This window comes from Mesorhizobium sp. M1329 (genome assembly GCF_040318035.1).
GTDB lineage: Bacteria > Pseudomonadota > Alphaproteobacteria > Rhizobiales > Rhizobiaceae > Mesorhizobium.
In genome coordinates this window covers 1-54940 of record NZ_JAMYLN010000003.1, presented here as the reverse complement: position 1 = coordinate 54940, position 54940 = coordinate 1, and the positions used below count along the sequence as shown (strand labels likewise).

At 61.1% G+C, this 54940-nt stretch carries 57 protein-coding genes, 3 pseudogenes and 1 riboswitch (1 of these 61 cut by a window edge); of the genes and pseudogenes, 26 read left to right on the top strand and 34 right to left on the bottom strand.

Features of this window, described 5'->3' with window-relative positions:
• Window positions 1-138, top strand: partial view of a VOC family protein gene (locus NKH21_RS03865; RefSeq protein ID WP_352863274.1) — the end only. 225 nt of this gene lie to the left of the window's left edge; only the last 138 of its 363 coding nucleotides appear in the window; its start codon lies beyond the left edge, outside the window; its stop codon occupies window positions 136-138.
• A gap of 19 nt (window positions 139-157) precedes the next feature.
• On the opposite strand, the gene NKH21_RS03860 is transcribed toward NKH21_RS03865, so the two are convergent.
• Together NKH21_RS03860 and NKH21_RS03855 are read right to left on the bottom strand one after the other, a co-directional pair.
• The gene (locus NKH21_RS03860) at window positions 158-550 is read right to left on the bottom strand and encodes a GFA family protein (protein WP_352661161.1); all 393 of its coding nucleotides are present in this window, start codon (window positions 548-550) and stop codon (window positions 158-160) included.
• 158 nt (window positions 551-708) lie between these two features.
• Window positions 709-1557: a beta-keto acid cleavage family enzyme gene (locus tag NKH21_RS03855; protein ID WP_352661164.1), complete on the bottom strand. Its 849-nt coding sequence runs from the start codon at window positions 1555-1557 to the stop codon at window positions 709-711.
• Window positions 1558-1653: 96 nt separating this feature from the next.
• Between NKH21_RS03855 and NKH21_RS03850 the strand changes: the two genes are divergently transcribed.
• From NKH21_RS03850 to NKH21_RS03805, 10 genes are all read left to right on the top strand, one after another.
• Window positions 1654-2559 (top strand): MurR/RpiR family transcriptional regulator, encoded by a 906-nt coding sequence (locus NKH21_RS03850; protein ID WP_352661166.1) that lies wholly within the window; start codon window positions 1654-1656, stop codon window positions 2557-2559.
• Window positions 2556-3887 carry an aspartate aminotransferase family protein gene (locus tag NKH21_RS03845; protein WP_352661169.1) on the top strand — a complete coding sequence of 444 codons (1332 nt, stop codon included), beginning with the start codon at window positions 2556-2558 and terminating at the stop codon, window positions 3885-3887. Before NKH21_RS03850 ends, NKH21_RS03845 begins: the two co-directional genes overlap by 4 nt.
• A gap of 94 nt (window positions 3888-3981) precedes the next feature.
• Window positions 3982-4935 (top strand): TAXI family TRAP transporter solute-binding subunit, encoded by a 954-nt coding sequence (locus NKH21_RS03840; protein WP_352661350.1) that lies wholly within the window; start codon window positions 3982-3984, stop codon window positions 4933-4935.
• Between the two features lie 56 nt (window positions 4936-4991).
• Window positions 4992-7592 (top strand): TRAP transporter permease, encoded by a 2601-nt coding sequence (locus NKH21_RS03835; protein WP_352661172.1) that lies wholly within the window; start codon window positions 4992-4994, stop codon window positions 7590-7592.
• 88 nt (window positions 7593-7680) lie between these two features.
• Window positions 7681-8586, top strand: a complete 906-nt coding sequence (locus tag NKH21_RS03830; RefSeq protein WP_352565700.1) for a DMT family transporter — start codon at window positions 7681-7683, stop codon at window positions 8584-8586.
• Between the two features lie 148 nt (window positions 8587-8734).
• A complete protein-coding gene (locus NKH21_RS03825; RefSeq protein ID WP_352661175.1) occupies window positions 8735-9454 on the top strand; it encodes a FadR/GntR family transcriptional regulator in 720 nt (239 codons plus the stop codon).
• A 105-nt stretch (window positions 9455-9559) separates the two neighbouring features.
• Window positions 9560-10480 (top strand): sialic acid TRAP transporter substrate-binding protein SiaP, encoded by a 921-nt coding sequence (locus tag NKH21_RS03820; RefSeq protein ID WP_352489764.1) that lies wholly within the window; start codon window positions 9560-9562, stop codon window positions 10478-10480.
• A 137-nt stretch (window positions 10481-10617) separates the two neighbouring features.
• Window positions 10618-11190 (top strand): TRAP transporter small permease, encoded by a 573-nt coding sequence (locus tag NKH21_RS03815; RefSeq protein ID WP_352661178.1) that lies wholly within the window; start codon window positions 10618-10620, stop codon window positions 11188-11190.
• Between the two features lie 3 nt (window positions 11191-11193).
• Window positions 11194-12600: a TRAP transporter large permease gene (locus NKH21_RS03810; RefSeq protein ID WP_352452150.1), complete on the top strand. Its 1407-nt coding sequence runs from the start codon at window positions 11194-11196 to the stop codon at window positions 12598-12600.
• Complete coding sequence (locus tag NKH21_RS03805) at window positions 12597-13646, top strand: L-idonate 5-dehydrogenase (RefSeq protein ID WP_352661180.1); 1050 nt, start codon at window positions 12597-12599, stop codon at window positions 13644-13646. The genes NKH21_RS03810 and NKH21_RS03805 overlap by 4 nt, the downstream gene beginning before the upstream one ends.
• A gap of 124 nt (window positions 13647-13770) precedes the next feature.
• On the opposite strand, the gene NKH21_RS03800 is transcribed toward NKH21_RS03805, so the two are convergent.
• The 9 genes from NKH21_RS03800 to NKH21_RS03760 form a co-directional block, all read right to left on the bottom strand.
• The gene (locus tag NKH21_RS03800) at window positions 13771-15510 is read right to left on the bottom strand and encodes a relaxase/mobilization nuclease domain-containing protein (protein ID WP_352661183.1); all 1740 of its coding nucleotides are present in this window, start codon (window positions 15508-15510) and stop codon (window positions 13771-13773) included.
• Window positions 15511-15753: 243 nt separating this feature from the next.
• Window positions 15754-16437, bottom strand: coding sequence for a lytic transglycosylase domain-containing protein (locus tag NKH21_RS03795; protein WP_352863140.1), 684 nt, complete (start codon window positions 16435-16437; stop codon window positions 15754-15756).
• 382 nt (window positions 16438-16819) lie between these two features.
• Window positions 16820-17146 carry a DUF736 domain-containing protein gene (locus NKH21_RS03790; RefSeq protein ID WP_352661189.1) on the bottom strand — a complete coding sequence of 109 codons (327 nt, stop codon included), beginning with the start codon at window positions 17144-17146 and terminating at the stop codon, window positions 16820-16822.
• 23 nt (window positions 17147-17169) lie between these two features.
• Window positions 17170-17751 carry a S26 family signal peptidase gene (locus NKH21_RS03785; RefSeq protein WP_352863138.1) on the bottom strand — a complete coding sequence of 194 codons (582 nt, stop codon included), beginning with the start codon at window positions 17749-17751 and terminating at the stop codon, window positions 17170-17172.
• Window positions 17748-18170 carry a hypothetical protein gene (locus NKH21_RS03780; RefSeq protein ID WP_352661195.1) on the bottom strand — a complete coding sequence of 141 codons (423 nt, stop codon included), beginning with the start codon at window positions 18168-18170 and terminating at the stop codon, window positions 17748-17750. The genes NKH21_RS03785 and NKH21_RS03780 overlap by 4 nt, the downstream gene beginning before the upstream one ends.
• A gap of 16 nt (window positions 18171-18186) precedes the next feature.
• Complete coding sequence (locus tag NKH21_RS03775; protein ID WP_352661198.1) at window positions 18187-18477, bottom strand: helix-turn-helix transcriptional regulator; 291 nt, start codon at window positions 18475-18477, stop codon at window positions 18187-18189.
• A gap of 113 nt (window positions 18478-18590) precedes the next feature.
• Complete coding sequence (locus NKH21_RS03770) at window positions 18591-19121, bottom strand: DUF2285 domain-containing protein (protein ID WP_352661353.1); 531 nt, start codon at window positions 19119-19121, stop codon at window positions 18591-18593.
• 52 nt (window positions 19122-19173) lie between these two features.
• A complete protein-coding gene (locus NKH21_RS03765; protein ID WP_352661356.1) occupies window positions 19174-19359 on the bottom strand; it encodes a transcriptional regulator domain-containing protein in 186 nt (61 codons plus the stop codon).
• Window positions 19360-19524: 165 nt separating this feature from the next.
• Window positions 19525-19803: a DNA -binding domain-containing protein gene (locus tag NKH21_RS03760; RefSeq protein ID WP_352661201.1), complete on the bottom strand. Its 279-nt coding sequence runs from the start codon at window positions 19801-19803 to the stop codon at window positions 19525-19527.
• A gap of 77 nt (window positions 19804-19880) precedes the next feature.
• Between NKH21_RS03760 and NKH21_RS03755 the strand changes: the two genes are divergently transcribed.
• Entirely contained in the window at window positions 19881-20108 is a 228-nt protein-coding gene (locus tag NKH21_RS03755) for a helix-turn-helix domain-containing protein (protein WP_352489766.1), read from the top strand.
• 69 nt (window positions 20109-20177) lie between these two features.
• On the opposite strand, the gene NKH21_RS03750 is transcribed toward NKH21_RS03755, so the two are convergent.
• The 4 genes from NKH21_RS03750 to NKH21_RS03735 form a co-directional block, all read right to left on the bottom strand.
• Window positions 20178-20507 (bottom strand): DUF736 domain-containing protein, encoded by a 330-nt coding sequence (locus tag NKH21_RS03750; protein WP_352661204.1) that lies wholly within the window; start codon window positions 20505-20507, stop codon window positions 20178-20180.
• 839 nt (window positions 20508-21346) lie between these two features.
• Window positions 21347-22282 (bottom strand): DUF2493 domain-containing protein, encoded by a 936-nt coding sequence (locus NKH21_RS03745; protein ID WP_352661207.1) that lies wholly within the window; start codon window positions 22280-22282, stop codon window positions 21347-21349.
• Between the two features lie 310 nt (window positions 22283-22592).
• Entirely contained in the window at window positions 22593-23639 is a 1047-nt protein-coding gene (locus NKH21_RS03740; RefSeq protein ID WP_352661359.1) for a DUF7146 domain-containing protein, read from the bottom strand.
• Window positions 23639-23956, bottom strand: coding sequence for a hypothetical protein (locus tag NKH21_RS03735; RefSeq protein ID WP_352661210.1), 318 nt, complete (start codon window positions 23954-23956; stop codon window positions 23639-23641). The genes NKH21_RS03740 and NKH21_RS03735 overlap by 1 nt, the downstream gene beginning before the upstream one ends.
• 746 nt (window positions 23957-24702) lie before the next feature.
• On the opposite strand from NKH21_RS03735, the gene NKH21_RS03730 reads away from it, so the two are divergent.
• Window positions 24703-25044, top strand: coding sequence for an excisionase (locus NKH21_RS03730; protein ID WP_352661213.1), 342 nt, complete (start codon window positions 24703-24705; stop codon window positions 25042-25044).
• A complete protein-coding gene (locus NKH21_RS03725) occupies window positions 24977-26164 on the top strand; it encodes a site-specific integrase (RefSeq protein ID WP_352863134.1) in 1188 nt (395 codons plus the stop codon). The genes NKH21_RS03730 and NKH21_RS03725 overlap by 68 nt, the downstream gene beginning before the upstream one ends.
• Before the next feature lie 310 nt (window positions 26165-26474).
• Here NKH21_RS03725 and NKH21_RS03720 read toward each other — a convergent pair whose 3' ends face one another.
• Entirely contained in the window at window positions 26475-26621 is a 147-nt protein-coding gene (locus NKH21_RS03720; protein ID WP_352661218.1) for a hypothetical protein, read from the bottom strand.
• 525 nt (window positions 26622-27146) lie between these two features.
• Between NKH21_RS03720 and NKH21_RS03715 the strand changes: the two genes are divergently transcribed.
• On the top strand, window positions 27147-27494 hold the full coding sequence (locus NKH21_RS03715; protein ID WP_352661221.1) for a hypothetical protein: 348 nt from the start codon (window positions 27147-27149) through the stop codon (window positions 27492-27494).
• 155 nt (window positions 27495-27649) lie between these two features.
• On the opposite strand, the pseudogene NKH21_RS03710 reads toward NKH21_RS03715, so the two are convergent.
• The 8 genes and pseudogenes from NKH21_RS03710 to NKH21_RS03675 all read right to left on the bottom strand — a co-directional run.
• Window positions 27650-27797 (bottom strand): annotated as a pseudogene (locus NKH21_RS03710) (ribosome small subunit-dependent GTPase A); the annotation flags it as partial.
• Entirely contained in the window at window positions 27793-28554 is a 762-nt protein-coding gene (locus tag NKH21_RS03705) for a hydroxymethylpyrimidine/phosphomethylpyrimidine kinase (protein ID WP_352661224.1), read from the bottom strand. The pseudogene NKH21_RS03710 and the gene NKH21_RS03705, both read right to left, overlap by 5 nt.
• Complete coding sequence (locus tag NKH21_RS03700) at window positions 28545-29150, bottom strand: thiamine phosphate synthase (RefSeq protein ID WP_352661227.1); 606 nt, start codon at window positions 29148-29150, stop codon at window positions 28545-28547. The genes NKH21_RS03705 and NKH21_RS03700 overlap by 10 nt, the downstream gene beginning before the upstream one ends.
• Window positions 29147-29920, bottom strand: coding sequence for a thiazole synthase (locus NKH21_RS03695; protein ID WP_352661230.1), 774 nt, complete (start codon window positions 29918-29920; stop codon window positions 29147-29149). The genes NKH21_RS03700 and NKH21_RS03695 overlap by 4 nt, the downstream gene beginning before the upstream one ends.
• A 1-nt stretch (window position 29921) precedes the next feature.
• The gene (thiS, locus tag NKH21_RS03690) at window positions 29922-30119 is read right to left on the bottom strand and encodes a sulfur carrier protein ThiS (RefSeq protein WP_352493533.1); all 198 of its coding nucleotides are present in this window, start codon (window positions 30117-30119) and stop codon (window positions 29922-29924) included.
• A complete protein-coding gene (thiO, locus tag NKH21_RS03685) occupies window positions 30088-31089 on the bottom strand; it encodes a glycine oxidase ThiO (protein WP_352661233.1) in 1002 nt (333 codons plus the stop codon). Before thiO ends, thiS begins: the two co-directional genes overlap by 32 nt.
• Complete coding sequence (gene thiC, locus NKH21_RS03680; RefSeq protein ID WP_352661236.1) at window positions 31086-32921, bottom strand: phosphomethylpyrimidine synthase ThiC; 1836 nt, start codon at window positions 32919-32921, stop codon at window positions 31086-31088. The genes thiO and thiC overlap by 4 nt, the downstream gene beginning before the upstream one ends.
• Window positions 32922-33024: 103 nt before the next feature.
• Window positions 33025-33141: riboswitch (TPP riboswitch) on the bottom strand.
• 182 nt (window positions 33142-33323) lie between these two features.
• Window positions 33324-34868, bottom strand: a complete 1545-nt coding sequence (locus NKH21_RS03675; RefSeq protein ID WP_352661239.1) for a Fic family protein — start codon at window positions 34866-34868, stop codon at window positions 33324-33326.
• Between NKH21_RS03675 and NKH21_RS03670 the strand changes: the two genes are divergently transcribed.
• The 4 genes from NKH21_RS03670 (at window position 34845) to NKH21_RS03655 (ending at window position 37864) form a co-directional block, all read left to right on the top strand.
• Window positions 34845-35171 carry a hypothetical protein gene (locus NKH21_RS03670; protein WP_352863130.1) on the top strand — a complete coding sequence of 109 codons (327 nt, stop codon included), beginning with the start codon at window positions 34845-34847 and terminating at the stop codon, window positions 35169-35171. The two genes, NKH21_RS03675 and NKH21_RS03670, sit on opposite strands and share 24 nt — an antisense overlap.
• Before the next feature lie 320 nt (window positions 35172-35491).
• Entirely contained in the window at window positions 35492-36328 is an 837-nt protein-coding gene (gene panB / locus NKH21_RS03665; RefSeq protein WP_352661242.1) for a 3-methyl-2-oxobutanoate hydroxymethyltransferase, read from the top strand.
• Window positions 36325-37215, top strand: a complete 891-nt coding sequence (gene panC / locus NKH21_RS03660) for a pantoate--beta-alanine ligase (RefSeq protein WP_352661245.1) — start codon at window positions 36325-36327, stop codon at window positions 37213-37215. Before panB ends, panC begins: the two co-directional genes overlap by 4 nt.
• A gap of 193 nt (window positions 37216-37408) precedes the next feature.
• Window positions 37409-37864: a Ros/MucR family transcriptional regulator gene (locus tag NKH21_RS03655; RefSeq protein ID WP_352863270.1), complete on the top strand. Its 456-nt coding sequence runs from the start codon at window positions 37409-37411 to the stop codon at window positions 37862-37864.
• A 265-nt stretch (window positions 37865-38129) separates the two neighbouring features.
• On the opposite strand, the gene NKH21_RS03650 is transcribed toward NKH21_RS03655, so the two are convergent.
• Entirely contained in the window at window positions 38130-38375 is a 246-nt protein-coding gene (locus NKH21_RS03650) for a DUF6074 family protein (protein WP_352863127.1), read from the bottom strand.
• 841 nt (window positions 38376-39216) lie between these two features.
• Here NKH21_RS03650 and NKH21_RS03645 point away from each other — a divergent pair.
• Window positions 39217-39684 carry a hypothetical protein gene (locus NKH21_RS03645; RefSeq protein WP_352863125.1) on the top strand — a complete coding sequence of 156 codons (468 nt, stop codon included), beginning with the start codon at window positions 39217-39219 and terminating at the stop codon, window positions 39682-39684.
• 177 nt (window positions 39685-39861) lie between these two features.
• Here NKH21_RS03645 and NKH21_RS03640 read toward each other — a convergent pair whose 3' ends face one another.
• Window positions 39862-40065, bottom strand: a complete 204-nt coding sequence (locus NKH21_RS03640) for a hypothetical protein (protein WP_352863123.1) — start codon at window positions 40063-40065, stop codon at window positions 39862-39864.
• Between the two features lie 644 nt (window positions 40066-40709).
• Here NKH21_RS03640 and NKH21_RS03635 point away from each other — a divergent pair.
• Window positions 40710-40943, top strand: a complete 234-nt coding sequence (locus NKH21_RS03635; protein WP_352493695.1) for a DUF6894 family protein — start codon at window positions 40710-40712, stop codon at window positions 40941-40943.
• A 114-nt stretch (window positions 40944-41057) separates the two neighbouring features.
• Here NKH21_RS03635 and NKH21_RS03630 read toward each other — a convergent pair whose 3' ends face one another.
• The 3 genes from NKH21_RS03630 to NKH21_RS03620 form a co-directional block, all read right to left on the bottom strand.
• The gene (locus tag NKH21_RS03630) at window positions 41058-41261 is read right to left on the bottom strand and encodes a hypothetical protein (protein ID WP_352661254.1); all 204 of its coding nucleotides are present in this window, start codon (window positions 41259-41261) and stop codon (window positions 41058-41060) included.
• Window positions 41262-41842: 581 nt separating this feature from the next.
• Entirely contained in the window at window positions 41843-42103 is a 261-nt protein-coding gene (locus tag NKH21_RS03625; protein ID WP_352863121.1) for a hypothetical protein, read from the bottom strand.
• 398 nt (window positions 42104-42501) lie between these two features.
• A complete protein-coding gene (locus NKH21_RS03620; protein ID WP_352863119.1) occupies window positions 42502-42798 on the bottom strand; it encodes a hypothetical protein in 297 nt (98 codons plus the stop codon).
• A 148-nt stretch (window positions 42799-42946) separates the two neighbouring features.
• On the opposite strand from NKH21_RS03620, the pseudogene ligD reads away from it, so the two are divergent.
• The 4 genes and pseudogenes from ligD to NKH21_RS03600 all read left to right on the top strand — a co-directional run bounded on the left by ligD (window position 42947) and on the right by NKH21_RS03600 (window position 48734).
• Window positions 42947-44738 (top strand): annotated as a pseudogene (ligD, locus tag NKH21_RS03615) (DNA ligase D).
• A 1006-nt stretch (window positions 44739-45744) separates the two neighbouring features.
• Window positions 45745-47741, top strand: a pseudogene (locus tag NKH21_RS03610) (conjugal transfer protein TraG).
• Window positions 47725-48180: a CopG family transcriptional regulator gene (locus tag NKH21_RS03605; protein WP_352661268.1), complete on the top strand. Its 456-nt coding sequence runs from the start codon at window positions 47725-47727 to the stop codon at window positions 48178-48180. Before NKH21_RS03610 ends, NKH21_RS03605 begins: the two are co-directional and overlap by 17 nt.
• A 377-nt stretch (window positions 48181-48557) precedes the next feature.
• A complete protein-coding gene (locus NKH21_RS03600; RefSeq protein ID WP_352493559.1) occupies window positions 48558-48734 on the top strand; it encodes a hypothetical protein in 177 nt (58 codons plus the stop codon).
• A 553-nt stretch (window positions 48735-49287) separates the two neighbouring features.
• On the opposite strand, the gene NKH21_RS03595 is transcribed toward NKH21_RS03600, so the two are convergent.
• The gene (locus tag NKH21_RS03595; protein WP_352661271.1) at window positions 49288-49593 is read right to left on the bottom strand and encodes a hypothetical protein; all 306 of its coding nucleotides are present in this window, start codon (window positions 49591-49593) and stop codon (window positions 49288-49290) included.
• Between the two features lie 412 nt (window positions 49594-50005).
• The gene (locus NKH21_RS03590; protein WP_352863268.1) at window positions 50006-50890 is read right to left on the bottom strand and encodes a hypothetical protein; all 885 of its coding nucleotides are present in this window, start codon (window positions 50888-50890) and stop codon (window positions 50006-50008) included.
• A gap of 268 nt (window positions 50891-51158) precedes the next feature.
• On the opposite strand from NKH21_RS03590, the gene NKH21_RS03585 reads away from it, so the two are divergent.
• A complete protein-coding gene (locus NKH21_RS03585; RefSeq protein ID WP_352493557.1) occupies window positions 51159-51281 on the top strand; it encodes a hypothetical protein in 123 nt (40 codons plus the stop codon).
• Between the two features lie 258 nt (window positions 51282-51539).
• On the opposite strand, the gene NKH21_RS03580 is transcribed toward NKH21_RS03585, so the two are convergent.
• The 3 genes from NKH21_RS03580 to NKH21_RS03570 form a co-directional block, all read right to left on the bottom strand.
• Complete coding sequence (locus NKH21_RS03580; protein ID WP_352661274.1) at window positions 51540-53738, bottom strand: amylo-alpha-1,6-glucosidase; 2199 nt, start codon at window positions 53736-53738, stop codon at window positions 51540-51542.
• Between the two features lie 50 nt (window positions 53739-53788).
• Window positions 53789-53971: a hypothetical protein gene (locus tag NKH21_RS03575; RefSeq protein ID WP_352661277.1), complete on the bottom strand. Its 183-nt coding sequence runs from the start codon at window positions 53969-53971 to the stop codon at window positions 53789-53791.
• 613 nt (window positions 53972-54584) lie between these two features.
• Window positions 54585-54940, bottom strand: a 356-nt coding sequence (locus tag NKH21_RS03570; protein WP_352863115.1) for a glycosyltransferase, incomplete at its 5' end; no start/stop codon positions are given.

Below are 54940 nucleotides of genomic sequence, written 5' to 3'. Positions count from 1 at the left end.
ACGGTCAAGCGTGTCGAACAGGCGGGAGGCAAGATCGTCAGACCGATCTACGGCTTCCCCGGCGGCCGGCGCTTCCATTTCGCTGACCCGGATGGTTACGAGCTTGCGGTTTACACCGAGGACGGCAGCAAGGAATGAGCCGCACCGTTCGTGCGGCCTATTCCTCAAAGCGACCCGTGGCGTCACGATCGCGCTCGTACCGTCTCGTGAGCGGAAACGGCGGCAGCCAGGACTCGCGGCGGATGATCCAGCTTTCGTAGGTTGGCATAAGCTGGTCAGGCGCATCCAGGGACCCCAGGTTTACTTCGATTTCGTCTGCCGTGCGTGCGAAAATGGAGGAGCCGCAGCGGGGACAGAAAAACCGCCCGGCGTAGTCGCGTGTTTCGCCGTCGATCGTCACCGCATCCTCAGGAAATATCGCGGAAGCGTGAAAAAGGGCGCCATGATGCTTGCGGCAGTCGAGACAGTGACAAAGGCCGACCCGGTATGGGCGCCCCGACGCGACAATTCGGACGTTGCCGCACAGGCAACCGCCGGTGAATCGGTCCATGCTGCGTCTCCTCCAAAATCAAGCGGCCGGAATGGTTACAACGACCGGCACTGTTGTTGCAATCGCCGCGCCGCGGGCGGGGACGCGTCGGCGAATGACATTGCAGCCGCCTCTATCTGCCTTACGCGAGCTTGCCTCCGAAAATAGGCTTTGGTTTGTCATATGGAACGAAACGGCGCGTTCCATTGAGCGGCCAACTCGGCGGCCGAGGCGATCTTGACGCCGCAGTCGGCGAGTATGCGTGCGACCGTCGCTACCGGTTCGGCGTTGGACGAGGCTATGCTGCCGTCCGGAAGGAAAAGATTGTTTTCGAAGCCGACCCGGACATGGCCGCCAAGCAATGCGGCGGCGGTCACGCACGCCGCTTCGTAGCGGCCGAAGGCGCACACGCTCCAATGGTCGAAGCGCGGCATGTTCGCCGCGAGGAATGGCAGGAGATCGGCAGGAACGGACGTCTGTCCCGGCGTGTAGCGGCCTAGCACGTAGAGAACCGGTATGCTTGCCCAGGTGATCAGTCCGCGCTGCTGCATGTCCGCAAGCCTGACGGCCTCCTCGGGCGAATAGAGGATGATCTGCGGCGCAACCCCCTCGGTGTGCAGCCAGGCCATGAAGCGCGCGAAGGCGAGTTCCGATCCGGCATCAGGAACGATTTCGCGAAGCGCCAGGGAGACAGCTTGCGGCTTCACATCTTGTACGACGGCCATCTGTTGAGCCGGCGAATAGATACCGAGCGCCTCGGAGGTGATCTGGATTACCAAGCGGTCGCCGGCAGCACCGCGGATGGCGGCGATCGCCTGGCGGTAGGCGTCGGCGTCGAGCAGATGATTGCCACTTCTGTCGCGGACATGGACGTGGATCATAGCTGCACCGGCATCGGCGCATTCCGCGGCCGTCCTCGCAAGTTCGGCTGGTGTCAGCGGAATCGCCGGATGGTCTGCCCTGCTGCGACGTCCCCCGTTCGGCGCGACGGCTATGGCGATGCGGTCGAGACCATGGGCCGGCTTCATCGGGACGTTCTGTGAGTGACAAGATTCATATGAATCAATCTTTGACCACACTGAAACAGACGTTGCAATCGCTGGTCTGGCGAGCTAGCAATATCCATGGACCAGGAAGAGCTTGCTGGACAGATCGTCACTGCCTTCGACGGCATGTCGGCGCAGCTTCGGTCCGCCGCGCGCTATGTCCTTGATAAGCCGTATGATGTCGCGCTGTTGTCGATGCGCGAGCAGGCCCGGCACGCAGGAGTGCAGCCGGCGACGATGACGCGGCTGGCCCAGCATCTCGGCCTTGATGGCTACGAGGCGGTACGCGATATCTACGCCGCCGCGATCCGGGACGGCGAAATCGGTTTCGCCGGCAAGGCGGGCCTTCAGGTGGCCAGCCAAAAGCTCAAGGGCGACCACGCGCTGGCGGCCGATATTCTGGATTCGATTTCCAGCCAGCTTGCCCATCTCGCCGAAGGCAGGTCGATCGACCGTCTGGTCGAGACGGCCAGGGCGCTGAGTGCGGCAAGACGCGTCTATTGCCTCGGCCTGCGCTCAAGCCACGCAGTCGCCTGGCATCTGCATTACATCCTGTCGCTGATCGGCGAGAAGTCAGTGCTGCTGCACGGAATCGGCGGAACCGACGGTGACGCTCTGGCCCATGCGACAAAGGACGACGTGCTGATCGCCGCCAGCGTCCTGCCCTACACGCGCTTCACCATCGAGCTCGTCGAGTACGCTGCCAGCCGCGGCGTACCGGTCATTGCGATCACCGACAGCGGGGTAGCGCCCTTGGCGCTGCTTGCCGATCACCTGGTCGTCGTGCCGACCGGCAGCCCGTCCTTTTTCCACACCATGACGCCAGCTTTCATCGTTGCTGAGGTCCTCGGTGCTCTTGTCGCAGGGCAGGCAGGCGAGGGCGCTGTTGAGTCGCTGCGACGTTTCGATGAGCAGGGCGCCGCCCTCAAGACCCATCTGAACCAGCGTCCGCCGAAGAAAATGCCTATAAGGGACCGTCGATGACACACATTCTTCATCGAACCATCCACTCGACGCTGCCGGTCGCCGCTCGCGGCCAAGGCATCGAACTGTTCGATGCCGAGGGCAAGTCCTATATCGACGCGTCGGGCGGCGCCGCCGTGTCCTGTCTCGGCCACGGCCACCCCGACGTGATCGCTGCACTGCACGCCCAGCTTGACCGCATCGCCTACGCCCACACCAGCTTCTTCACCACCGAGGTGGCAGAGCGCTTGGCGGATCGGCTGGTCGAGGACGCGCCGAAGGGGTTGGACCATGTCTATCTGGTCAGCGGCGGCTCGGAGGCGGTCGAGGCCGCGCTCAAGATGGCCAGGCAATATTTTGTCGAGAAAGGTGAGCCGCAACGGCGCCATCTCATCGCACGTCGGCAGAGCTATCATGGCAATACGCTCGGCGCTCTCGCCACCGGCGGCAACGAATGGCGGCGCGCCCAGTTCAGGCCGTTGCTGATCGAGACCCACCATATCGACCCCTGTTACGCCTATCGCTATCAAAAGCATGGCGAAAGCGACGAAGCCTATGCGGCGCGCTCCGCCCAGCAGCTCGAAGACAAGATCCTCGAACTCGGCCCGGACGAGGTCATCGCCTTTGTCGCCGAGCCGGTGGTGGGTGCCACGCTCGGCGCCGTGCCGTCGGTCGCCGATTATTTCAAGCACATTCGCGCGATCTGCGACCGCTACGGCGTGCTGCTCATCCTCGACGAGGTGATGTGCGGCATGGGCCGTACCGGCACGCTGCATGCGTGCGAGCAGGACGGCATCGCTCCCGACCTGCTGACCATCGCCAAGGGACTCGGCGGTGGCTACCAGCCGATTGGCGCGGTGCTGCTCGGCCGGCATATCTTCGACACCTTTGCCCAAGGCTCGGGCTTCTTCCAGCATGGACATACCTATATGGGGCATCCAATGGCAGCGGCGGCCGGCCTTGCCGTGCAGGAGGTCATCCGGCGTGACCGTCTGCTCGACAACGTCAGCGCAATGGGCGCGCAGCTGGACGAACGCCTGCACCAACGCTTCGATAACCACCATCACGTCGGCGACATTCGCGGGCGGGGGCTATTTAGGGGAATCGAGCTGGTGGTTGATCGCGCCAGCAAGGAACCGTTCGACCAGAGGCTTGAACTCAACGCCCGCATCAAGCGCGAAGCAATGGCCCGCGGCCTGATGATATATCCGATGGCCGGGACGATTGACGGTGTGCGGGGCGTTCATGTGCTTGTGGCGCCGCCTTTCATCATTTCCAAACAGGATATCGATCGGATCGTCGAACGGCTCGGCGAGGCGATCGACGCTGCGATCGCTTCAGCGGCCTGACCCGCACGACGCGGACCGCCTCAAACCAGTTCCAACGCGTCATCGGCGACGGGCCGGGACACCCACCAGAGAGGTAGCAACCATGTACAGTTCGATGAAAACCCTGATCGGCGCGGCGGCCTGCATGCTGCTGGCGCTGCCATCCGTCGGAGCCGAGCAGCGCTTCGTCACGGTCGGCACCGGCGGGGTCACCGGCGTCTACTACGCCGTCGGCGGTGCCATTTGCCGACTGATGAACAAGGACCGGCAGAAAACCGGCATCCGATGCTCGACGGAGTCGACCGGCGGTTCGGTCTTCAACGTCAACTCCATCCAGACCGGGGACCTCGATTTCGGCTTGACCCAGTCGGACGTCCAGTACCAGGCCTACGAGGGGGCCGGAAATTTCGACGGCAAGCCGTTCAAGGATCTGCGGGCCGTGTTCTCCGTCCATCCCGAGCCGTTTACCGTGCTGTCGCGGCCGGACGCCGGCGTTACCAAATTCGAGGACTTCAAAGGTAAACGCTTCAACGTCGGCAATCCCGGGTCAGGCACCCGCTCGTCCATGGAGGAGTTGCTCAAGCAGATGGGCTGGACGCTCGGCGATTTCTCGCTTGCCGCGGAGCTGAAGGCGGACGAGCAGGGCAGCGCGCTGTGCGACAACAAGATCGACGGGTTCTTCTACGGCGTCGGTCATCCTTCCGCCGCGATCCAGGATCCGACCACGGCCTGTGGCGCCAAACTCATCCCGCTGACCGGTCCGGCAGTGGATGCGCTGTTGGCAGCTCATCCGTACTATTCGGTCGCCACCATCAAGGGCGGCATGTACGCCAATAATCCGGACGACGTGACGACATTCGGCGTCCGCGCGACAGTGGTGACGAATGCCAGAACGCCCGATGAGGTGGTCTACGAACTGGTGAAGTCGGTCTTCGAAAATTTCGACGACTTCAAGAAACTGCATCCGGCTTTCGCCAATCTCGATCCCAAGGAGATGATCAAGACCGGTCTATCGGCGCCAATGCATCCGGGCGCGGAGCGCTATTACAAGGAGAAGGGCTGGCTCTGAGGCCTTCAATGCGAGGCGCCCACGGCGCCTCGCATCGCAAATAATTGTGGGGAACGATGACAGATCAAAGCCAGCGGGCGGCAGCGCCTGACCAACCCGTTATCGACATCGACAAGCTCAGCGAGATCGTCGCCGAGGCCGACACCGGTGGGCGCAAGCCGACCGGCCGCACCGCGAAACTGATCCTCGGCGTATCGCTGGCATGGTCGCTGTTCCAGCTCTGGTATGCCTCGCCCCTTCCGTTCATGCTCAATTTCGGCGTCGTCAGCGACGGCATCGCCCGCTCCGTCCATCTGGCCTTCGCCCTGTTTCTCGCGATGCTGACGTTTCCGGCCTTCAAGACCTCGTCGCGCAGCCGCGTGCCGCTGCCCGACTGGGTGCTAGGCATCGCCGGGGCGGCGTCCGCCCTCTATCTGTTGGTCTTTTACAGCGATATCGCCCATCGGCCGGGTCTTCCTACTACGGCTGACCTTGTCGTCTCGATCGCCGGCGTCCTCATCTTGCTCGAGGCCGCGCGTCGCGCCGTCGGGCCTGCCATCACCGTCATCGCGGCGATCATGCTGATCTATATCTTCGCCGGGCCTCACCTTCCTGGCCTGCTTGGCCACAAGGGCGCGACGTTATCGCGCGCAGCCTCGCAGATGTGGCTGACGTCAGAGGGGGTCTTCGGTGTTGCCCTCGGTGTGTCCACCAACGTCGTCTTCATGTTCGTTCTGTTCGGAACATTGCTGGAACGCGCCGGCGCCGGCGGCTTTTTCATCCAGCTTGCCTTCTCGCTGCTCGGCAAATACCGCGGCGGTCCGGCCAAGGCCGGTGTCGTGGCTTCCGGCCTGACCGGCATGATTTCCGGCTCGTCGATCGCCAATGTCGTGACCACCGGAACCTTCACCATCCCGTTGATGCGACGGGTCGGATATTCTGCGGTGAAGGCGGGCGCCATCGAATGCGCGGCCGGCGTCAATGGTCAGCTGATGCCTCCGGTGATGGGCGCGGCCGCGTTCCTGATCGCGGAATATGTCGGCATCTCCTATGCCGAGGTGGTGAAGCACGCCTTCTACCCAGCGCTGCTGACCTACGGCTCGTTGTTCTACATCGTCGATATCGAGGCGATGAAAACGGGGATGAAGGGCCTGCCGTCACGCAGCACGCACTCCGCATTTCAGGGTGCGCTGCGCGGGCTGATGGGCATATGCGGCTTCATCGTCCTCGCAGGGCTTGTCTATTACGGCATTGGCTGGACGAAGATCGTTTTCGGCGCCGCCGCGACCTGGATGATCACTGCCGCGCTGATCGTCGTCTACATCGGCCTTGTCGCCTACCGGGCGCGCTATCCCGACCTGCCGCTGGAGGATCTGGAGGGCGAGATAGTCAGGATTCCGCACTTCGGCGAAACGGCGCGCACCGGCCTGCATTTTCTGCTGCCTGTGATCCTGCTGATCTGGTGCCTGATGGTGGAGGAGTTGTCGCCCGGCCTGTCGGCATTCTGGGGCGCTGTCGCCCTGATGGCGCTGATCGTGACGCAGCGGCCGCTCACCGCCTTTTTCCGCAAGGACCGCGCGCTGGCACGGCATTGGCTTCACGGTTTCGACGATCTGGTCGGTGGCCTGTCCGCCGCCGCACGCAACATGACGACGGTCGGCATTGCCACTGCGACGGCCGGCATCATCGTCGGCACGGTTCTGCTCACAGGCATCGGGCTGGTGATGACCGAGCTGGTCGAATTCATCTCGGGCGGCAGCTTCATCGTCATGCTTTTGTTTACCGCGGTGATCTGCATCATTCTCGGCATGGGCATGCCGACCACTGCAAGCTATGTCGTCGTCGCCACCTTGATGGCGCCGGTCATCGTCGATTTGGCGGCGCAGAACGATCTTGCCGTGCCGCTGGTCGCCGTCCACATGTTCGTTTTCTATTTCGGGCTGATGGCGGACGTGACGCCGCCAGTGGGGCTGGCGGCTTATGCTGCTGCGGCAATTTCCGGCGCCGATCCGGTGAAGACCGGCATTCAGGGCTTCACGTACGAGATCCGTACCGGCCTGCTGCCGTTCATCTTCATCTTCAACACCGGACTGCTGATGATCGATCTCGAAGGTCCGTTCGATTTCGTCGCGATGGTGGTGACATCGACGCTGGCCATGATCTCGTTTGTAGCGGCGACGCAGAATTGGATGCTCGTGCGCAACCGGTGGTACGAGACGATTGCGTTGCTTCTGGCCTGTTTCATCTTGTTCAGGCCGGGATTGTTGCTCGATCAGGTGAGCGAACCGTATCGGGCAGTACCCGCCTCCGAACTCAGCCGTATCGTCGACGAGACAGCCGAGGGAGGCGCGGTTCGCTTGCGCCTGACGACATTGAACCTCAACGGCGATGAGATATCGAAGCTGGTTCGGCTACAGCTCGGGCCTGAAAATTCACCGGCCGAACGCCTGAAGGCTGCGGGCCTGGATGTCAGCGCGCTTGGCGAGAGCGTGACGGTCGGTGTCGTGCGACTGGGCAGCCAGGCGGCCAAATTCGGCCTGCAGCCCGGCGACGAAATCAACCAGGTGCTAGTCCCTGCGGAACGGCCGTCGCGCTACTGGTTTACCATCCCGGCCCTGTTGTTGCTCGGTCTCGTCTTCTGGGTTCAGAAGCGGCGAAGGCGGATAGCTGGGCTGTAAGCGTCTTGTGAGCGGAAGAGTCTTGGCCAGCATGTCAGTAACAAGAGAACCAAACGGCGCCGCGGAACCGGCTAACGTGGAAATGCGCATGACGACGCGCGACCGCCCCTTCGAACCCGTCGACTACGGGCTTTACGCGCTGACGGTCATCGCCTGGAGCGCATCTTGGTTCGCCATCGAACTTCAGGTCGGCAGCGGGGTGTCGAACGAGGTCAATCTGGTCTGGCGCTTCGCCATCGCCACGCTGCTGATGTTTGCCTGGGCGGGTTTTTCCGGTCGGCGGCTCCGCTTTCCAATCACCGATCATTTGCGCTTTGCTGTGCTCGGTATCCTCATCTTCTCGTCGAACTTCCTGTTTTTCTATTATGGCGCCGGCTATCTCGTCAGCGGCTTGCTCTCGGTCGTCTTCTCGCTCGCCTCGGTCATCAACATGCTGCTCGGTGCCTTGGTCATCGGCGAGCGCCCGGCGCCGCGCATTCTCGCCGGCGGCATCATCGGCTTCGCCGGAATAGCGCTGATGTTCTTTCCCGAAATCGCCGCGAACGGGCTTTCCGGTGGCACGTTGGTGGGCCTTCTGCTGTGCCTCTGCGGTACGCTGAGCTTCTGCGCCGGCAATCTTGTCTCCGTCGCAAACCAGCGCCGCGGCCTGCCGCTCGTTTCAACCAGCGCCTGGGGCATGCTTTATGGCACTCTGTGGTCGGCGTTCCTGGCCTTCCTGCTCGGTGAGCCGTTCGTGTTCGCGACGACCGCCTCTTATATTGGCTCGCTGGTCTTCCTCGCCGTCATATCGACCGTCATGGCTTTCGCCGCCTATCTGACGCTGCTCGGACGCATTGGCGGCGCCCGCGCCGGCTATGCGACCGTCATATTTCCCGTCTTTGCGCTTTTGATCTCCACGGCGCTGGAAGGCTATCACTGGACCGCGTACGCGATCATCGGGCTCGTCCTCGTCGCCGCCGGAAACGTCCTGGTCATTCGCGGAGGACGGCGCTGACGCATGGAATGCTTGCGCAATGCCGCCGCGTTCCGGTTGCGCGGGCCGCGGTGCCTGTCGAGCTTGACTCTCTGCATCCTCCGTTTAAGCTGCGGTCAATGGGTCAGACCAATGTACCAGGAGTGGCCCCGGGAGGAACTAAACGCGCATGCCGATCCAGGCAGTTGAACCACGCCGGCTTTACCGACAGGTCGCCGATCAGCTCAGGCAGCTGATCGATGCTGGCGAGTTTTCCGTCGGCGACCGTCTGCCGACCGAGCGGGATCTGGCCGACCAACTCGGAATTTCCCGCCCGACGGTCCGTGAAGCGCTGATAGCTTTGGAGGTCGAAGGCCGCATACGCATCCGCGTCGGCTCGGGTATCTACGTCACCGATCCGCCGAGCGCCGCCGCCTCCGAACCCGAAGTCGAGGAAGGCCCGTTCGAGCTGTTGCGCGCGCGCGAATTCGTCGAAGGCGCGATCGCCGCCGAAGCGGCCCTTCACGTGCGGCCTGCAGATATCGAACGGCTCGACGACGTGCTGCGCCGGATGGAGGCCATGCTTCACCCCAACAAGATGACCATTGCGCTCGACCGGGAATTCCATACCGCTGTCGCCGGCATTCTCGAGAACGCGGTGCTGGTGCGCTTCATCGGCGAGCTTTTCGACCAGCGCATGAACCCGTACTTCGAACGCCTGTCGATCTATTTCGAGACCAGCGATTCCTGGCAGGTCGCGGCAAAGGAACATCGTGCCGTGCGCGACGCAATTGCCGCGCGCGACCCCGAGCGGGCCAAGGCCGCCATGCAGCAGCACCTGCGCCAGTCGCAAATCAGATTCTCACGCAATTTCGATGAGAGAGCCGCAGCCAAGGAGGTTGCGGAATAGCAGTTGGCCGGGGGGAGATCCGGCCGTCAAGTTCAACCAGGGAGGAATTAGATGCTGAGAAAATACGCAGTTCTGCTCGGTGCGATCGTCGCAATTGCCATACCCATGACGTCGGCCTCGGCGGAAACGGTCCTGAAATGGGCACATGTCTACGAGACGACGGAGCCCTTCCACACCGAGTCCGTGTGGGCTGCCGACGAGATCAAGAAGCGTACCCAGGGCCGCTATGCCATCGACGTCTATCCGGCCTCGCAGCTTGGCAAGGAAGCAGACATCAACCAGGGCCTGATGCTCGGCACCGTCGACATCATCATTTCCGGATCGAGCTTCGCGGCGCGCGAATATCCTCCGATCGGCGTCACCTATTTCCCATACACTTTCCGCGATGCCGACCATCTGCTGAAATACACCAAAAGCGACGTCTACAAGGCCCTGACCAAGGGCTATGAGGACAAGACCGGCAATCATATCGCCGCCACCACCTATTACGGGACGCGGCAGACCACCTCGAACCGGCCGATCGCCAAGTGCTCCGACATGCAGGGCCTGAAGATGCGCGTTCCCGACGTGCCGGCCTATCTGGCCATGCCGCGTGCCTGCGGCGCCAACACGGCGCCGATTGCCTTCGCCGAAGTCTATCTCGCTCTGCAGAACGGCACGGTCGAGGCCCAGGAGAACCCGCTGACCACCATCGAGGCGAAGAAATTCTACGAGGTGCAGAAGAACATCGTGCTCACTGGCCATATCGTCGATCATCTCAACACCATCATATCGGCGTCGCGCTGGGCCTCGCTGTCCGACGAGGACAAGAAGATCTTTACCGAGGTCATGCAGGAGGCTGCCGCCCGCGCCACGGCGAAGATCGTCGCCCGCGAAAAGGAACTGGTGCAGGTATTCAAGGACCGCGGCATCACCGTAACCGATGTCGACCGTGCCGACTTCGAGAAGAATGTGCTGGAGAAGGTCACCTTCGAGGAGTTCGGCTACAACAAGGCCGATTGGGAAGCGATCCGCGCTATCAAGTAGAGCATCGGAAACCGGATGCTCAATCAAGAGGATAGGGCGGCGATCGGATTAGCCGCTTGCCCATCCGTCCGGCTTCAAATCGTGCCGGACGGCCTTTCCAATCCTTGACGACCCACCAGCTTCGGGAGCCCGTGCCAATGGCCGAGGAACACCACACCGAGATCACCGTCGAAGAGATTGTGCACGCCTTCGAGGAGGTGCCGGTACACGTCGACCTGTCGGACCACGGTATCGAGGACTGGGTCACGCTTGCTGTTTTCTGGGGCATGGTCGTGTGTGTCTTCCTGCAGTTCTTCACCCGCTATGCGCTGAACAACAGCTTTGCCTGGACCGAGGAGATCGCCATCAACGCGCTCGTCGTCGTTGTCTTTCTCGGCGCCGCCATGTGCGTGCGCCTCTCGCGCCACATCCACGTCGACGTGCTTTACCACTATCTGCCGGAGCGTGTCGGCCGCTGGCTGGCGCTCGCCGTCGATATTATCCGCATCGCATTCTTCGCCTACGGAACATGGCTGATGTGGCGCTACGTCACGATCGTGGCGCATGAGCGCATGGTCACCGTCAACCTGCCGCGGCGCTGGTTCTTCTACGCCGTTCTGGCGGGCTTCGTGCTGATGCTTCTGCGCTCGATCCAGGTCTTCATCGGCAATTATCGGCGCGGCTATTCGGTGCTCGAGCGTCCCGGTGCGTTCGAGACGGCGGGGGTCTGAGCGATGCTGCTTCTGGTAGGGGGCTTTCTTGTCCTGATGCTTATCGGCGTGCCGGTCGCTGTTTCGATGGCGGCCGCCTCGATCCTTTACCTCGTCATCTACGGCGTCGCGCCCGATATCATCGCAGCCCAGCGCATGATCGCCGGGGTGGAGAGCTTTCCGCTGCTCGCCGTTCCCTTCTTCATCCTGGCCGGCAACCTCATGAACATCGCCGGCGTCACCGGACGCATCTATTCCTTCGCCCTTGCCCTGGTCGGCTGGATGAAGGGCGGCCTGGCGCAGGTCAACATCATCGGATCGGTGATCTTTTCCGGCATGTCGGGCACCGCGCTCGCCGACGCCGCCGGCATTGGCACGATCGAGATCAAGGCGATGAAGGACCACGGCTATCCTATCGACGCCGCGGTCGGCGTCACCGCCGCTTCCGCGACGCTCGGGCCGATCTTTCCACCCTCGCTGCCCTTTGTCATCTACGGCATGATGGCCAATGTCTCGATCGGCGCGCTGTTCATGGCCGGCATCCTGCCCGGCGTGGTCATGACCGTGCTGATGATGATTACGGTCGCCATCTTTGCCTACAGTCGCGGCTGGGGCTCCGACACACCTTTCGAGCTTCGGCGGCTCGCCGAAGCGGCGGGCGAGGTGCTGGTGGTGGCTGCCTTTCCGATTGGCTGTTACGTGCTTGTGCAACTTGGCCTGTCGATCAACATCGCGGTCGGCATCGCGCTGCTGGTTCTGATCGCGGCGGACTGGTATTTCGATTTCTCCGCGGTCATGGCGCTGATGACGCCGGTCATCCTGATCGGCGGCATGACTATGGGCTGGTTCACGCCAACCGAAGCGGCGATGGCGGCTGTGATCTGGTCGCTTTTCCTCGGGCTGGTGCGCTACCGCACGATGACGCTGCGTTTGCTCGCCAAGGCCAGCTTCGACACGATCGAGACGACCGCCTCGGTGCTTTTCATCGTCACCGCCGCATCGATCTTCGCCTGGCTGCTCACCGTCAGCCAGGCAGCACAGCTGTTTTCGAACTTCATTTTCGCGCTCACCGAAAACAAGTGGGTCTTCCTGATCCTGGTCAACATCCTGATGCTGGTGGTCGGCTGCTTCCTCGATACGATCGCCGCGATCACCATTCTGGTGCCGATCCTGCTGCCGGTTGCCGCTGTCTACGGCATCAACCCGGTGCATTTCGGGCTGATCATGACGCTCAACCTGATGATCGGGCTTTTGCACCCGCCGCTCGGCATGGTGCTGTTCGTGCTGTCACGCGTCGCCAAGCTTTCGGTCGAGCGCACCACCATGGCGATTCTGCCGTGGCTGGTGCCGCTTATCGTGGCGCTGCTTCTGATCACCTTCATACCCGCCATCACGCTTTGGCTGCCGACCGAGATGGGCCTGATCCGGTGAGTGGCCAGGTGATTGCCGCGACGCTGTTCGGCGCGCAGGACCTGCGCGTCGTGGAGCGTCCGCTCGAACCGCTGGCGCCAGGCATGGTGCGGGTGCGCTTCGGGGCAGGGGGCATCTGCGGCTCCGACCTGCATTATTTCCGACATGCCCGTACCGGCGACTTCGTGGTGACCTCGCCGCTTGTCCTCGGCCACGAAATCTCAGGCGAAATCGTCGAGATCAACGGCGCGGCACCCGGCCTGGGCGTCGGCGACCATATCGCGGTCAATCCGTCGCGCTGGTGCGGGCATTGCGCGCGATGCCTGGAAGGCCGCGCCAATCTCTGCGAAAACATCTATTTCATGGGCTCGGCATCGAAGACGCCGCATATGCAGGGCGGTTTCGCCAGTCTGTTCGACGCCACGCCCGCGCAATGTTTCAAGGTTCCATCTGACGTGGCCTACCAGGCGGCGGCACTTGCCGAGCCGTTGGCGGTCAGCCTGCACGCCGTCGCGCGGGCGGGCGACATCAGGGGCTGCAACGTCATCCTGTTCGGTGCCGGTCCCATCGGTCTCTTGACCATGCTCGCGGCCAGGCTTGCCGGCTGCGGTGAACTGACCGTCGTCGATATCGCCGCCGCGCCGCTCGCCTTCGCCCGCAGATTGGGCGCCGACAGGATGATCGACATTTCCGGCGGCGACGCCGAGCTCCAGGCGCTCACGACGGATGGTTCGCTTGACGTGGCGTTCGAGATTTCGGGCAGCGCGGCCGGCCTTGCTGCTGCGATCGCCAGCGTCCGGCGCGGCGGCACGGTGGTTCAGGTCGGCAACCTTCCCGGGGGCCAGATTCCACTGCCGGCCAATGCGGTGATGGCCAAGGAGATCGACCTCAAAGGCACCTTCCGCTTCGGTACAGAGTTCGGTCGTGCAGTCGACCTCATTGTGTCGCGGGAGGTGCACGTCCTCAAGTTGGTGACAGCGGAGCGCACGCTTTCTTCGGCCCCCGATGCGTTCCGACTTGCCGCCGACCGCACTCAGAGCGTCAAGGTCGTGCTGACCGCGGACTGATTGTGAATTTGCGGGCCTGTTTTGAAAGCGACCATGGCGGTCGGCTGGGCAGGTACATACAGAATGTGAGTCGCCCGGTGCTGGCTTCCTAGACTAGCATCACACAGAGTCTGCGCGTGTCGTCTCACAACCCGACGCCGCGCTTCTTTCCCAAGCTCCAATCCATGCCCCCTGTATCCGGACACACGACTCCGGAAACCTGATTGCCAAAGCGCTTTTCGAGCGGTGGCGACCAGGGCACGAGCCTGAAGTCCAGACCATTGTCGATCATCGCGAACCGGCCGGAAGCCAGCGAGAAACGCTGCCGGTAAATCCCAGCCACATGGTCGCCGTTGGCAGCGTTTCTGAATGACAGGCCGGTCTCGGCGGCGAGGCGGGCACCGAGCGATTCCACCTCATGATCGTGTAGCGTATCGATTAGATTGCGCGCTAGAACAACGCGCTGTCCCTCGCGCCTGGCCAGATCGCGCCTGACAAGCTCGTCGACCCGATCTTCCAGTGCCTGTCTTACCTCCCCGCCAAAGCCGCTGTCGCGCAGTTCGGCTGGCTTACGCGCAACAAGTTGCCGATCGAGCCAAGTCGCGCCGGAAGCATGGACCTGCTGTTCGATCGAAAGGTCAGAGCGGACGGCGAGACGCACCTTGCCAGAGCCATTTGCATCCGCATCGCGGCACAACTCCACGACCGAGCCTGGGTCTGAGTCCCCGGCCGCGTCAGGGTCATAGAAGCGAATGTGGTGCGGGCGACCGTCGATGCCGTCGACGATGGCGTAAGTCGAGCCGCGCAGTTCGTCGAGGCCACGTTCGAGCAGTCGCCCGATCACCGGCGCATCAATCTTTTCGGCCGCGAGCACATACTCCATAGTCCCTCTTTCTAGCCCCCGCGCGGTGACGCTACGGTGCATGCGCTTGATGATGTCGCCGCGTTCGCCGAGGCCGCGCAAAGTCGCCTCGGCCTCTTCGGCCATCATCCATTGGCCAGGATGGGTTTCATAGGCGAGGCCCAGTCTTTCCAGTTGCCGGAGCCGGCCGACCTTAAGCCCCAGGAACTCGTCGGGCTGACAATCAGGATGTGGCGCGAGTTCAATGATGCCATGACGGTCAATGTCGCGAACAAGCTGGCGATCCAGCTGCGTCCAGCGCTCAGTGTCGACCTGCCGCTCTGTGGCCTGGCGGATGTCGAGGTCGGTGCGGAGCCCCAGCGTCTGGGTGAGAATGTCGCTTGCCCGATCGCGCATGCCCTGGCGGATGTAGTCGCGCGAGATGACAAGATTCTCGCCATCGTCGGCAATGCCGCGAACGAGGATGTGAACATGCGGATGTGCGGTGTTCCAGTGATCGACGGCAATCCAGTCCAGCCTCGTGCCGAGGTCGCGCTCCATGTCGACCATCAGATCGCGAGCGACGGTCTTGAGATCACGGAGCTCCATTGCATCGTCCGGCGAAACGATGAAACGGAAGTGATGACGATCGTCCTTGCAGCGGTCGGAGAACGCGTCATGGTCTGCCTCTTCGGTGTCGGGGCCGAACATCCTCGCCTTCTCGCCATCACGTGTAACACCTTCGCGGCGAAGGTACTTGAGATGGGTGGCGAGTGGTGCAGACCCTCTGAATTGCCGCACCACACGGGTCTTGACGACGGCGCCTCGTGAGCGCTCAGAGATAAGGTGACTGGCGCGGATGCTTGCTGACCTGCCGCGACCAAACGTTGAAGCTCGTGGGGAGGTGATCCGGCCCTCCCTTGTAAGATGACCGCCAGCACGCTGTGTGGCCGCAAGCGCCTGAAAGATGAAGGGCCGCGCGCGCTGGCTGGCGCGGGAGCGGATGCGACCAGGGCGGACGCGAAAGCTATCGTCACGTTTCATGCCAGGCGGCCACGAGGTGCGGTTTCCGTTGGAAAGACCGAAAAATGCGAGTAGCGCACATCGCCGTTTGTGCCAGCACATCGCGAATTGCGTTGAAACTCACAAGGAAAACAATCGGCCGACCGAGCCGCGCCTCGCGGCCCTTTATCCTGCCAATCTCTGCCCCCTCATTTGCGGCCAACCATTCCGCCGCAATGTCCGCGACGGAACAGGCCGGAATGCAATCGAGGAGGAATCTGCCGATCATCGCAAGGCCGGTGAAGTGCGCTGAGCGAATAGCCCGGGAACAGCGGGGTTCGGCCAGAAACGGCTCTCACCTGGCCATGGCTCGATCGCGGTCAGGTCAGCAACAGAATTGCCCGTTAGCGACTGCATTGTGGACGAATGAATCGCCGCAAAGGTGGTCTCTGCATAGCCATTGCCATTCAATGCAGCGGCGTTCCGAATGTAATGGGTATGCGCAAAAAGCGCGGTACTGCGTGAGGTGCCTCTGTCTCTTCCTTGCTGTGCACACCTCGGACTGGGAACTGAGTCATTGATAAGCGGCGCGAGTTTCCTGACGTAGTCGACCGTCTCGCGTGGCAGAGGACGGCCGGTGGACAAATGTTCCTTGTACCGTCCAGGGCCGGCATTGTAAGCGGCAAGAAAGCCGCGGCGCCCGAAGGTGTCGAGCATTTCGCGAAGATACGCAGCGCCTGTAAAGATGTTGTCACGCGGCTGATAGGGATCGTCGCCGAGTCGGTGCTTGATGCGCAGTTCTTCCCAGGTCGCCGGCATTATCTGCATCAGCCCCATTGCGCCCTTTCTTGAACGCGCTCGAACATCGCCGACGCTCTCGACATGCATGACGCCGGTAAGCAAACGCTCCGGAATGGCGAACCGTTTAGCCGCTTGCCGGATATGCCGCGACCACTGGCCAGCCGACAAGATCGTGCTCTCGGAGTGAGCCGACCGTTCACCATGAGAGCATGCGTTTGCAACAGCTTCCGGAGTCGCGAAGGCGAGCACGATGCATGTGGCAATCCTTGTCACACCGCTGTGGACGGCATCCCGCCGACCCCGGAACCGATGAGCTGCCAGCCCGCTACGGTGTTCACTTCCGTTAAGCGCGACGCCTCGCTGGCCCGACCAGCTTTGCCAAAACGCTGATGAAATCGGCCTCTGGATTGACAAGCAAGTGTCCGGACGCCTCTGATGTTCGTCGCGCGCTGCTGCCGGACTGGCGATCCTCTCCAAGGCTTTGGCCGGCGTCCGATCGGTCAAAGGCGTTGACGAGGAAGATTCATCGAAGGGCTCAAACAGCATCTGTTCAGCCTCGCCCCTCGCGCTTCGGTGACCGGTTCCAGTGCAGGCTCCAGACGCGGTTCTCGGCGTCGGACCGGAACAGCTTCGCGCGGATCGGCTGCGTAAAGGACGGGTCGTCAATTGAGACGGAGATATAGTCCCCAGCCTTGTCTCCGGTGCGGTCCCACGCCGCGCCGACCGCCATTCCCTCGCAATAGACGAGGTGGTCGGGCGCGTTTTCAGTTTTGGATCTCTCAGCAGGCAGGATGGCAATCTTCGCCTCGATCGTCAGCGTTGAGAGATTGCCGAAGAAGCCGTCATCATTGCGTGTGAAGGTGCCGATCTGGGGCATTGCAGTGCTCCTTTCATGAGTGTTCAGTGAGCGTTGAGCCGAGACGTGACGGTTCGCCGGGAAAAGCCGTTGGTGACATCCAGCGCCGGAGCGGCGCGTTTCGCGGTCCAGACGGGAACCGCGCGGGCAACAATCAATGAGAGCGGGAGCGGACCGAAATAGCGGCTGTCAAAACTTCCGGTAGCGTCCGGGTTCATGAGGAAGACCTCGCCGTCGGCGATCTCGTGGCAGCCCCGCCAACTGGGCAGGGGTCGACCGCGGCTGTCACGCTCGCGTGCATGCCCATAGGTCCTGCCGTTGACGATGATCGCTGTACCTTCGCGGCAGACTGTCGTGCCCCCGAGTGCCAAAACCTGCTTCAGGAGCGGCACGTTTTTCGGCAGATATCCGCGTCTTGCCATGAAGGCCGCCAATGGCTCGGGCGGCACGATGACGGCGATGCTGGCAACACGGATTTTGTCGGCCGGCAGGGTGCGATAGAGCCCGATGGGGACGCTTGCGGACGCGTTCCAGATAGCCAGCGGCGGATGACTAATCCACGGCGGCGCCGCGGCGAGCACTGAGCCGCCAACCATCGCGGCGATGATCTTCATGCGCTTGCTCATGACTCGATCGTGGGGCGCAACAGGGAAACGTTACGACGCTTGTGCCTGTAGAGACTCGGGCGCTCGCATGCGGCCATCCAGCTGTGGACGCGCTGATCAGGCCACATCAAGGCCGGCGTCTGGTGCTGTCTCGTCGCGAGCAGGCGCTGCCGCAATCTCGTGGCGTGGGCGTGGATGGTTTGCGGCGCGGCCCAGACTGGAATGTCAGCGTGCCAAATCGTTGCCATGCCGGGCACATCCGCCACCTCAACCCAGCACGGTTGCTTGTCCGCATGAGCATGGATCGGTGTCAGGCGGCGGGATTTCACCAATAGGGCGAGCAGCCACACCACGAGATCACGCGTACCGCATGGAGCGAAGCCAGACGAGTAAGCGTGAGACAGCGCAAGCTGCTGCTGAATGGTCTCGGGATTCTGCATTTCATTGTGCCACAGATCAGGAGCTGCGGTCGCGCCTGCCGACATAAGCCGGCGCGCGGGCTGCATAGGGTTTTGCCGGCGGAACATTGGTCGCATTCGCATCGCTGGTGGAGGTGCGCGCGCCGAGCTCTATCCAGGCATGCAAGTCGTCGATGTCGTAAAGGACGCGTCCGCCGATCTTTCGGTATTTTGGCCCGGTTCCATAGGTCCGGTGCTTTTCGAGAGTACGGGCGCAGAGCCCGACGATGGGTGCTGCCTCCTTCGTGCGGAGGTATTTTCGGGGCGCGTCCGCGGGACCCTTCGACATTTGCTCGATCTCCGTTCGGTTGTGCTGTCATCCTGGCCTGCCGGGACGCGCAAAGCGGACCATGCTCGAATGGGCAAAAGAGAGGGAGGGCAAAGATCGGGGGCGTGTTGTTGCTACCCCGAAGAAGGACTTCGGCGGCCGGACTTCCCGCTGCGACTGTGGGGGTACAAGAGAAGGTCGCGATAGCCGCCAGCGACTAAAAAAGCTGCACGGCGCAAGATAGCCCGGACCTTGTGCCGGAGATGATGATCACGCCAGTCCCGCGGTACAATCGGCTCTCGCGACAACAGCACCTCCGCGATCTGACGATAGGTTGCACCCATGTGGTGACCATCATGCGCGCGCAAATTGAGGATGTGCCTGACCTTGGTCTGTTGCGGTAGGGAGCCGTAGGATGGACTGAAAGCTCGGCCGTTCAACGCCCGCCAGAGCCGGCGCGCCGCATCGAGCCGCGTCTCAAATGCAGCGTCGAGGGGCAGATAAATAGCATCGAATTCGCCGGAGCGGTCTTCGCAGACCAGATGGCTCTTCCCGGTTGAAGCAGACCAAAGAATGTGAAGCCCTTCCTCCTGCTGCCAGACCCTGGCTCCGATAAGTCTGGAAGGCCGAATTCTCTGATGAGAGGGGCTGATGGAGGCGGACATTCGTGTGGCCCGCAGCACGCGCGGCGAGGCCTGTTCTGTCCAGACGATATTGTCAGCCTGCGGAAATCCGGCACCGGCAGTTTTGAAATCGCGCACCCCAACGGGCAGCGAAGTCGCGCTGATCGACAGGATCTTCGGAACCTGAGAGCCGCGAGGCGATCTGGCGGCACTCGGCGACAAATTTATTGTTCCGGATCAGATATTCGGCGGCGAACTCCACAGCTTGGTAGCTGCACATGTGCTCGTAGGCCGCCGGTTCGGTCCAATCGCCCTGCACGGTTCCTGTCCTCTCCGCATAACCGCATCTGAGGCCCCGGCACCAACATTCAGAGTGATGAACAGATTTGAATAGTTGGAGAGTGGGCAAATCGTTGCGCAGATTCAGCAAAGCATGACAAGGCGCTCAATGGGGAGCGCCTCCTGCGAGAAGATACCGGTAGCCGCTGGTCGTCATCCATCGCGCGCGTGCAAGATGGGTTTCCCAAGACCTGAACGCCCGCTCAGGCTCCTTTTCTGGGTCAATGTGCAGAACGATCCTGGCCACCTCTCGCCAATCGGCATCTTCCGCCGCCGCATCAAGCAGGCGAATGTAGGTAAGTAGCCGCTCCTCATCATAGCCGGTCAGGATCGGGTCATCCGGGGCCGTGTCGGCGACATCAGGATCGAGCAGTGGCTTGAGCAAGCGATTTCCAATCGTCTAAGTCAATTTGTCGAGAATACTCCGTGGCTGAATACTCGACAAGCATTGCACTCGCGGACATGGAAATACGCGAGGTATTTGCGCGCAATCTGAGGCAGCACCGAAAGGCGGCGGCGCTTTCGCAAGAAGAACTTGCCCACCGTGCGGACGTTGATCGCACCTATATCAGCGCGTTGGAACGCAGCGTCTACGGCGCGACGATAGACGTTGTCGACAAGTTGGCAAACGTTCTCGGCATCGAGGCCGCAGATCTGCTCAGACGTCCTGCACCAAATGTTCAAAGATGATACTTGCTTCAGCGTCCACAAGTTAAAGACAGCTCCCGCCCGGTTCGCGGGCGGGAGCTCGCGGCTTTCTCAATCGCGGTTGCGGCGGCCGTTGGACCGGGACCAAATGAGGCTGTGGCCTTCTCCGTCCTCATCGTCGAAGAGGTTGGCGTAGATCGGAGCGGTGAAGCTTGGATCGTCCAACTTCAGGCCGAGATAGTCGCGGTCCTCACTGGAGCGCTTGGCCCAGGCGGCGCCGATCTCGACCTGCGCTACGAAGACGCGATGGCTGGGGGCGCTGTCGCCGGAGCGGTTTGCCTCGGGCACGATGCGGACGTTTTTGGCCTGAAGCGAGAGGGTGACGATTTCGCCGGTGAACTCGTTGTTGTCGGTCTTTTTGAACGTTCCGATGGTCGCCATGAGCCTTCTCCTTGTACTCTGTTTCGAGCCCGCACCATTGCGGCCTTGATGGCGATCTGCGGGCCGGAGGCAATCGACGCCGCATCGCTTGCGACCGCAGCATCAGCGGAGGATGACAGCCAAGCGACTTTGTTGTTTCGCGAGGAATGACGGCGAAGCCGGCAGGGGAAGAAAGTCGATCGGCGTCATTGCGGCTTAGGCGATTGAGGCGAAGCCGACCTTCGGCCAGATCAGCCCATTGAAGAGGTCGTTTGGAGCGGCCGGTCAGATAGAGGCATCAATGGAGGATCTCATGCGAAACCATCGCACTGGCGAAAGCCGGTTACCACCATCACCACTGTCGATGCTTCCCCTGAGAAGGCTTCCGGGAACAGCAAGCTGGTGCTGGCACCGCGCTTGAGATGCGCATGCCGTGGCTCAAGGGCTGACGTGCATCGCCGGAGATTCGCCATCTTTGGAACAGGAAGGCAGTCGTGGCAAATCCGAAGCGCGCGTCGCGCGATGTCGCGTCAGCGGCAACGGAAGCAATGCACAGATTTGTCAGAAACAGCATCCGATCCGCCTCGGTCCTCGGTGCGTTCGCCCCGATCCACGGCCCGTCCGGTTAGACGGATGTCACCATCTCGCCTGTGATGCCGGCTGCGAAGCAGCTGAAACGTGGAAGGTAAGCGTGATAGCGTCGCGCACCTGCGCATGGACGTGGACTGAATACCCCAACAGACGGAGGCGCCGGAGCGGAAAATTCGGCATCCCGAACCGACGCAGTCGACCGAACTGGAGGAAGCCGCCCGGCCGACCGCCGCCGTGTCGTGCAACGGACTAAAGATAGGAGAGCGGCGCTATGCGCCGCTTCCCCTGGGGCGGAAGTCGAGAACTGGGATGCCGAGCTTCTTGGCCTTGTCGGCAAGATTGTCCTGTATTCCAGTCCCGGGAAAGACGATGACTCCGATCGGCAGCACGTCCAGCATTGCGTCATTGCGCCTGAACGGGGCGGCTTTTCCATGCTTTGTCCAATCGGGGGCAAAGCCGATTTGGGGTACCTTGCGGTGGTCGGCCCAGCAGGAGGCGACTTTTTCGCCACCCTTCGGCGATTTCCCGTGCATCAAGACCATGTCAGGATGCCTAGTGCGGACCTGGTCGAGCTTGGCCCAGATCAACTGGTGATCATTGAAGTCGAGACCGGCGGTGAAGGCGATTTTCGGGCCTGGTGGCAAAAGGACTTCCTGCGAGGCGCGTTTCTTGGCGCTGAGAAAATCGCGGCTGTCGATCACCGCAGAGGTAACGTTGCGGTGGTTGACCATTGATCCGCTGCGCGGTCGCCAGCTCGATCCGGTGTGGCGCTCATAGTGCTCGGCGGCCTGATCGCGCATCAGTTCGAAGGCGTTCTGCCGTTCGATAAGAGTCTGTCCTTCGGCCGTCAGGCGTTCCAGCTCGACCGACTTCACTTCGCTGCCGTCCTGCTCACGCTGGCTGCGGCGCTGCGCCTGCTCATTATGGTCAAGTTCACGCTCGATCCGATCTGCGGCGCGGTGAAAGACGTTGACGGTCGACCAAAGGAGATGGTCGAGGTCGGGCTCGAGGCGGGTATCTTGCAGGGTTGCGACGAACGCGTCGAAGATATCTGCAATCGCGTCGGCGACGCGGTGGCCCTCCGGAAGCGGTCGGGGATCCGGCTCATCCGCGAACGGCCGGTAGCCATAGAGCTGGAGTTCGGTGAGGGCGTGGTCGATCGGTGATGACGAATGCTGCGGTTCGTAGTCGTCATGCTCGCTCATTTGGATGCTCCGTCGGTTGGACCGCGACCCCCGCGGCCTTCATGGCGACGAAAGCCGGCGGGCGGGACGGCTCTGCACCCGCAGCGAAGCGGAGGGCCGGAGCGTCAGCGCAGGAGGGCGCGGGCCGGCTATTTTGCTTCGCGATGGAAAGCGCTCCCTTGGGAGCGCGCCGGAAAATAGTCGGCCGAAGACATTGCGGGGCCGGGTCGTTTGCCGGCCGATCGCCCTCTTGAAGGCCGGAGGCGCGGTTTCTCTCCGATCTCAGGAGCACTTAGCAATGCCACGATGGCGGGGAGCGACCGGTTCCGGGCTAGGCCGCCACTGGCATAAATCGGGCGATGTCCTGCGGGGCGAGTTGGACCCGGGCGCGGGCTCTAAGATCAGCGACGCCGAACCTACAGAGATCTTCGTTGAAATCGCCAAATGCCGGCGAGAGCACGATCGCCTCGATCCCGGCAGCATTTGCTCTTTCGATCAAGACATCACGCGCGCCGTCACCGGCTGGATCGGGGTCATGGACGACGTAGAGCCGTCTGAGGGTGACGGGGAACAGGATGGCAGCAAGATGCGCGGCCGAGAGGGCTGCGGCCATGGCCATGTCGGGCAAAATACACCGGAGCGACAGGACCGTCTCGATGCCCTCCCCGGCGGCCATGACTTCGCCGGGCGGACCAAAGCGGACCGCATGCCCGAGAAGGTCGCCCATAGCGCGCCTCGGGGTATCTACTGGTGCCTTGCCCCTGCCGGAAGGGTCAATCCAGGTGCGATGTGCGCCGGTCAAATGACCGCTGACATCGGTGACGGAAGCGATCATCGCCGGCCAGGTCTCAGTCCGCGAGTGTTGGTCGGGCCGGTAATAGCAGTGGGGGTGAAAACGCAGGCTTTCGGTCCCGTGCAAAGCAGTAATACTGCGGTTGCGCAGATACGTCTCTACGACCGTGCCTGCAATCGGCAGCGACACCGCAAACAGCCGGCGCGCTTTCTCCGACATCTCCGACGGCGCCGCCAGCAACTTCGACCGGATTGATGTCTGCTCTGGCTCGGGATGCGATAAGCCGAGAAACGCTATTGCCTCATGGGCAACGTCCCTGAAGTCGCTCAAGCCGCGGCTCTCGCGGATGATATCGAGAAGATCGCCATGCTCCCCGGTCGCCGCGTCAGTCCACTTGCCGGCTGCGCCCTTTCCGCTCTGCGAGCCGACGAGCCGCACGAACATCGAGCGGCCCGGCGTGTTTCGGACATCGCCAACAAACCAGTAGCGACCCTCGCGATGTCCGTTCGAAAGATAGTGTCGACAAACCGCTTCGGCCTGCCGAGCCAGGAGGTGGGCCAGTTCGGACGCGTCGTGTCGGGGCATCATGCATCCTCCCGCGTGTCGATGCCCTGCACGGGATAGCGCTCCAGCAGCTTGCCCAGAATTGCGGGTCCGAGCGCCTGCGGCTCAATGGGACTGGCCGACCCTGCGCGAATCTCGACGGTAAGGCGCTCGATGCAACCACTGGTGGTCTTGCGCACGATGAGGTGCGAGCGGGTCGTCACTTCAGCAACGAGGTCAGGTAGGTCCTCGAACCAGATGTCAGCCTTGACGCGGACCTGGGACATGAAGAGCACCACCTTCTTGAAGGCAATGTCTCGCGAGGACAGAAGGGTAATTTTCTCAGGGGTAGTCGCCATCGGAATGTACTCCGAGACGGGCAGTCGAGAGCCTCTCTCTCGACCTTCAAACCCGTCATGGAGATTCCGGAACTCCTCGTCCTCTTGTGCTTGGCAGCCAACCGAGGTTGTCGCGGGGTAGCAACTCAGCGACGGCGTTCCTGTTTACAAACGCGGCTGCAACATACAAACGTGCAGCAGTAGCGATTAAGGACCACAGCGCGGCGATGAACGACGAGCGCGGCTGGTCGCCCCATTGGAAGCATCTGCGTTCTCATCACGCCTTCGGCGCTGTGGCTTGCGACATCGAGGGTATGCGGCTGAGTTCGAGAGCGAACAGTGCGCTTTTGCGACGGGAAATCGATTTGGACTTGGTTGGTCATCACGGGCGGCCTGCCGCTAATCGTCGCCAGCAATGACCTTGCCAGCCAAGAAGCGAAGGAGATACTCCGCTGCCCTGCTCGCCTGAAGGCGGCGCGGGGCGCGGGCGTTGCGACGCAATAGGCCCTGCCGGCAGTATCGATACTGAACGATGGTCGGATCCCTTTAGGAGTGTGTCTGGAAGCAGAGGCCAGCCATAGACTTGTTGATCCGATTGACAGGTCGAAGGCGCCTTTTCGCCGCAGCACCTCCGGCGGGCGGTTTTCGCAGCCGGTTTTTTGGAGAAGTGTTCTCCGGCAGGACCATGTCCAGAACGGCGAGACAGGACGGAGTGCTCAACGAGGTCGGCGAACAGCTCGGACCTAAGAACTGCTGAGGACTTCTTATTGAAAATCCCCGACCAATTCGACGAGACCACGCCACTGCGCGTCGAAATCGCTGCGCGAATTGCCTTTCCCGACGGCTCGATGAGCGCAGCAGGCCTACGCAAGGAACGTGACGCCGGTCGACTTGAAACGGAGCTAATCGCCGGAAAGGAATATGTGAGCTTGATGGCAATCGCGAGGATGAGGGAACTATGCCGCGGACGTCGAAAGGGCCACGCCTGGTATGGCGTGACGAAAGCTGGAAAAAAGATGGAACGCGCCGAAACAAAGCTGGATGGTTTATCCGCGATGGAACCAGCTTCATCAGCGCTGGCGGCGGCGAAAAAGGCCGTCCAGAACTGAAGCTGAAAAGGCGCTCGCCGCCTACATCGGAAGCAAATACCACCGAGCGCGGGGAGCCGAGGACGTCTTAATTGCCGATGTGGTCAACCTCTACCTTCAAGAGGTTGCACCGAAGCACGCGACACCAGAAGAGACGGCGGCTCGGCTGGACAAGGTCCTTGATTTCTTCGGGGAAAAAACTCTCGCCGCCATCAATGGCAAACTCTGCCGCGAGTATATTGCGTCGCGCCCCACCGAAGCCGCGGCGCGCCGCCAACTCGAGGATCTTCGTGCCGCCATCAACTACTACCGCAAGGAGGGTTATACAACCGCCGCACCGGTCATCACCCTGCCAGACAAGGCCGCCGCCCGCGAACGCTGGTTGACCCGCAGTGAGGCGGCCGCACTGATTTGGGCCGCTTGGCGTATGAAGCAGACATGGAAGGGCCAAGAGAGTGGCCGGCGCACTGGGCGACATCTCGCGCGCTTCATCCTCGTCGCGCTTTATTCAGGATCGCGCTCGGCTGCAATCTGCGGTGCCGCCATGCGTCCAACCAAAGGGCGCGGTCATGTGGACCTAGACGGCGGTATCTTCTATCGCGCTGCCACCGGCGCCAGGAAGACCAAGAAGCGGCAACCCCCCGTACGCTTGCCGGAGCGGCTGCTAGCGCACCTGCGGCGCTGGGCGCGGACTGATCTCCACATCGAGACCAAATTGCGCGGCAAAAGTGCGAACATCGGTCGCAAGATATCGCAGGATTTTGTCGTGGAATGGAATGGAAAGCCGGTGCTGTCGATAGACAAGAGCTTCAAGACGGCGCGCGAAATCGCCGGCCTGGGGCCCGACGTCACTCCGCACGCGTTGCGCCACACCGCGGCGACTTGGTTGATGCAGGCCGGCACCGATATGTGGCAGGCTGCGGGCTTTCTTGGCATTACGGTGGATGTCCTGATCGAAACTTACGGTCATCATCATCCTAATTTCTTGGCAGACGCCGCCGACAAGATCACGAGGAAGCCGGTTTTCTCCAAGTCGCCGCAAACCGTTCCGAGTATAACTCAAATCACAAGACACCAACGCGGTGTGCACATCCCACAGGTTTCCCACAGAAACGGCGAAAGGAAACGCGACCAGTCGTGAGCGAACGTGGCGAAGGAGCCCAGGAACAATAACGACCTGCTGGTAAATCCACATCGTTCGGGACGATGGGATCGCACGTTCAAATCCTGCCATCCGCACGCACTAAAGGTCTACTCCGGCTCCCGGGGCTCGTGCTCCTAGCCGTGCCGTGGACCGGTTTGCCGGGTCCCGAAAGTGACATTCAGTGTCGGAGGATTAGAGGCAAAGGTCGTGATGCTTGGCTTGACGGTGGCATCCGGATCCCCGATGTTATCCGAGCGCGTTTGACCTGCCGTCCATCAGAGAGGGGCGTCACGGCGGGTGATTTCGCCTAGCTGCTGAGCACTGAACGGCGTGAGGTGCCCGCTTCGGTGAGACCATCACGCTTCGGTTCCTGCCGGGATGCGCGCACATCGCCGACGCGTGGGAATTCGCTGAACCGTTTATCCTCGCCAAAGCTCAAGCTGTCGTCGGTCAAGGCCTGTCGGTTTCATTTAGAGCGGTTCATTCAGCAGCTTGGTCGATCCGTCGTCCGGCGTGTACTCGTTTGTTCGAAGGTTCAGAATACAGTCGCGACTGGCCCACAATCTGATCTGGAGCCTCCAACAAGGTCAACTGCTGATCCTCCCGTTCGACCCACTGGAAGAATCATCGGGTGCGGGCGACTGGGCTCAAGGCGGCTACTTAGGCGACGAATGGAGGCGTTCACTCGCGACCGCTGCGGGTTCTTCGACGAGCGCTGTCGAATGCCATGCCTTTGCTAAACACACGTTGTGAAAACGCGTGATAAGGTCGGCTCGCTAGTTTGAACGATGGCCGGGGCACCAAAAAGATGGCACACGGAATGTGCAACTCAATCCTTGGCTGTGCGGCGCTTGCCTTGGCCGCGTGTCAATCGACTCCTCAAACGCCGCAACCCGTCACTCTCGAACCTGCGTTAGAATCGGAAGTTCCTCTCCAACCGCCCTTGGCTGATGCCGGGGTTCCTTCCGGCTCAGCAGTCATGCATCAATCCGTGGCGGTCACTCCGCCTGGCAAGGGCGTTCCAACAAAGTACGCTGCTTTTTCCGGTCTATGGGCTGGTCGATTGGCGGGGATATATGACGCCAAACTTGCTGTTCAAACGGTTTCTTCCAATGGGAAGGTGACGGTCACCTATGCGTGGGGAAATCTGGGCGACAACCATCCGGGAGAGGCCGCCGGCGCTGGAAGAATTGTAGGGAGCACGTTAAAGCTTGAGCGCCTACCGAATGGCGCGGACGTCAGTTTTGTCATGCGACCCGACGGAGCCCTGGCCGGAACCGTTATGCTTGCCGGCCAGGCCTACACGGGCGCGTTCATCAAGCAATGATGAAAGATGCGTATGAAGGGCTATACAGAGGGCCAGGCGCCTGTTCCAATATCGCCGTCTACTCGGTTCCGTCCGACTCCATTAAGGCGGCGAGACATCACCTTCCGGGAGGAGCGAAGAGCACGGCCAGCCGATTAGTGCCTAGGCCTTGTCGTTCAACGCATTTTGCCGCGATCCCTGGTGAAACTGGTTTGAACTGTCGTGTTGTTGCGATTTTCATCGGAGTTTGCGCCAGCGAGCAAGACGCTCAGGATCCAGCGTCCTAGCAGCCAAAGCTGCCTGTACCGTATAGTCAGGTTCATTCTGCTCCATTCTTCTGAAACGTGGCGAAGACAAGCCGCTTGCCGTCGCGCACACTGTCTTCGAGCGGCTCCGCCTTCGCCAGATGCGCCGCAATCGCGCTGGCCAGCATGCAACCTGTTCCGCGCATTGATGCGGCAAGGCGCGGCGTGTCGAAGCGGGTTGGTGGTTGATCGGAACGCAACAGAATATCGGTCGATTGAGGCCCCGACGCATGCCCACCCTTGATCAGCAGGGCTTGAGCGCCGGCGGCCAGCAGTCTTTTTCCTTGTTGGAGCGCTCCGTCCTCATCCGATGCCAGTTCGGAACCAATAAGGAGCGCCAGTTCAGGGAGGTTGGGCGTGACAATGCAGCAAAGCGGCATCAGATCGCGCTTCATGGCAGCGATGGCGCCTGCTTCCAGAAGTGCGCGGCCTGAGGTGGAGGCCAGCACAGGGTCGAGTACTGCGGGGACATGCGGGTATTTGCGCAGCACTGCGGCAACGGCAACAATGATCTTGGCAGTCGCCAGCATGCCGATCTTGATTGTGGCCACGTCGTTGGCCTGCAGCGCGGCGCACATCTGATTGGCCACCAGGCTGGGTGGAGAATTATGAATTTCCATCACGGCGTCGTGCGTTTGCACCGTTAGCGCAGTGACGGCCAGACAGGTGCGCACGCCAATGCATGCGATCGTTTCGATATCGCGTGCTATTCCAGCACCCCCGCTGGAATCCGATCCCCCAACGACAAGCACATGCGGTTCTCGTCTCATCGCCATCGGTCCGTCTTTTCGATCCATTCTCGCGTGCGCGCTTCGGGATCGGAGCTCAAAGTGATGTCGGTGACCACTGCGGCGCTGTCGGCGCCGGCCTCAAAGACGCCGTCGAGGCGGTCGGGGTTGAGGCCGCCGATGGCGACCAATGGGATCGGCGCCACTCGCCGGTTCCACTCGCTGATCCGCTCTAGCCCTTGTGGCGCCCACTTCATCTTCTTCAAGGCGGTGGGATAGATCGGACCGAGCGCGACATAGTCGGGCTCAGCAAACATGGCCGTTTCCAGCTCGACATGATCATGCGTACTCAGTCCGAGCTTCATGCCGGCTGCCCGTATCCGCGCAAGATCGGCGGTTTGCAGATCCTCCTGACCGAGATGCACGAAGTCGCAGCCTTCCTCGATGGCCAGTCGCCAGTAATCATTGATGATGAGCTGGCACCGGTATCGAGCGCACAAGGCCTGTGCTGTGCGGATCTCAGCGCGCAATCCGGCTTCGTCCATGGTCTTGATGCGAAGCTGCACCAGCTTGACGCCGAGCGGCACCAGCCGCTCGATCCAGGCTGCACTATCGACGATCAGATAGAAGGGATCGAGCTTCATGAAAAAACTGCCCTGCCGATCGTCGGCGTCGATGGCACGGCGACGTCGCGCGGTTCGAGCATTCCCGAACAGAAAGCCTCACGACCGGCCTCGACCGCCTTGCCGAAAGCACGCGCCATGCCGACCGGATCGGCCGCCTTGGCGACCGCCGTGTTCAGGAGCACGGCGTCAAAGCCGAGTTCCATGACGGTCGCCGCATGCGACGGTCGCCCGAGGCCTGCATCCACAATCAGCGGGACGCCAGGGAAATGTCCGCGCATCGAGCGCAGCGCCGTAATGTTGACCGGGCCGAGGGCCGAACCGATCGGTGCGCACCACGGCATCAAGACCTTGCAGCCCGCCGCAAGCAGCCGCTCGGCGACAACAAGGTCGTCGGTGGTATAGGGAAATACCGCAAAGCCGTCCTCGGACAGGATGCGGGCGGCTTCGACCAGGCCGAACACATCAGGCTGCAGCGTGTCGTGGTTGCCGATCACTTCGAGCTTGATCCAGCTCGTCCCGAACACTTCGCGCGCCATTTTCGCGGTTGTGACCGCTTCCTTGACGGAGTGGCAGCCTGCCGTGTTGGGAAGGACTCTCGTGCCAAGCGAGCGGATCAGCGACCAGAATTTTTCGCCGGCCCTGCCGCCCGCCATCTCGCGGCGCAAGGAGACGGTCACCACCGAGGTGCCCGATGCGCTAACCGCATCGGCAAGAATGGCCGGCGAAGGATATTGAGCCGTGCCGAGAAGCAGCCGCGAGCAAAGCGCCGTTCCAAGAAGATCGAACATGCTAGCCTCCCTGCATGGGTGAGAGGATTTCGATCCGGTCGCCGTCGCTCAACTGGAACTCCGCCCGGTTGGCTTTGTGCACCAGGTCGCTGTTGACGGCGGTCGCCAGCCAATCGCCCTCATAGTCGAGAACGGCAAGCAGCTCGGCCAGCGTGGTGGCGGCAACCTCATGCGCTTCGCCGTTGACCATCAATTTCATGGGCAAGCTCCTTGGTTCTGTCTTGACTGAAAACCAGGTCGGCAGCCTGGCGCGCCATGGCGGGGGCGAGGAGAAAGCCGTGACGATAGAGCCCGTTGATCGCTATGATCTCGCCGTTCGTTTCGACGCGCGGCAGGTTGTCGGGAAAGGCCGGACGGACGCCGACACCGGTTTCAACGATCTCGGCCTCGCCAAAGGCCGGATGGAGGGCATAGGCGGCACCCAGCAGCTCCATCATCGAACGAGCCGTCACCGGTCCCGTGGACCGGCTCTCAATCATCGTCGCGCCAATCATGAAACGGTGGTCGGTGCGTGGCACCGCATAAAGCGGAAAGCGCGGATGGAGCAGCCTGACCGGGCGCGACAGTGAGATATCAGGTGTGCGCAGGATCAGCATCTCGCCGCGAACGCCGCGCAGCCTGTCATTGGCTGCTGCCATTCCCGTGCAGTCGATCTGACGATCGAACCCGGAAGCACGCCGGACGTCAGCGCAGAAGTGGAATTCGACGCCCATCGCCGCCAGCCTGTCATGAAGTGCCGCCATCGCCTGACGCGGGTCGAGATGGGCTTCGTCGGGGAAGAGCAGTCCGCGGCGGAAGCGGCCGGCGAGGTCGGGCTCGAGCAACACGATTTCATCTTCATCGACACGCCGATGACCCGAGGTGCGGCTGGCGAACCGGTCGAGCTCGCCCGCATCACGCGGCGCGGCCACGGCCAGTGTTCCGGCCCGTGTCACGTGACCCGGCAGTACCGCATCCCACCAGTCGGCGGCATCGCGTCCGAGATCCAGCACTGGCTGCTCGGCGCTTTCACGCTCGCACCATGGCGCCAGCATGCCGCCGGCGAACCACGACGCATTGCCGCCAACGGTATGTGTTATCTCGGCAACGGTCACCGTCGCGCCACGTGTGGCGAGCTCGAAAGCTGCGGTGAGGCCGGCGACACCGGCCCCCTTGACCAGGACCCTCATGATCGCTCGCGCGCCTCTCGCAGGAGCGGCGCGCCGGTCTCGTCCGCGGGCACGTAGAGATCGCCGCCTTCGCGATATTTCGCCGCCATGGCCACCATCCCCTCCTTCTGCGCCTCGGCGCGAATGTCGTGGGAGATGCGCATGGAGCAGAATTTCGGGCCGCACATCGAGCAGAAATGTGCCACCTTGTGCGCTTCCTTGGGCAAGGTCTGGTCGTGGAAGGATCTTGCGGTTTCGGGATCGAGCGACAGGTTGAACTGGTCCTCCCAGCGGAACTCGAAGCGCGCGCGGGAAAGGGCGTCATCCCTGACTTTCGCCGCCGGATGCCCCTTAGCCAGGTCGGCGGCATGGGCCGCAATCTTGTAGGTGATCACGCCGGTCTTGACGTCATTGCGGTCGGGAAGACCGAGATGCTCCTTCGGTGTGACGTAACAGAGCATGGCCGTGCCGAACCAGCCGATCATGGCGGCGCCAATGCCTGAGGTGATGTGGTCGTAACCCGGCGCTATGTCCGTCGTCAGCGGCCCCAGCGTGTAGAAAGGCGCCTCGTCGCAGACAGCGAGCTGCTTGTCCATGTTCTGCCTGATCTTGTGCATGGGCACGTGGCCGGGCCCCTCGATCATCACCTGGCAATCCTTCGCCCAGGCGATCTTCGTCAGCTCGCCGAGCGTTTCCAGTTCGGCGAATTGCGCCGCGTCGTTGGCGTCGGCAATCGAGCCCGGACGGAGCCCGTCGCCGAGCGAAAAGGACACGTCATAGGCCCGGCAGATGTCGCAGATCTCCGCGAAACGCTCGTAAAGGAAGCTTTCCCGGTGATGGTGCAGGCACCATTTGGCCATGATCGAGCCGCCGCGCGAGACAATGCCCGTGACCCGGGCGACGGTCAGCGGGATGTAATGCAGCCGCACACCGGCATGGATGGTGAAGTAGTCGACGCCCTGTTCGGCCTGCTCGATCAGCGTGTCTCGATAGACCTCCCAGCTCAAATCCTCGGCGATGCCGCCCACCTTCTCCAGCGCCTGGTAGAGCGGCACCGTGCCGATTGGCACCGGCGCATTGCGCAGGATCCATTCGCGGATGTTGTGGATGTTGCGGCCGGTCGACAGGTCCATCACCGTGTCGGCGCCCCAGCGGATCGCCCACACCATTTTTTCCACTTCCTCTGCCATCGAGGAGGTGACCGCCGAGTTTCCGATATTGGCGTTGATCTTCACCAGGAAATTGCGGCCGATGATCATCGGCTCGCTCTCGGGATGATTGATGTTGGCGGGAATGATCGCGCGTCCGCGCGCAACCTCGTCGCGCACGAACTCCGGCGTGACGAAGCCGGGGATAGCGGCACCGAAGGCCTCGCCGTCGCGCTCAAGCTTGCCGCGCAGCATCTCGCGGCCAAGGTTCTCGCGGATGGCGACGAACTCCATCTCGGGCGTGACGATGCCGGCACGCGCATAGGCAAGCTGGGTCACCGCCTTGCCTGCCTTGGCCCTGAGCGGCCGGTTGCGAATGGGAAATTCCGGCGTCAGGCGCTCACCGGTCACAAATCCGTTGTCCTCCGGCCGCACGTGGCGGCCGTCATAGGCCTCGACATCGCCGCGCGTCATGATCCATTCGTCGCGAAGCCGGGCAAGACCGTTTTCGATGCTGGTTTCGACAGTCGGGTCGGTATAGGGGCCGGACGGATCGTAGACGGTGACGGGCGGCTCGCCGGCCGTCGGATGCACGGAGATTTCGCGCATCGGCACCCTGATCTGCGGGTGGATGGCACCGGGCTTGTGGATTTTCCGCGAGGCGGGCAGCGGTCCCGTCGAGACGGCGGGAGTGAGGGCATTCATCTTGAGGCTCCTTTGCTCATGCATTGGAGACCCAGTTCTGTGCCGGAAGGATGAAAAGACGCTTCTGTCGACCTGCCGAAACAGGACCTCGGGCGTAAACTCCCGCAAAGCGCTTGCACCGTCCCTACGCCAGTATGAACTGGATCAGGTTCAACGGGTCACTGCGCCGCGAAAGCAAGCAGTATCTCAGCCCCTTGCCGGGACTCCCCTGGTGAATGCGCCAGGTTGGACGGGACGTCTCCGGTTTGTCAAGCGCGTTCTGGCCGCGGCTGATCGGCGGCTGGTCAGACCGTGCGGAAAAAATCGCGCATGTCTCGGCGACAAGTCAAGCGTGGGAGATGAAGGCAGGGACAAGGGAATCGCAAACCGTTGGACTAAAAATCGATCCTCATGATCACGCCTTCAATGGGCACCAAAGGTTTGCGCGTAGATCGCCTCGATTCTTCCTGCCTCGTCACTGGTCAGCGCGGCGAATTCCTTTTCGCGCGCGCGGTTCGATAGATGTCCATCATTCTGGTGAAGAAAACGGAAGAGCAAATCGGTCAGCCGCTCGGGCATGTCGATAAAGGCATCCACCTGCTGCCGGAATTGATCGTAGCGCTGCAGAAATGCGGTTTCCTCGGGAAGGTCCCGTTCGATCGTCCGCTGAACGCAGTCATAGAGGAATTCGGCGTGCGGGGTCGCATCGAAGAACCGGTAGAAATCACCGGTGTCATTCAGCACCCGGACGTTGAATTGCGGCGTCGGTTCCCATTCCACCAACGGCAGAAGGCGCTGCGAATAGCTCTCGAGCACGCCCCTGTACTCGTTGATCTGGTCCAGGATCGCGGCCGAGACGGGAAAGACCACTCCCGGCGGATTGAAGCCGCGCGTGGCAAGGACGTGGTGGATTAGGTAGCGGTGAATGCGGCCGTTTCCGTCCTCGAACGGGTGGATGTAGACAAAGCCGAAGGCGAGGATTGCGGCGGCTATGATTGCATCAAGGCTTTGCGCGGGGCCCTGATCGAAGGCCGCCATTCCATCGATTAGCCGCGGCAGGTCCTCGGGCCGAGCGCTGATGTGATCGGGCAGGGGCGTGCCGTTGTCTCGGTCATGCTCACCGACGAAACCTCCTTCTTTTCGGAAGCCAAGTCTTACGAAACGGGCGTCGCCAAGTACAATTTTTTGCAGACGTAGCAGCTCATCGCGATCGATCGGCCAGCGGCCGGCTTCGCCGATGGCGCGGCCCCAGCGCTGGATGCGATCTTGCGGCGGGCGCTCGCCCTCGATCGCATAGCTTGATCGCGAGTCTTTGAACAAAAGAAAGGCGGCGGTCCGAGCAAGGAGGTCGCGCGGCACCTCCGCCACGATTGCCTCCGCGCGCCGCGGCAGTTCAAGGCCGATGAATTTTTCGAGGGTCTTGGTTCGGAACACCAGCGGGCAGAACTCAGGCGTGCCGGGGAGATTGTCCCTTATGCGGTAGCGCGAAGCGGTCTTCTCGAATCCGGGCCACTGCAGCTCGGGATCGACAACCGGAACGTATCGTCCGGCCGCCGCGTCCGGCAGATCGAGACGTGTGCCCGTCAGCCATTCATATAGAAACCAGATGCGGCGGGCATAACTGCCTGTGGGGCTTTCACGGACGAGCGCCTCGATCGGTGCGGAACCGGTCACCTGGAACAGCCGTTTGAGGACGGCAAGGTCGAGCCCCTCGTACTTGAGCGCGAAGGTCAGGTGGCCTTCGAGTGTTGGATGTGGGGCATGGCGGGGCGTCATGATCCGCCAGCCATCCCGTGCGGTAATGCGATGATGCTCGCCAGTGGCCGACAGGGTCCGGGGCAAGGGCACGGCGAGCTCGTAGGCTCCGATCAGGGCGCTGTACCCGGCCGGGGTCACCATCTCCGGAAGGCGGATTTCCTGAAAAACGATAACAGGACCTGAAAATTGGTGCTTCTGCGCCACAGGCATGAAAAGGGGAACCTTTCATCGAAGTTTGGTGCGAAATCAGCCAAATACTATGAAAAACAATTCTATCTCATGAAAATTGATGCTGCAAGCCGACTTTTCCGAAAACCGATCCTGAAGGCGGCGGTGATCCGTCTGCATGGCTCGGCCGGAAAGCGATCGTCGCGCGCCGGCCAGCGCAATGATGTTCCCATCGGAAATAAGCGTACACCGCCAAACCGCAATCAGTTCCGCGGCGCTAGCATGCGGTCGCCGGCATCTATGCGTTGCCTTACAGCTGTGGCCTCGTGTTCAGTCATTGCCTAGTTTTTCGCCACAATGCATTTCGGTACGCCTTGGGACCTGAGATCGATTCTGAACGTGAATCACGCTGTTGCGGTAGTCAAACCGTTCGAGCTGAAGCACATCCCTTGAGACCACCACCACGCTGATTGCTCAAAACCATCACAACAAGGGTACTGCGAAACTCGGCCGAAGCAGCAGAAAATTGGGGGCCTTTAGCCCTTGCTTTGAAGCGCTTCGCAATGCACCAACTTTTCCGATGCAGTTTGATTTTGGCCTTCGCACCTGCACAAAACTATGCAAAACCGTTGACCGCTTAAGCCTGACGCAGGGAAAACGTGCCGATGAGTGTGGCGGTAGAAACGAAGGCGTTGACGACGCCGGACATCGCGGCCAGCAAGGGCAAGGATCCGGTCGTCTGCTTGACCGCCTACACCACACCCATTGCGCAGCTCGTCGACAGATATTGCGACGTCGTGCTGGTCGGCGACAGTGTCGGAATGGTGCTTCACGGTCTGCCCTCGACCCTCGGCGTCACGCTCGACATGATGATCATGCATGGCAAGGCCGTGCGACGCGGTCTTGAGCGCGCGTTGATGGTCGTTGACATGCCATTCGGCTCCTATGAAGAAGGCCCCGAACATGCCTTTCGCAACGGCGCGCGGCTCATGGCGGAAACCGGATGCGCCGCCCTCAAGCTGGAGGGCGGCGAGAGCATGGCCGAGACGATCCGCTTTCTCACTGCTCGCGGAATTCCCATCATGGCCCACGTCGGGCTGACGCCGCAATCGGTCAATGTGTTCGGCGGCTATAAAGTCCAGGGCAGGGGCGTAGACGGCGACAGGATTTTTCGCGACGCCATTGCTGTTGCCGAGGCCGGGGCGTTCAGCATAGTGCTGGAAAAGGTCACGGAGCCGCTCGCACGGAGAATAACCGAGAGAGCCACAATTCCCACGATCGGGATCGGTGCCTCGGACGCCTGCGATGGGCAGATCCTTGTGATCGACGACATCCTGGGCATGTACACTGGTTTTCGGCCGAAATTCGTCAAGCGCTATGCCGAACTGGGCTCAGAGGTCGAAGCTGCCATCGCCGCCTACGCGGCTGATGTGCGGGAAGGGCGCTTTCCAGCGGCCGAACATCTTTTCGCCGACGAGCCGAAGGCCGGAGATGTTGCATGAGCGTGCCGATTGTCCGCACCATTGCCGAACTTCGTGCCGTCGTGGCGGGATGGCGCCGTTCAGGTGCCAGTATCGCCGTGGTGCCCACGATGGGAGCCTTGCATGAAGGACATTTGAGTCTCGTGCGTTCTGCGCTTCAGAAGGCCGATCGTGTGATCGTGACGCTGTTCGTCAATCCCAAGCAGTTCAACAGTGCCGCGGATCTTGCCGCTTATCCCCGCACCGAAAAGGAAGACGCTGCAAAGCTCACTCCGTTGGGCGCACACCTGCTCTATGTTCCGCATGCGACTGAGATGTATCCTGACGGCTTCACCACGACCGTGTCGGTGTCCGGCGTCCGCGAAGGCCTATGCGGTGCGTTCCGGCCTGGTCATTTCGATGGGGTGGCGACCGTCGTTGCAAAGCTCTTTTTGCAGACTGGCGCTGATTTCGCCTTTTTCGGAGAGAAGGACTTCCAGCAGCTTCTACTCATCACTCGCATGGTCCGGGACCTGGATATGCCAATTACCATCGTCCCCTGTCCGACAGTCCGGGAACCCGATGGTCTCGCTTTGTCATCGCGCAATGTTCGGCTCTCGCCAGCGGAGCGGGCCATTGCCCCAAGGCTCGCATCGGTCCTGCTCGATACTGCGGAGGGGCTCTCGAACGGCTCTCCCGTCCTCCCAGCGCTTGCCCAAGCGCGTGCAGCGATTCTGTCCGCAGGTTATCGCGAGGTCGAGTACCTGGAACTCCGTGGCGAAGCAGATCTGCAACCGATAGCAACAAGCATCGATCGGCCGGTCCGCCTGCTCGCAGCCGCCTGGCTCGGCCAAACACGGCTCATTGACAACGTCAGAACACTGCCGCCTTGCCAACTCACAAATGAGTCGCTGCGGACTTCCGGCTAGCGTGAAAATGCAGCTCGTGCCGCGTGAGCGTAATTGGACGCGGTTTATCTCCATGAAAACCCTGTCAACCTGCTCTGGCCGGGCAGAGACAGCCTTGCGTAAATGCGCCCCCAGAACGAAGAGTGGTCATTAGCATTTGGGTTGGTGAAGGTTCCCGAATAGGAACGGGTGACGAATCAGGGGCCTGAGCTTGATGGACGAAGCAACTGAGCAGACGAGCGCTGGTCTTTTAGGGCTGACAGCGGGCATCGTAGCGGCCTATGTCCAGAACAACGCAATGCCCGTAGCGGATTTGCCGGCGCTGATTGCTGGCGTCAATTCTGCGTTGTCGGCTCTAGTTCAGCCCGTCGCGGCACCGCCGCCAGTATTTACTCCGGCCACAAATCCGAAGAAGTCGATATTTCCAGACTATATCATAAGTCTCGAGAATGGGCGGAAATTCAAGTCTATGAAGCGTCACCTGGGTTTGCTGGGTATGACACCTGACGAGTACAGAGCCAAGTGGAGATTGGCCTGGGACTACCCCATGGTGGCCCCTAACTATGCTGCCAAGCGGTCTGCTCTGGCCAAGGCGAGCGGTCTTGGCCGCAGAGGCACTGCAAAAACACCGCCTAGGAAAGGCCCCGCAAAGCGGAAAGCCAAGGTGTAGCGCGCGCCTATCAGAGTTGGCAGACGCCAAAACTTGACCTCTCGCTGACAGATGGATGCGATTTTGCCCAGCCATCTTTGCGGCATCGAGGGCGGCGTCGAGGCGCCCAGCCCGTCGGTGACCAGCTCGTCCACTTGCGCGGTCGCCACACCTGTCGCTAGACCAATGAGAGTTGAGCAACCTTGCGTTGGACGGAAGCAGTGCTGGTAACAGATGCCAAGCTTAGTAGAGTCCGCGAGTGGCAATCATTCGTCGTGAGTCGATGCTAATGTGCGCGTTTCGCAGCACTCCGGCTCGCTATATCACCTAAGACGGCATGAAGAAGCGATCCAACCTCCAGTTCGGCGAGCCTGGGCGCAACTCCTGATTCGGACAACTGAAGGAGAATTGTCTTGGCGGTGCTGCGCCAGAACGCACTCGCATCCTCCCCGTTCTTGGATTCCAGCACGCGGGCAATTTCCTCGACCAACTTCCGCCGCCGATACAGCGGAAACGCCCTTATGTTTGACACCGATCACCTACCCATTCAGTCTCGCGATTAAGCATTGGAGGATGAGAAAATCCGGTTAACGGCACATCCCTTTTTGGCTGGTGGGCATGTAGCAAGAGTTCTTGCGTCGGCGAACGGTCCCGCGACTAGTCACCAAACAATTGCGATGTCTCGAAGGCGGGGCAGATCGGCGTTTCTGGCTCCGATCTCAACCAGGATTCCGCACGCAATCTTTTGCCATCACAAACGCAATGTCGTCCACGGTCCCCATCTGACCCGGCCGGTGGTACGTCTCTGGCCTGCTATCCCGCCTCGATCAAGACCGTGCTTTCCCGCGACCAACGCAGCACGACATCCTGACCTTCCGCCAGCCTGCCAGCGCCGGTGTTCTGCCGACGCCGCCGTCTTTGTCGAGCATTTCGTTCGCCCGCTGGAGAGACAGCTCCGCTCGTTTCACCCGCTGCCTGGCCTTAGCCAGCTCGATGTTCAAAATTTCGACCATCACTCCAGATCCGAGAGTCCCCTTCGATTGTTAACCGGCCCCGGTCGCATTGGTTCCGGTTGGAATCTGCACAGGGCTTGGACGCGAGGACTCGTAAGCCTTGGATTGCCGACCACCCGCGGCCAAGGCTGAAAATCTTGAAGCGATTGCATGCGGCGGCGTCTCGCTGGCCAGTCGCAGCTCATTAACGGCGTCTCATCGGAAATGGCCAAGGTGATCGCCCGAGTACGAGTTTGGAGCCAAATTGCCGCCGGAGTCTGCGACTAAGCCAGCTTGCCGACGCTAGGTCGCCTTGGCAAAAAATTGCGATCTGGATCCGGCAGGTATGGACGGTATATTACGCGACCCTAATTAAACGCCATGTTCCGTTTGCTGCTTAGCTTCGTCTCGTTGTTGTTTTCCACCACGCTTCTTTATGCGCAAGAGTGGCAGCCCTTCGGCATCAAGCAGTTTGGCTTTGTATTCGATGTGCCCCCTGGCTTTGTTCTGACTCAGCGTTCCGACCAGGGGGCAGCTTTTCAGGGCACAAACGAGGCCTTTCTTGCTGTTTGGGGCGCAAGGCTCGGCAAGGCCAGTTTCCGCGCCGAGATAGAGCATCGAATTGTCGAGGACGAAAAGGCAGGCTGGAAAGTGACCTATCGGCGCGTTAAGCCGACTTGGGCCAGCTATTCCGGCATCAGGGACGGGCAAATCCGCTACGTACGCGTCATTGCGATCTGCAATGACCGTGCGGCGCTCTTTACAATGAACTACAGCAGATCCGAAAAAATCCCCTACGATCCCGTCGTGGTGCGAATGGTGCGATCCCTACGGGCGGAAGGCTGCTAAAGCCTGATTAACTTTCAGAAACATGTGTGGACGTTGATCGCGCTCACTTGCAGCGAAGACTGAGATTTAACGCCAACAGCGGTTCTCAGTCGGCCCGTTCCACCGACGCACCGCCAACGTGGGGCAATCTGCTGTTTCCGCGGTTCCGCAACGGCGAAACCGAACCAGGCTGGGCGCCTAGCCCTCACCGCGGCCGCGGCGCTCAACGTTTGCGAGCCAGGCTCGCTGGCTGCTTGCACCGGCCTTCGCCGTTTCCATCACGTTCTTGGTGACTGCAATGATGGTTTGTTGAAGATTGTTGCCGGTATGATGGAACCGGAGTTCAACACGGCGCTCCAATAGCGTTCCAAGCCGTGCAAAAGTTTCAACCCTCGGCGGCATTGAGATTGTCGCCGGCTCCGCGAAAGGGTGCTGGATGCCGTCAACACAGTGGCTATCCCCGCGGGAAATACTTCCCCGACTGGCGATGATGTAGCCCCATTATCTGGGTCGACATTCCATAGTACAGAAGCCGAGCAACTGCGTCTGCCGCGACATTTTTTGGAGGTGAAAGCCGGCTGACCGGACCGAGCCACCAGCGATGCGACCGGAGTGACGCCGCCGGCCTGGCCTTCGCCACGGTATCGAAGCATCTCGCGACTGCTATCGCTGTTTGCGCTTCGCAACGCGAGCGGAAGCAGCAAAGAGACTGAGAGCCTCACCTCCGCGGGGCGACCGCCAAATGGCCAAAGGATGAATGCCAAATAATCGCAGCAGAGCGGTACATGCGCAACGAAAGTCGCTCGGCAGCGTTGCGGTCTATCCAAGGCGACAGGGAGGACAAGATGGCCGAAGACAAGAGTAAACGAGATTTCCGCGGACGCGACCGCATGTCAGCGCACGAAGACAATGAGGTGGAGTATTTCGCCGCCCAGAACGGCCTGACCCCCGACCAGCTCGGCAGAGATCCACGGCAAGGATCGCGCCCGCCTGACGGAGGCTGCAAAACGCGTCTTAGCTAATCTCCCAGACCGATGCGCCCAACCATGCCGCGATATTTCTTCGACTTCGCGGATGCCAATGAGTTGTATCAGGACGATCAAGGCACCGATCTTCCTGACGCGGAAGCTGCCAGGGTCGAGGCAGCAAGGGCCTTGGCGGCGATCGTGAAAGACAAGGCAGACGGTTCCAGCCGCGACTTCGCAATGATCGTTCGAACAGAGAAGGGCGAGGTGTTGCTTCACGCCAGGATCAGATTCGAAATTGAGATGGCGCACTAGAGGTGAGCGGGCGTCATAGAAAATACGAACGAGCGAGCACGTACCCGACCAATCCTAACATCGAGAGCACATAAAGGACCAGGAGCAACGGAATCATAGATGGTTGGTGGCCGACTAGGCTTCAGCTTCTTCCTGTTCCACCAGCCTGGCTTTCATAAGCACCTCATCGTCCGACCCATTTTTGCCGTGAGCCTCACTTGAAATCTTTGCCGCGACGTCTGCTCGGATTACTGGATCCTCGGGCAGGCGGCTCGGAAGCCATTCAGGAAGATTGTCGCCACCATTCTTGTCTATGGCCAACAATGCTTTCTGCCTCAACTATGCTCCAAATTTCTAATGCACCATTTTGACCAAGGGGTTTGCTCACCATGGTCCGTGACGACCTGCCCGCGTCTCCGGAGGAAGGACGCGGACCACAATCGCTTCCACCGATCCTGGAGCTGTGAGGAGTGATCGCGCGCACCAGGCTGCGCAGGCCCCCGAGTTACCCTTGCCTGATGCAAGGCGCCCGATCGCGTCCCGCCGTTCCCGCACGTGTGGGACGTTTCGCATTGAGGCTGGACACCGCTGACGGTGAAGGTTGGGCGTGCGCAGCAGACCTTGGCCCCGGACGATGCCAGATCGGGTGGCACCGATGGCCCGGCTCCTGTCCCCCCGAAAGTGCGCGTTTTTTGCCTCCTCGGAATTTCAGCCGGACTATCCCGGCTTCTCGGGCGACTTCCGGTTAGAATTCAGCATCCGTGGCTCGTGCACGAGTGATGCGCGATCGATTCCAATCGTTTCGATGAGATCGCGCGCCGTTATACCAGTCTCTTCGGCGAGCAACCCCGCATGAAGCTACTTGATACGCTCGCGGTCTGTCTTGTCCTCGCCAATTGGTGACAATCACCTTGTCGCAATCAGTTTTCGCTTTCGCTACGCCGAGGTGCATTCGAGCTCTTTCCTGGCGGATCTCCGCTGCCGTCCGATCGGCTCCCGCCGGCCGCCCGCCGGAGGGCCTTGGTAGCCTCCGCAACGCCCGCGCGATCGTTGTCATTGGCGCGGATCAGCTCGGGAACCTGATCCACGGCGATGCCATTTTGCTGAGCGAAATGCTTCACGTCGTAGTCCTGGCTAGGTTCCAGGCGGTCTCGGTCGCGCGTGCTCTTGTCGTCGGCCATGTAGTCCTCCCGGTGGAGCTTCGGATCAATGGCAACGCGGGCAAGCAGCTTTCGTTGCGCTTTTTACAGCCCGCGACTCCTGAATTGTTTGCTGGTCCGCCTCGACCTTGAGCCTGCTTTCCCTCCGTTCTGCCCCCGATGTGTTACTTGGAGCTGCAGTGTGAGCCAGGAGAATCGTGCGATTTCAGCTCATCTGAGGCGCTTGTGGTGATGAGCTCCTAAAGGAGCGGTTTAGTAGCGTCACCAGTTTTCCGTGACAGGCGGCACCAAGCGTCGCTACCAGGGCTGGTGGCCAGCCCCGGCAGGACCTTGCTGATCGTGGTGTCCCCTGGCGCGTCGACGGCGAACGCGATGATCTCGGCGATCCGGTCGTTGTTGCTTTTAATCCGGCTCATCTCTTAGGACGCCATCTTTTTGCGTGGGACAGGCGTCCAATCGGTGATTGCATCGACATCGATAGTGATCAGCCCGCCTGCCTTCATTGTAACTGTCCGGTCTTGCTCGTCCACGCGCGTCACTTCGCCTGTTAGCTGGAGTTCGTCGCCTGGCTTAGCCTTCTTAGGGGCAGGGATCGAATGTGGAAAACCGTAGGAGGGGATGCTGACGCTGGCTCTGCCGTCATCAAGCAACTTGAGCACCGTCACCGTGATCGCCACCTCGTCGCCGACGTTGATGTCTGTAATTTCCCAGGCCATGTGCATGAGTCTGGGGCGGTTGTTGCGGCCGTCAAGAGATTGCTAACTTGAAGAGAATGACTGACGTGCGCCTGAGCCCGCAATTTGTTTCGGAACCGATTCGAACCAGCGATATTGATTCAAATCGCAGCGTTTGGAGTGCGCGTGCATGCTTACCGAGCTTGGCCTTGGCCGGCTGTCGTTCATTGAGTTCCAAATGCCCACACTGGTCGACAAGCCGCCCAGGGGCCGCGGGTGGATCCACGAAATCAAATACGATGGATACCGTACGCAGCTGATCATCCAAGAGGGTAGGGTGCAGGCCTTCACGCGCAACGGCTACGACTGGACCGACAGATACGTCCCGATCGTCCGAGCTGCGGGTACGCTAAAAGTAAGGCGGGCAAATCATCGATGGCGAAGCGACAGTTTTTGGTGCTACAGGGCGTCCTGATTTCCAGGCACTACGCCGTGAACTTGGGAAGGCCGAATCGACCAAGCTGGTCTTCCACGCCTTCGACCTCCTCCATCTCAACGGCAAAGACGTGCGTGACGCTCCACTCCTCGAGCGTAAGCGGGCCTTGCAACGTCTATTGAAAGGCGCGCCCTCGGCACTCGTCTATGTTGATCATCTGGAAGGTGACGGCCCGACCGTGTTCGAGCACGCGTGCGAAATGGGCCTTGAGGGGATTGTCTCGAAACGCGCGGACTCCCCTTACCGCTCCGGCCGGCAGGAGAGCTGGCTCAAGCTCAAATGCGTCAAGAGCGACAATTTTCCGATTGTCGCCTTTGTCGAAAAGCTAGGTGCCAGGCCGCGCAGGATTGCCTCGCTTTACCTCGGTCGCCGCAAAGGCAATCGCGTCCACTATGCCGGTAAGGCGCAGAGCGGCTACAGCCTCACCGACGCACGCGAAGTGCGCGAACGCTTGGACCCGCTAATCGTCGACAAATCTCCGCTGGCCGAACCGATAGACAAGCCCAAAGCGACTTGGGTGCAGCCGGCCGTTGAGGCTGAGATCGAATATGGCGGGATCACCGATGACGGGCTGCTGCGGGAAGCCGTGTTCAAAGGGCTGCGGGATGATCTGAGCTTACCAGCCCACACGCCATTGGTCGGCAAGACGCAGCCGCCCAATGAAAGTTTCGGCGTCCCTCGCGAGAACATTTTGCAACTGCTGCCCGACGCAGTCGTGCCATCGAAAGAGGAGCTGATGAGCTATTGGACGAAGGTGGCGAAAAAAGCGCTTGTCCACCTCGGCCGGCGCCCGCTCAAGCTGGTTCGCCACTCGCACGGGGTCACCTTCTATCACAAGCGCGGATTGCCCGACATTCCGGATACCGTGCACCAACTGCGTGTTCAGAAGCGCGAGGGTGGAGAAGGCGTGAGGCTGTGGGTCGATGATCTTGATGGCCTGCTTGGCTTGGTGGAAATAGGCGCTGTCGAGTTGCATCCCTGGAACGCCACCGTCGATGATATCGAGCATGCCGACCGGGTTGTCATCGATCTGGATCCTGGCGAAGGGGTCGAATGGGAAATGATCGTCGAGACGGCTCTGAAGGTCCGGGACATGCTGCGTTCGGAAGGACTCGATAGCTGGCCGAAGGTGACCGGCGGCAAGGGTCTGCATGTGATGGCGCCACTGCAGCCCGTGATCACCCACGACGCCGCCCGGCAGTATGCCCGAAAGCTAGCGCAGCAGTTGGTCAGCAAGCATCCCGATCGCTATCTTTTGTCGGCTGCGCCATCGGCTCGTTGTGGGCGCATCTTTCTGGATTACCTCCGCAACGGCCGCGGCAACACAGCCGTCGGCGCTTACTCGCCTCGAGCCCGTTCAAGCTTTCCGATAGCCGCTCCCGTCACATGGACGCAGGTCGAAAAGGGAATTTTGCCAGACGCGTTTACGTTGGAGAGCCCATTTCGGCCGGCGAAGGCCGCCTGGACCACGTGCAAAAACCGATAGCAATCGCGAAGTCTTAGTCCATGCAAAGGCCTTATCGGCCTCGACCTTGAAGCTGTTTCATCTACCCTGGTGAGTTCGCCTCGAAGCTCAATATGTGGCCTCGCTTGAACTTGGATTTGCTGTGCCTTGATCGAATGCGGAAAATCGCAGCTCGGGTGGAGAGGCTGACGCGGGCATCTGTCACGCGCCTTCACTGTAGCGGTAAGCGCGACTTCGTCTCCAATGCTCACTCCCGGCGTCGAGGTGCCCAGCGGCTTGGCTGCGGGGGGACTGTCAGCAAGAGGCCGCTGGGCCCTGACGACCAGCGAGCGTAAGAGGAGGCCCTTTGCTGGCTGACGAAAACTTGCGCGTAAAGCCACGGAAAAGCATCATCCGAACGAACACCGTCGTCGAGATGTGGGGGCCGTGAGGCGTTAGCCGGCGCTTTGAGGACGACGGGACATGGCGCCTGCATCGGGACATCTGGAACTTAGGTGCGGCCCAATAGAATGCCGCGACCCGTAAGGCCCGCGCGGCTTTGCAGCAGTTGCAATGAGATTCGATTGAAACTGTTGATATGACTGAATTGATTATAATTGAACAGACTTGATGCGGTCTGCTCGTCAAGTCGGCTACCATCGCGCCACCGATCCGGGAGGCGGTTGGATTCGAGCTCAGCAGAACGGCAAATCTGGCTGACCACGACTTGCTGGGACTGGCGCGTTCTCCGGCACGGCGCGCTGCTGAGGCCTCTTGTCCGTTTGGTCATGCGCAGTCCGTGAGTCTCCAAGAACCCGTCCATCTCGTCAATGCCATGAGCCGAGACAACTAACTGTCATAGGCAAGTAGCGGCTCAACGGCTCCAGAAGAAAGCGGCCCCCCGACGCTCGTTCAACATTCGAGACCGCATTTGGCAAGTCTTTCAACGTCCGGGTACGCCCTGCTGCTTCGACCGCTCCTTTTGTCTTGCGGATTCAGGAATTCGAGCTTTTCGGTTGTTTCCGATCATCCATTTGGGAAACGACCGATGCCGGCAAGCAAGGTTCTATGGGGCCAAATCCTCACCGCCTTCCTGATCGTCGTCGCGACAACATGGGGGGCGACACAGTGGACGGCAGCGCGGCTCGGCTTTCAAAGCCAACTCGGTCCGCCGTGGTTCGAACTGGCTGGACAGCCCATCTATCCGCCGCCTGCCTTTTTCTGGTGGTGGTTTTTCTACGATGCCTACGCGCCGAAGGTCTTCCTTGAGGGCGCGGCGATTGCGGCGAGCGGAAGCCTGATGGCTATCGTCGCAGCGATCGGGATGTCGCTGTGGCGGGCGCGCGACGCAAAGGACACCACGACCTACGGCTCGGCGCGTTGGGCGACGCGAGACGAAATCAAGGCCGCCGGGATGATTGGTCAGGATGGGGTGGTGCTGGGTATGTTGGGCCGACACTATCTGCGCCACGACGGTCCGGAACACGTGCTATGTTTTGCACCGACCCGAAGCGGCAAAGGCGTCGGCCTGGTCGTGCCGTCACTGCTGACCTGGCCGGGTTCGGCAATCGTCCACGACATCAAAGGCGAAAACTGGGAATTGACGGCCGGATGGCGGGCCCGTTTCGGCCGGGTGCTTCTGTTCGACCCGACCAATGCTGGATCCGCAGCCTACAATCCGCTGCTGGAGGTGCGACGGGGCGAGTGGGAAGTTCGAGATGTGCAGAACGTGGCGGATGTCCTGGTCGACCCGGAAGGCACGTTGGAACGCCGCAACCACTGGGAGAAGACCAGCCATGCGCTGCTGGTCGGCGCCATACTGCACGTGCTCTATGCGGAGAAAGACAAAACCCTCGCCGGCGTGGCGAACTTCCTTTCCGATCCAGAGCGGCCAATTGAGACAACGCTGCGCGCCATGATGCTGACGCGGCATTTGGGTGATGCCGGCCCGCATCCCGTCGTTGCGTCGGCTGCTCGGGAACTGCTTAACAAGTCCGAGAACGAGCGTTCCGGCGTGCTCTCGACGGCCATGAGTTTTCTGGGCCTCTACCGCGATCCAGTTGTGGCCAAGGTGACGTCATGCTGTGACTGGCGGATCGCAGACCTTGTCGAGGAGGCACGGCCGACGACGCTTTATCTGGTCGTGCCGCCATCGGACATCAGTCGCACAAAGCCGCTGATCCGACTTGTGCTTAACCAGATCGGCCGCAGGCTCACCGAAGATCTTCACGCGAAGGATCACCGGCAGCGTCTTTTGATGCTGCTGGACGAGTTTCCCGCGCTTGGCAGGCTCGATTTCTTCGAAAGCGCGCTGGCCTTCATGGCCGGCTACGGCATCAAGTCGTTCCTGATCGCACAATCGCTCAATCAGATCGAAAGGCCTACGGACCGAACAATTCTGTCCTCGACAATTGTCATGTGCGGGTGAGCTTCGCCACCAACGACGAGAGGACAGCCAAGCGCGTCTCAGACTCTCTGGGGACCGCGACCGAGTTGCGCGCCATGAAAAACTATGCGGGGCACAGATTGTCGCCCTGGCTCGGGCATCTGATGGTGTCGCGGCAGGAAACGGCGCGTGCACTGATGACGCCGGGCGAGATCATGCAGCTGCCGCCGACCGATGCGATCATCATGGTCTCGGGCCAGTTCCCAATCCGTGCGAAGAAGGCACGCTACTTTGCCGACCCGCGTCTTGCCGGGCGTGTCTTGCCGCCACCAAGGACCGGAGGGACAACGCAAAACGCTCGCTCAGACGACTGGACCGACACGACACTTTTTGTTGACCTGAAAGGGAAATCTCGCGAGCTGAGGCATGCCAGAGATCAGCAGGACGAGGATCCGGCCAATGGCGGCATTCGCCGCCAGCCCGAGCTCCCCGAACACGAAAACATCGCGCCGGAGCGAACCCAACGGCGCGACGATGAGTTCGATCTCGACCGTGACGAGCCCGACGATGACGCCCTGCGTCGTGGCAGTGTCGATCAGGCTATGAGGCGCGCTGCACGACAGGCCGCCCTTGACCCCAATGATGGCATTGAGCTTTGAGCGCATGAAGAACGCCAAGAAAAGACGTCTGTCTGCCTATCTCGACCCTGACGTAATGAGGGCACTGGCAGATTACGCTGGGCGACGCGAGGTCTCGCTGTCACTGGTCGCCGAGGCTGCGCTCGCGTCTTTCCTGTCGCCGGACGCCGAAGAACGAAAGCAAGCGGCGATAACTCGCCGCCTCGATCAGATCGATCGACGCGTGCAGCGGGTCGAGCGTGACGTCGGAATTGCTATTGAAACGCTAGCATTGTTCGTCCGGTTTTGGCTCAACTCGACTCCAGCCTTGCCGGAATCGGCGCAAGCGGAGGCGCGCGCCAAGGGCTTGCAGCGCTACGACAATTTCGTTGATGCGCTCGGTCGCCGGCTTAGCAAAGGACCAAGGCTCAGGCAGGAGATAGCCGACGATGTCCCGCCAGCGCCGCCGGCAACTGGATGAGCTGCCGGCACGACAGGCGCTTCAACAGCCCGACTCCCGGTGCCCGGTTGCGGAGCTACTTTGCGCAGCTGATACCCATCAGAACACCTCTCATCGGAGCGGCGGGCCTCGGCATTCGTCTCCACAGTCGATCTCGGCTAGGCATGTGCCTTCCCAGATTGGAGTTGTTTCGACTGCGCATGCTGGGTTAAATTCGAGCCTTTTCCCCGGGGAACAGGTTCTTGCCCGTGCCGTACCCAAGATTGCAGATGAAGCTGCCGGCGGCACGGCATCGCAGCCGAAAACCGGAGATCGGGCCTTTCCTTCGGCGCAATAACTTTGAAACAAATCCTGCCGGCACGCGTTCCAGCAGAGCGGGCGGGTTGCCGGAGGACCCAATGCCCGACGACTACAATGACATCGTCATCCCCCAAGACCACGATGCATCGCCACTTCGGGAGGAGGAGTATTTCGTCGTCTGCCCGGCGTGTGGCCAGGCGTTCGATATCAGGTGTATGGCAGAGGCGCTTCATCACAACGAGCTGGGCCACGAGCCCTACGACCTCGACTCGTAGTCGGCAGTTACCGACGGTTGTCGACGAACGCCGAGCCTGATCGAGACGTAAGTTCTCGCCCATCTGGCCGGCGCCGTCTGGTCGTCTTACAACGAATCCCTGTCGCGAGGCCGGAGCTTCGCTGGCACGCTATGTCGTGACAGATACCTCGCGGGCTTTCAGCTGCAACTTGGGTGCCGTTGCGATTGTTGTCGACGCGACCGCGGCCGTCACCGACCGGGTTATTAACCCAGGGCGATGGCTCCTAATCCACCGCAACCATGTCACCCAGTCCCGTCACGACGCTCCGAGCAGACCTATTGCCGGCATCGAGGGGCCCGGAGCCCATCGCGGTTGAACTTGCCGAGCGGCGACCGTGCGCTCGTTGCAGAGCCCTGTTTCAAGTAATCCGAAGACACCAGGGACGCACTAGCTGCACTTGTGCCCTAGCCGTTGAGCTTCCATTGATCCATTCATCCGCCCCACATCCGGCTGGACCGCGCCGCACCCTTGGGCTGTTCAAAGGCGTGGGCATCTTCCCTACGCCGACACCGGCTGCTGTCTCGCAGGAGCATCAACCCGCTGAAATCCGGTGGTGCTTTCTCAGCCGAGTGATCGCCGACTTGTCGACCGTGATCACCCCGCCACAGTCAATCCGCACAGTGAGTTTGTTCGCCCCGCGATCGACGCGGGTGACGTCCCCAACAAGAACCACTCGGTCGCCGGCCCGGACTTTCGGTGGCGGATCAATCGTATAAGGATGGTCATACGAAGGAATGCTCACCCTGGCGCGCCCGCTGGGGAGAATCGCGATGACGATACCTGCCAGCGCAACCTCATCGCCGACCTCAAATTCGCGAGGCATGTTAACGTGCAGCATGGTCTTCCTCCCGATGCTTTCCTAATTCACGCTTTGCTAAATTAATGCCCGGCCAACCAGGTTGGTTGCTTGCAATCGACTTCGTACGGTTCCGCACAATTCCAAGCTGGTAGGCGCTCCCGTTGGCCTTGGATCGGCCTTGGTGCGTCAAATTCTGCAGAAATGGTTTGACATAGGTCGATGGCTTTACCTGCCGTGCGGGTTATTGAACCCGGATCATCGATGCGGGTGTCGTGCGCGTACGCGCAGGTCAAGTTCGTCGGGAATTTCAAGGCCAGCGAAGTCATCATCCAGCAATGTTCAGCCAGGCCGTATGTTGTTCGCAATGTTTGCACATGGAAGCCTCCGATCGGGGTGACATTTCAATACCAAGGGCAACCCGGCAGACGCCGGAAGCGGCAAGCCCGAAAGGCTAGAACGAGGACACAAGCCTTGCCCTTCTTCGCGCTAGGCTTCGAGCTTTTTGGCGAGCGACCCTGAGCTCGGGCAGCGTCGGTTGCCACCAGCCTCGCTGCCGTTCCGTTAACCCGGCAGCACGCCGAGCGGGCCATGTCTTAATCAATTCAGCCAACGTCGCCGGACGCCATCTGCCCCAGACATGGTCGACGTTCGTCTCGATCAAATGCGCATAGAACGCCGCTAACTCCGAGGCGTCGACGAGTTCACCCGAAATCTCGGTGAAGACCACGATGCCGTATTGCTGCGTTGCCACGGCACGGCCAAGCCGGGGCAAATCGTTAGGGGGCAGTGGATAGCGACGTCGCCTGCGTTCGGCATAGCGCAATCTGGCGGCTTTATATTCCTCGGAGTCTTTGGACGCTTCCCGTCGCCGTTTCCTCTCCTCCGGTTCTGCGCGGCGGGCGGCCCTTTCGATGCTTGGCCAATGGCGCCTCAACTCCTCGTAGGAGCGGAAAGGCACCCTCCAGGCCCGCAGTTCGTCGTCCCAGCTCGCCCACGGGACGGATCGCAGTTCGTCGAGAACCGTCCGCGAATATGGGGTGCGAATGCGCAGGTCGTCGGCGACTTCCAGATACCGGCTCGACAGGGGATCGAAGGCGAAGGCGTCCCGTCCTTTGCTGTCATCATGTGCTACTCGTAGATCCGCCTCTTGTGCCAGCCAGCGCTGGATGCGCCGCGCTGCAGTCTTTCCCGGCACGAACCAGCTTCTCCGCTCGTCACTCCACCTGGCGCGCGGGAATGTCTGTCGAAACCGCTCAACCGCGGCGCGATCGTATGGAAAGCGCGCTTCGGCACCAGGAACTGTCCGCGGTGCAGCAGGGGCGTCGGATTTTTCCATCAGGTTGCGAAGCACAGCACTGCTCGCAAACAACGCGGTGCAGCTCATTTGGGTCCCAAGAACACCAGAAGGTATGGTCAGAGCCGCAAGGGGAAGCTGATGGCGCGATCGGTGAAACTGCTCAACGCGCTAACGTGGCGAAACCTTCACCGCGCCGGACCGTTTATATCGATCCAGGAGAGGTCCATTCATGCCCAGACGAGATGCAAAAAACCCCAGACGGCCAGCGAGCCCTCGTTCGCGTCCCCTGAAAGGCGAGGAGACGGAAGTGAACCACATCGTCGAAACGCAAAGTATATCGCCAGCCCAGGCGCGGGAGCTGGTGCGGCGCCACGGAAACGATTGGCGTAAGATCGATGAAGCTGCGAAGTCTTTTAAGGATGACAGCTAAGCACTTCCAAGGCCGGGGAAGGGAGCTTTGTCACGGCAATCCGCGGGCAATCGGGCGGATCGGCTTGAGGTTGACGAAGGCCCACCATCGAACCTCAACATAAAGGACGTCGTCAACTGCCGATCACTGCATACGAATTGTTTGCCTCCAGGAATTAAAGACGCCGGACGAAAAGTTCCTATGATCCCGGCAACCGCCTCACGGGCAAGAAGACATCCGCTCCCGCCCCGGTAGCGAGCGAACCCGGCGGAGCTCACCTCATACGCAGGCCAAGCGCAAGTTCGGCCCGGTGGCACAACTTCGCGCTTCCACCAGTGAAGGATCGCCGTCGCTCACTTGCCAACGGGTCTCGGCGCCGACGCGCCACAAACGGAGTTCGAGGCGATTTTTGCCCAGGCGCAAGTCGTTCAAAGTGAGTTCCTCTATCCAGTCGGGCAGCCTTGGATCGATGTACAGCTTGCCATTTGGAGCGTCGGGCTGGAAGCCCATGATCGCTTGCAGAAGCGAAAAACAGGATCCGGCCGCCCATGCCTGCGGAACGTTCGCTCCCTTATACTGCACGGGGAAAGTCGTGGGCGTTCGCGGCAATCCGGCGAACAGCTCGGGCATTCGATGTTGCATGAAGTAGATTGCGGCGCTGCTCACGTCGCGAGAGAGGCGGCAGGCTTCCGCGAAAAAGCCATAGCGCCGGAAGCCGAGCGCGATCAGCCCGTTGTCATGCGGCCATACAGAGCCGCGTTGATAGGAATGTGGATTGTAGGCCGGGTGATCGGCCGAAAGCGTCCGAATCCCCCAACCGCTCCACATATCCGGCATCATCAGCCTATGCACCACCCTGACGGCTCGTTCGGGTGGGACTATTCCCGACCAAAGACAGTGACCGGGGTTGGAAGCGACGCTCAGCACCGGCTTCTTGTCGCCATCCAACGCGAACGCGTAGAAGCCGGATGCCTCGTCCCAGAAGACCTCGTTGAATCGGTCGAACAAGCTCTTGGCTTTGGCGCGTAGCTGCCCGGCACGATCGCCATCGCCTGTGGCATCGAAGATTTCAGCCATGCGCTGCCAAGCGTCATAGACATAGCCTTGCAATTCGCAAAGCGCCTTGGGTCCCTTCACCAGGGTGCCGTCGGGATAAACCAAGGCGTCACCGGCGTCTTTCCAGCTCTGGTTCTCGTACCCCGCAGCCGAGCGGGTTTCGTATTCCTGGAAACCGTCGCCGTCACGGTCCCCATACCGGTCAATCCAATCCAGGCACTTCTCGGCCGTTGCCATGTGTCGCTCGAGAAGGCTGGCGTCACCGGTGCATCGCCAAGTGTTGTGGAGCACGATCAGATACAAAGGCGTGGCATCGGCCGTGCCGTAATAGGGCGTATGGGGGATCAAATTGAAATGGGCGAGTTCGCCGGTGCGAAGCTCATGCATTATCTTCCCCGGTTCCGCATCGCGGTAGTCGTCTCGTTCGGTGGCCTGAAATCGCCCTAAAACGTCCAAGGCGCCGCGCGAAAAATCTGGGTAGACCAGGGCATTCTGAAGTGAGACTATCAGGCTGTCGCGCCCGAACAGGCTTATGAACCAGGGTAGTCCGGCGGCCGGCACGTATTCTAGTTCGTCCGTACCTTCGATCGGCAGCCGCAGCGCGGCCATGTCTTCGACCGCCTGATGGTAGAAGCGATGAAATTCGTCATTGGAACAGTTGAACTTCAATGCGCTGCCTTGCCATCCCGCGAGGCGTTTTGCGGCCTTCGACTCGAGGCATTTGTCAATGCAGGCTCGCGGTGCCCGATAGATTGTCTCGCCATTGCCAAAGTCGTAGAGAAGACAAGCATGCCATGTCGCGCCCGGTTCGAGCTCGATGTCGAAGCTGATCCGGCCATTGGCATAGACGGGCTTTGTGGCCGTCCGGCGGACCTTGACAATGACGTCTCGCTTGAAGTCCCGATTCACGTACGAGGTACGAAGGCTCGCCGCTCTGGACGACCATTCCGTGGTAATACGTCCGCGACGGATGATTGCGTCGGCCTTGACTTCGAAAAGATCGGCAAAGTCGCTGCGCATGGCAACTTCCAAATTGAACCGCACTGGCTTTTGCCCGTGGTTTACGAGTTCAAAATCCTCATGCAGCCCACCATCCAAGGCGCGGCCGATTACCAGCCCAAGGCTGCCTGCTGGCACATGGTTCGTTTCGGTCGCGAACGCCTGATTGACCAGATAGATCTTGGCGGCGAAGTAGGCGATGTTTCCGGAACTGAGGAGGTCCCATGGTTGCCCATTGGCAAAGATCTGCCAGCTGGATATCAGGCGTGTGTCAGACGCATACAACCCGTTATACGTGGGCCAGGCGATCTGGCCATCCGGTTCGGTGACAAGGAAGCTGCGTCCCTGGTTAATCGCCAGACGTGGCGGTCCGACTGTGATCTCTAGCGTCATTGGTTCAACCGTCACCCGATCGATCAGCATCCACAGGAACAGATTGAACGGCCAGTGTCGGCCGCCGCCGCGATCGTCGGCTACGAGACCTGACGTCTGCCTTGAACGCCTGGCCCCAGATCCACCAGCCGGTCATCAATGAGCTCGAACAATCTGACCGCTTCGAGCACATAGCCGCGAACAGGGGCCGACAAACCCGCCCCCTCCAGCAGAACTGCCAAGCCCGTCCCGGCGAGCACATCCTCCAGCCGCACCAGAAGCACGCGTGGCGAGCCTGACCTCATCCATCACCAGCAGCTCGGCGAAAGTATGAGCCCACGGCCGTTGCGCACGTCTGCTGTTCGCCACCAGGATCGAGCCGGCGGTCTGCCATCCGCCAACGCGCGGGCCGGAGAAAGATGGATACTTTCTGGCGAGGCCCGGCGACGCAGCAATCTGGTTGCGACGGCACGCGTCCATCCGGAGTTGTCCTCGACCGTCTTTCATCAAAATAGTCGCCGGCTTCAGGTGCTTGCGGGCGCCAACCTTCGAAGTGTCTTCCGCTCAAACTGGTGTATTCTCGGCGACTGTCAACAAGCAGAACGGCTGGGTGCGCAACGCATTTTGCCCACATAAGATGAGGGTCAGCCCAAAGCCGCGCGCTCCCGAGGGGTGAGCAGAGAGGGGTTCCAGCACGTCGACACGCGCCGCAGGGGCGACGGCCCCACACTGGTTGCATCCTCCATGGTGCAAACGACCGCTGCGGTTCTGAAAACCATGCCAGTCCGATATCGCCCACCGAGGCTAGACCCAAAGGCGTGAAGTCGCGCGACCCAGAATGATGGACACCACATTGGCAGCACCATCTGCACCAGACTGTTCGAATACTGCGGCACCTCAGGGACCAGGTGGCGTGCGATGAACCTTCGGGGCCTGCGCAGGCAGCCGCGGCGGCGCGGAGCGCGCTCGACGGCGCATGCTCTCATCGCGATCGAACGCAAGTGTGGCTGTTCCGGTGTTCGTGAGTGCTCGGTAGAGTGCCACATAATCGCTGCACATGCGCTCGACCGTGAACCGATTTTCGAACGTCTGCCGCACTCGTGCGCGATCGAGGCTGTCTATGCGCCGGAGCGCGCCCACAGCTTCCTCCACCGTATCCGCGATCCACCCGGACACACCGTCATCGATGATCTCCGGGACGGCGCCACGCCGGAACGCAACCACCGGCGTACCGCAGGCCATTGCTTCGATCG

Excerpts from the sequence above, each read along its gene's own strand:
- NKH21_RS03860 (WP_352661161.1), bottom strand. The coding sequence starts at position 550 with ATGGACCGATTCACCGGCGGTTGCCTGTGCGGCAACGTCCGAATTGTC.
- NKH21_RS03855 (WP_352661164.1), bottom strand. The coding sequence starts at position 1,557 with ATGAAGCCGGCCCATGGTCTCGACCGCATCGCCATAGCCGTCGCGCCG.
- NKH21_RS03850 (WP_352661166.1), top strand. The coding sequence starts at position 1,654 with ATGGACCAGGAAGAGCTTGCTGGACAGATCGTCACTGCCTTCGACGGC.
- NKH21_RS03845 (WP_352661169.1), top strand. The coding sequence starts at position 2,556 with ATGACACACATTCTTCATCGAACCATCCACTCGACGCTGCCGGTCGCC.
- NKH21_RS03840 (WP_352661350.1), top strand. The coding sequence starts at position 3,982 with ATGAAAACCCTGATCGGCGCGGCGGCCTGCATGCTGCTGGCGCTGCCA.
- NKH21_RS03835 (WP_352661172.1), top strand. The coding sequence starts at position 4,992 with ATGACAGATCAAAGCCAGCGGGCGGCAGCGCCTGACCAACCCGTTATC.
- NKH21_RS03830 (WP_352565700.1), top strand. The coding sequence starts at position 7,681 with ATGACGACGCGCGACCGCCCCTTCGAACCCGTCGACTACGGGCTTTAC.
- NKH21_RS03825 (WP_352661175.1), top strand. The coding sequence starts at position 8,735 with ATGCCGATCCAGGCAGTTGAACCACGCCGGCTTTACCGACAGGTCGCC.
- NKH21_RS03820 (WP_352489764.1), top strand. The coding sequence starts at position 9,560 with ATGACGTCGGCCTCGGCGGAAACGGTCCTGAAATGGGCACATGTCTAC.
- NKH21_RS03815 (WP_352661178.1), top strand. The coding sequence starts at position 10,618 with ATGGCCGAGGAACACCACACCGAGATCACCGTCGAAGAGATTGTGCAC.
- NKH21_RS03810 (WP_352452150.1), top strand. The coding sequence starts at position 11,194 with ATGCTGCTTCTGGTAGGGGGCTTTCTTGTCCTGATGCTTATCGGCGTG.
- NKH21_RS03800 (WP_352661183.1), bottom strand. The coding sequence starts at position 15,510 with ATGAAACGTGACGATAGCTTTCGCGTCCGCCCTGGTCGCATCCGCTCC.
- NKH21_RS03790 (WP_352661189.1), bottom strand. The coding sequence starts at position 17,146 with ATGCCCCAGATCGGCACCTTCACACGCAATGATGACGGCTTCTTCGGC.
- NKH21_RS03785 (WP_352863138.1), bottom strand. The coding sequence starts at position 17,751 with ATGAGCAAGCGCATGAAGATCATCGCCGCGATGGTTGGCGGCTCAGTG.
- NKH21_RS03780 (WP_352661195.1), bottom strand. The coding sequence starts at position 18,170 with ATGCAGAATCCCGAGACCATTCAGCAGCAGCTTGCGCTGTCTCACGCT.
- NKH21_RS03775 (WP_352661198.1), bottom strand. The coding sequence starts at position 18,477 with ATGTCGAAGGGTCCCGCGGACGCGCCCCGAAAATACCTCCGCACGAAG.
- NKH21_RS03770 (WP_352661353.1), bottom strand. The coding sequence starts at position 19,121 with ATGTCCGCCTCCATCAGCCCCTCTCATCAGAGAATTCGGCCTTCCAGA.
- NKH21_RS03765 (WP_352661356.1), bottom strand. The coding sequence starts at position 19,359 with ATGTGCAGCTACCAAGCTGTGGAGTTCGCCGCCGAATATCTGATCCGG.
- NKH21_RS03755 (WP_352489766.1), top strand. The coding sequence starts at position 19,881 with ATGGAAATACGCGAGGTATTTGCGCGCAATCTGAGGCAGCACCGAAAG.
- NKH21_RS03750 (WP_352661204.1), bottom strand. The coding sequence starts at position 20,507 with ATGGCGACCATCGGAACGTTCAAAAAGACCGACAACAACGAGTTCACC.
- NKH21_RS03745 (WP_352661207.1), bottom strand. The coding sequence starts at position 22,282 with ATGAGCGAGCATGACGACTACGAACCGCAGCATTCGTCATCACCGATC.
- NKH21_RS03740 (WP_352661359.1), bottom strand. The coding sequence starts at position 23,639 with ATGCCCCGACACGACGCGTCCGAACTGGCCCACCTCCTGGCTCGGCAG.
- NKH21_RS03735 (WP_352661210.1), bottom strand. The coding sequence starts at position 23,956 with ATGGCGACTACCCCTGAGAAAATTACCCTTCTGTCCTCGCGAGACATT.
- NKH21_RS03725 (WP_352863134.1), top strand. The coding sequence starts at position 24,977 with ATGGTTTATCCGCGATGGAACCAGCTTCATCAGCGCTGGCGGCGGCGA.
- NKH21_RS03715 (WP_352661221.1), top strand. The coding sequence starts at position 27,147 with ATGCATCAATCCGTGGCGGTCACTCCGCCTGGCAAGGGCGTTCCAACA.
- NKH21_RS03705 (WP_352661224.1), bottom strand. The coding sequence starts at position 28,554 with ATGGCGATGAGACGAGAACCGCATGTGCTTGTCGTTGGGGGATCGGAT.
- NKH21_RS03700 (WP_352661227.1), bottom strand. The coding sequence starts at position 29,150 with ATGAAGCTCGATCCCTTCTATCTGATCGTCGATAGTGCAGCCTGGATC.
- NKH21_RS03695 (WP_352661230.1), bottom strand. The coding sequence starts at position 29,920 with ATGTTCGATCTTCTTGGAACGGCGCTTTGCTCGCGGCTGCTTCTCGGC.
- thiS (WP_352493533.1), bottom strand. The coding sequence starts at position 30,119 with ATGAAATTGATGGTCAACGGCGAAGCGCATGAGGTTGCCGCCACCACG.
- thiO (WP_352661233.1), bottom strand. The coding sequence starts at position 31,089 with ATGAGGGTCCTGGTCAAGGGGGCCGGTGTCGCCGGCCTCACCGCAGCT.
- thiC (WP_352661236.1), bottom strand. The coding sequence starts at position 32,921 with ATGAATGCCCTCACTCCCGCCGTCTCGACGGGACCGCTGCCCGCCTCG.
- NKH21_RS03675 (WP_352661239.1), bottom strand. The coding sequence starts at position 34,868 with ATGCCTGTGGCGCAGAAGCACCAATTTTCAGGTCCTGTTATCGTTTTT.
- panB (WP_352661242.1), top strand. The coding sequence starts at position 35,492 with ATGAGTGTGGCGGTAGAAACGAAGGCGTTGACGACGCCGGACATCGCG.
- panC (WP_352661245.1), top strand. The coding sequence starts at position 36,325 with ATGAGCGTGCCGATTGTCCGCACCATTGCCGAACTTCGTGCCGTCGTG.
- NKH21_RS03655 (WP_352863270.1), top strand. The coding sequence starts at position 37,409 with ATGGACGAAGCAACTGAGCAGACGAGCGCTGGTCTTTTAGGGCTGACA.
- NKH21_RS03645 (WP_352863125.1), top strand. The coding sequence starts at position 39,217 with ATGTTCCGTTTGCTGCTTAGCTTCGTCTCGTTGTTGTTTTCCACCACG.
- NKH21_RS03640 (WP_352863123.1), bottom strand. The coding sequence starts at position 40,065 with ATGCCGCCGAGGGTTGAAACTTTTGCACGGCTTGGAACGCTATTGGAG.
- NKH21_RS03635 (WP_352493695.1), top strand. The coding sequence starts at position 40,710 with ATGCCGCGATATTTCTTCGACTTCGCGGATGCCAATGAGTTGTATCAG.
- NKH21_RS03625 (WP_352863121.1), bottom strand. The coding sequence starts at position 42,103 with ATGGCCGACGACAAGAGCACGCGCGACCGAGACCGCCTGGAACCTAGC.
- NKH21_RS03620 (WP_352863119.1), bottom strand. The coding sequence starts at position 42,798 with ATGGCCTGGGAAATTACAGACATCAACGTCGGCGACGAGGTGGCGATC.
- NKH21_RS03605 (WP_352661268.1), top strand. The coding sequence starts at position 47,725 with ATGGCATTGAGCTTTGAGCGCATGAAGAACGCCAAGAAAAGACGTCTG.
- NKH21_RS03600 (WP_352493559.1), top strand. The coding sequence starts at position 48,558 with ATGCCCGACGACTACAATGACATCGTCATCCCCCAAGACCACGATGCA.
- NKH21_RS03595 (WP_352661271.1), bottom strand. The coding sequence starts at position 49,593 with ATGCTGCACGTTAACATGCCTCGCGAATTTGAGGTCGGCGATGAGGTT.
- NKH21_RS03590 (WP_352863268.1), bottom strand. The coding sequence starts at position 50,890 with ATGGAAAAATCCGACGCCCCTGCTGCACCGCGGACAGTTCCTGGTGCC.
- NKH21_RS03580 (WP_352661274.1), bottom strand. The coding sequence starts at position 53,738 with ATGCTGATCGATCGGGTGACGGTTGAACCAATGACGCTAGAGATCACA.